The following is a 55,153-nucleotide window of genomic DNA, read 5'->3' as shown; positions in this document are numbered from 1 at the left end:
TGCTGCAGCAGCGTGGCCTTGTGCAGATCCTCGGGCGAATGCAGGCCGAGTGTGTCGCGCAACGGGCGGCTGCAGACGATGCTGGTTTCCTCGCCGATGAGATAGCGCGCGTTGGCGCTGGGCCAGTTGCCGTAGCCGTACTGGATGGCGGCATCGAAGTCATGCGGGTTGGAGAAATCGTGCGCATGCTCGTAGCGCACGAAGTTCAGGCTGACCTGCGGCAGCGTGCGCTTGAAATGGCCCAGCCTCGGGAAGAGCCACTGGGTCGCGAATGTGGGCGGCACGGAGAGGTTGAGCGCGCCGCCATCGCCCCCGTAGGACATGAGCTGCGCGGTGGCCGACTCCAGCTGCGCCATCGCGGGGCGCGTGGCACTCAGGTACATCGCGCCGGCCTCGGTGAGTTCCAGCCCGGTGGTCTTGCGCAGGAACAGCTTCTGTCCCAGGTAGTCCTCGAGCCCCGCGATATGGCGGCTGATCGCACTCTGCGTCACGCACAGTTCCCTGGCGGCCATCGTGAACGCCAGGTGCTTGGCTGCGGCATGAAAGGCATTGAGTTCCGAGATGGTGGGGCAGAGGCGGCGCATGGGACGAGAAGGTATGAGTACAGCTCATGGGTTGTTGAGATTTTAAGCATTGATCCGTTTGCCTTTTGGCCCGATAAATGCATACCGTGACATCGTTGTGAAATATGGTCTTTTCCATATTCGGGTTTGCACTGATACGGTGCCTCAAGGCTTCCGCTGGCACTGATTTGGAGCGTCACGCTATGAGTAATTTGCAGTGTCTATTTGTTTCTAGATCGATCCCATGACCACTTTGTTTATTGCGAACGGCAACGTTCTGGATGTTCACTCTCTCAAGCTGCTGTCCGGCTACTCGGTGCTCGTCAAGGATGGGCGTATCTCCGCCATCGGCGCGGACCTGGTGGCGCCGGAAGGCGCGCAGGTGATCGATGCCAGGGGGCTCACCGTGATGCCCGGCATGATCGACTGCCACGTGCACACCATCGCATCGTCGTTCAACCTGGGTAACGTGGCCAAGCTGCCGAATGTGTTCACCATGCTGCGTGGCCTGCCGATCATGCGCGCCATGCTGGATCGCGGCTTCACCACGGTGCGCGACGCGGGCGGCGCGGACTGGTCGCTCGCTGAAGCGGTGCGCACGGGCCTGATCGAAGGTCCGCGCATCTTCCCCTCGGGCAAGGCGCTGTCGCAGACGGGTGGCCACGCCGATTTTCGTCCGCGCAGCGACGACCTGGACCTGTGTTCCTGCGTGCACAAGCTCGGCAACATCGGCCGTGTGGTGGATGGCGTGGATGCCTGCCGCATCGCCGTGCGCGAGGAGATCCTGAAAGGGGCTACGCAGATCAAGGTGATGGCCTCGGGCGGCGTGGCGTCGCCCAACGATCCCATCGGCAACCTTGGCTATTCGGAGGACGAACTGCGCGCCATCGTCGAGGAGGCCGGCAACGCCAACACCTATGTGATGGCCCATGCCTACACCCCCCGCGCCATCGTGCGCGCCGTGCGCTGCGGCGTGCGCACCATCGAGCACGGCAACCTGGTCGACCGGGACACGGCCGATTTCATGGCAGAGATGGGTGCCTACATGGTGCCGACATTGGTCACCTACGAAGGCCTCGCCAACGAAGGCGAGAAGTACGGCCTGCCCGCGGTCTCGATCGCCAAGATCGACGGTGTGCGCGGCCCGGGGCGCCAGGCCATCGAGACGCTCGCGAAGGCGGGCGTGAAGATGGGTCTCGGCTCCGACCTGCTTGGTGAAACCCATTACCTGCAGGCCGACGAACTGCGCCTGCGTGCCGAGGTGCTGGGCAATGGCCCGGTGCTGCAGCAGGCCACGCTGATCGGTGCGGAAATCCTGAACCAGCAGGGCGAGCTCGGCGAAGTGACGCAGGGCGCCATCGCCGACCTGCTGCTGGTGGACGGCAACCCGTTGTCCGACATCACCTGCCTGCTCAACCAGGGCGAGAAGATCCGCGCCATCCTCAAGGACGGCAAATTGTTCAAGAACGCGCTCTGACAGCGAGCGCCGCCGCATACCCGCTTTCCATCCGTATCCAGGAGACCCATCATGCAACGTAGAAACTTCGTCAAGCTCTCCGGCGTCGCCGCCGCACTCCAGGCCGTTCCGAGCATCGGCTTCAGTCAGACCGGCGAGACCTTCCGCATCGGCTCGCTCACGCCGATCACCGGTGCCGGCAGTCCCTATGGAACGGGCATGCAGCAGGCCATCCGCATCGCCGTGGACGAGATCAATGCCGCAGGCGGCGCAGGCGGCCGCAAGCTGGAACTCTTCACCGAGGACAGCCAGACCAAGCCCGACGCCGCCGTCCTGGCCGCCAAGAAGCTCATCGAGGTGAACAAGGTGCAGGCGGTGCTCGGCACCTGGGCTTCCGGGGTGTCCCTGGCGGTGCTGCCGCTCACCGATGCGGCCAACATCATCCAGATGAACGTGTCGGGCGCGCCCACGATCTCGACGCTGGACACCAAGGATCTGGTCTGGCGCTTCCAGGCGACGAACGACCGCTTCGGCATCGCGTTCGCGGAGATCTGCAAGAAATACGGCTTCAAGCGCCCGGCCACGATGGCGTTCAACAACGCATCGGGCCTGGGCAACGTGGAAGGCTTCACGCGCGTGTGGAAGCAGCGCGGCGGCAACGTGGTGGCCCACGTCACCTACGAGCCGAACCGCCCGAGCTACCGCAGCGAGCTGCAGAAGATCCTGGCCGCCAAGCCCGATGTGATCGTGATGGGCTCCTACCTGCCCGACACCACCATCATCCTGCGTGAATGGTTCCAGTCCGGTGCCGAGACCAAGTGGGTCATTCCGGGCTGGGCCGCGAATCCAGACCTCATCAAGGCACTGGGCGCCGAGGTCTGCGAGGGCATCATTTCCGTGGACACGGTCTCCAATGAAAAGAGCGCCGCCTACGCGCACTTCGACGCGGCCTACACCAAGGCCACGGGCAAGCCGGCATCGACGAACATCTATGCATCGATGACCTACGACATGGTGGTCTCGCTGGGCCTGGCGATGGAGGCTGCGGGCCCCGGCGCGAGCGTGGCGCAGATCAACGCGAAGCTGCGCGACGTGGCAAACCCTCCGGGCAATGCCGTGGGCACGTTCGCCGAAGGCAAGGCCCAGCTTGCGAAGAAGGCCAAGGTGAACTACGAGGGCGCATCGGGCAAGCTGGACTTCGACAAGTTCGGCGACGTGACGCCCGATTTCGGTGTCTACGTGATCGAGAAGGGCCAGCTGGTGCGCCGCGACGTCGTCTCGATCGCCGCCTGAGCCTTTCCCGTGTTCACCACGCGGTGAATTCGCCGGCCGCGGCGTCCGATTGCGGGCACTGCGGCTTTCCTGGGCTGCGAACGAATTGAGCCAATGACCTGGATAGATATTGCAAACCTGATCATCAACGGGTTGATCGAAGGGCTGGTGGTGGCACTGCCGGCGCTTTCCATGACGCTGGTAATGGGCGTCAACCGTTTTCCCAACGCCGCGACCGGCGACTTCCTGACGCTGGGCGCCTATGGCGCGGTGGTCTGCCAGCTGCTGCTCGGCATGCCCCTGTGGCTCGCCGCGCTGACCAGTGCGGCCGTGACCGCGCTGGTATCGGCCGGTTCCTATCAGCTGATCTTCAGGAAGCTCGCGGGGCGGCCCATGGTGTCCTCCATGCTGGCGGCCATCGGTCTCGGGTTCCTGCTGCGCAGCCTGATCGGGTTCTTTGCCGGACATGACCAGCGCACCTTCGACATGCCGTTGATGCGAGCCTGGAACTTTGGCGGCATCCGCATCCTGCCGACCGATCTGGCGATCGCCGCCATCGCCCTCGTGGTGCTGGCCGTCGTGTTCGTGCTGCTCTACCAGACCAGCTTTGGTCGCCAGTTGCGTGCGGTCTCCGACAGCGCCGATCTCGCGCGTGCCAGCGGCATCCGCGCCAAGGGGCTGATGCTGGCCATGTGGCTGCTGGTGGGGGCCATCTCCGCAACGGGCGGAGTGCTGCTTGGCATGAAGGCCATCGTGATGCCCGAGATGGGCTGGGAATTCCTGATTCCCGCGTTCGCCGCGATGGTGCTCGGCGGCATCGGAAGCCCGATCGGCGCCGTGCTCGGCGCGCTGGTGCTGTGCGTGGCGCAGGAGCTTTCCGTGCCGCTGCTCGGACCCTCGTACAAGCTGGTGCTGTCGTTCGCGGTGCTGGCGCTCGTGCTGCTGCTCAGGCCCGCGGGCATCATGGGCCGCATTCAACTGGTGAGGTGAGACGCGATGATTGCTTATCTGTGTGCCATCGGCATCATCGCGCTGATCTATGCGCTGCTGGCGTTGGGCCTGAATCTCCAGTTCGGCCTCACGCGCCTCGTGAACTTCGGCGTCGTGGCGTTCTTCGCCGTGGGGGCCTACGCCTCCGGTCTGTTGTCGCTGCAGGGCGTGCCACTGGTGGTCTGCTTCATTGCCGCGATGCTGGTGTCGGCCGTGCTCGCGCTGCCCATCGGCCTGCTGTCGCTGCGCCTGCGCGACGACTACCTGGCCATCGTCACGCTGGGCTTCTCGGAGGCCGTGCGCATCACCATCCAGCAGGAGGAATGGCTGACCAAGGGCGTGCAGGGCCTGCCGGGCCTGCCCAAGCTGTTTGCCGGCTGGCCGTCGCCCTGGGGTGATGTGGCGATCTTCACCGTGCTGGTGCTGATCACGGCGCTGGTGGTGTGGGGCACGGTGCGCCTTGCGCGCAGCCCGTTCGGACGCCTGCTGCGCGCGATCGGCGACGACGAGGCCGCGCTGTCGGCGCTGGGCAAGGATCCCGCCTGGTTCAAGGTGCAGATCTTCATGCTGGGGGCAGCCCTGTTCGGCATGGCTGGGGCGTTCTATGCGCATTTCATCACCTTCATCACGCCGGAGCAGTTCATTCCGCTCATCACGTTCTATGTGTGGATGGGGCTGGTCATGGGCGGAACGGGCAGCGTGCGCGGTGCACTGTTCGGCACCTTCCTGCTCATGGTGTTCCTCGAAGGCTCGCGCTTCGTGAAAGACTGGATTCCGGGCGTTTCCGAAGTCGGCATGGCCAGCCTGCGTCTTGCCGCGGTGGGCCTGGCGTTGATTCTGGTGACGCTGTACCGGCCCAATGGCATGTTTGGGGGCGACTCCGGGGGTAAATCGCAATGATGCTGACAGTCAACTCGGTCACGCGGCAGTTCGGTGGCTTCAGGGCCGTCGACGGTGTGTCGCTGCAACTGGCCGACAAGGAAATCCTGGGCATTGCCGGAACCAACGGCGCGGGCAAGAGCACGCTGTTCGCGGCGATCGCCGGCCAGCAGCCCGCGGATGAAGGCAGCATCCAGTTCGAGGGTCACGACATCACGCGCATGGCCCCCTATCGCCGCGCGCGCCTTGGGCTGGTGCGCACGTTCCAGGTGCCGCGCGAGTTCAAGTCGCTCACGGTGCACGAGAACCTGATGGTGGCGGCGCCCAATCCTGCGGGCGAACGGTTGTTCAACGGCATTCTCTCGACCCGCAGCCTGCGCAACCACGAGGTGGAGCTCGCGAGGAAGGCCGATGGCATCCTGCAGTTTCTCAATCTTGCGCGCGTGCGGGACGTGAAGGCGGGAGGCCTCTCGGGCGGCCAGAAGAAGCTGGTGGAGCTCGGCCGTGTGCTGATGCTCGATCCGCGCTGCATCCTGCTCGACGAGCCTTTCGCGGGCGTGAATCCGGTGCTCATCGAGGAGATCTGCGAGCGCGTGAGGCAGCTCAACGCGCAGGGCATCGCGTTCATCGTGATCGAGCACCACCTGCAGGCGCTCAAGGCATTGTCCAACCGCATGATCGTGATGGACCGCGGGCGCATTCTGGCCGAAGGCGACCCGCACTCGGTGCTGGACGATCCGCGCGTCCAGGAGGCGTACATGGGAGGAGTGGTATGAGTTCGTTGCAGCAAGGCAATCTGCTGGAGCTGAAGCAGCTGCGTGGCGGCTATTCGGAGGTGGACATCATCCACGGCATCGACCTGCGTGTGAAAGCGGGAGAGATCGTCACCATCGCAGGCACCAATGGGGCGGGCAAGTCCACGCTGGTGAAGGCCCTGCTCGGCCTGCTGCCGCGCGTGCATGGCGAGATCACGCTGGATGGAAAGGCCATCACGAAGCTGTCCGCCGAGGACCGCTTCGATGCCGGTCTGGCCTACGTACCGCAGGTGGCCAACGTGTTTCCTTCGCTCACCGTGAAGGAGAACCTGCTGGTGGTGCGCGGCGTGCGCAAGCTCAGGCAGCGCATGGATGAGGTGCTGGTCGATTTTCCGGCCCTGGTGGAGCGGCTGTCTCAGCACGCCAGCAATCTTTCGGGCGGGGAGCGCCAGCAGCTCGCATTCGCCCGGGCGCTGATGCCGTCGCCGCGCATCATGGTGCTGGATGAACCCACGGCGGCGCTCGCGCCCTCATTGGTCGGCAAGGTCTTCGAGATGGTGCAGAAGCTGCCGTCGCAGGGCGTTGCGGTGCTGATGGTGGAGCAGCGTGCCCGGCAGGCGCTGCAGATCAGCCAGCACGGCTACATTCTTGACCAGGGGCGCAGCGTGCTTGACGGCAACGCGCAGGAACTGCTGAACGACGAGCGCATGGCGCAGCTCTATCTGGGCAACCACTGAGGGCATCCGCCTGCGGCAGGCAATGAAAAGGCGGCTCCGAAGGGCCGCCTTTTTCATTCAGGGCACTGCGAAGGCGCAGCGCGGTAGCGGTCTCAGCGCAGCACCAGCACCGGTGTCTGCGAATGCGTCAGCACATGCTGGGTTTCGCTGCCCAGCAGCACGCGCTTGATGCCCTTGCGACCATGGGATGCCATGACGATGAGGTCGCAGTTGTTCTTGGTGGCGGCCGCGATGATGGATTCCGCGATCAATTCCGACTTGGCCACCACGCACTTCACGGAAACGCCCTCGCTCGTGCCCATCTGCTTGATCACGGAGAGCTCCTGCATGGCGGCATCGGACCAGCGCTGCTCCACCTGCTTGATCTCGTCGCGATGGAGAGGCGCGCTGCCCTCGAAATAGCTGCGAGGGTAACGGGGCACAACCTTGAGGGCGACCACCGAGGCGCCCGAGAGGGCCGCTAGGGCAAGCCCCGATTCAACGGCCTTGTCCGAGAGAGGGGAGCCATCCGTGGCGATCAGAATGCGCTTGTACATGAGAACCTCCTTGTATGAATCCTGCCGGCCGCTTCTTGAGCGAAGTAAAGGAAACGGCCTGAGTGGCGTGTACTGCGACCGTCATTCATGAGAAGCATAGAGGCCGCGAGGTTCGGCTCTCTTGATGCAAGTCAACTCGCTATCGGGGGCGAAGACTTATCTTTGGTCCCATGTCAACCAGTACATCCCGGAAGCAGGCGATAGTTCAGGATTTTTCGCCTGCACCAGCGCCAGTATGCGCCGTTCCTGTCGAGGATGCGAGTGCTGCCCTGCTCGACGACCCCGATGAGTGGGCTGCCTTCGGACGACCTGTGGCGGCCGGCGGGAAGGAACAGCCCGCGCTGTGGGAGTCCTTCATCGTTCTGGAGGGCATGCACTGCGCGGCCTGTGCGCTGTCCATCGAGGATGCGCTCAAACAGGTCCATGGCGTGCATGACGTCGACGTGAGCGCGGCGACCCGGCGTGCACGCGTCGTATGGAACCCGCAGGAGGTGTTGCCCTCGCGATGGATGGCCGCTGTCGGCGGCGCGGGCTATCGCGCCGTACCCGCCATGGATGCGTTGCTGCGCGAGCAGCGGCTGCGGGAGAGCCGCCGTGCGCTGTGGCGCTGGCTGGTGGCCGGGTTCTGCATGATGCAGGTGATGATGTATGCATGGCCTGCGTACCAGGCCGTGCCGGGCGATCTCACCCCTGAGATGGAGCAGCTGCTGCGCTGGGCTTCGTGGGTGATCTGTCTGCCTGTGATGCTGTTCGCCTGCGGGCCGTTCTTCTCGAGCGCCTTGCGCGACATGCGCGAGCGGCGCATCAGCATGGACATGCCAGTGGCATTCGGCATGCTGATCACCTTTGTCGTGAGCACGCTGGGCACCTTCGATCCACGGGGGCCGTTCGGAGCGGAGGTGTACTACGACTCGCTCACCATGTTCGTCTTCTTCCTGCTCTCGGGGCGGCTGCTGGAGTTCCGGTTGCGCGACCGCACGGCGGGTGCCCTGGAGGCGGTGACCAACCGGTTGCCCGACAGCGTGGAGCGCTGGGATGCGTCCACCTCGGCCTTCGTGCGTGTCTCCACGCGCCGGCTTCGCGCGGGTGATGTGGTGCGCGTGCTGCCTGGCGAGGCGTTCCCGGCGGACGGTGTGGTGACGCTAGGCGTCACCCAGGCCGATGAGGCATTGCTGACCGGCGAATCGCGTCCCGTGGACAAGGCGCAGGGAGCCGCTGTTTCCGCGGGCAGCTACAACCTGCGCGCGCCTGTGGAGATGCGCATCGACCAGGTCGGAGAGGCCACGCGTTTTGCGCAGGTGGTGGCGCTGATGGAGAGCGCATCGCTGCAGAAACCGCGACTTGCCCGATTGGCGGACAGGGTTGCGCGTCCCTTTCTCGTCGCCGTGATGCTGGCTGCCATCGCTGCCGCCGTGTGGTGGTGGCCCAGCAGCCCGGGCCACGCGGCCATGGTGGCGGTCGCCGTGCTGATCGTCACCTGTCCATGCGCCTTGTCGCTGGCCACTCCGGTGTCCATGCTGACCGCAGCCGGCACGCTCGCGCGCCATGGCGTGCTCGTGCGTAACCTGCAGGGGCTCGAGTCGCTGGCTCATGTCGATACCGTGGTGTTCGACAAGACAGGAACCCTCACGCGAGACGGCTTGTCGGTCGTCGGGATGGAAGAGGGCGCCGGTGCCATGCAGTCCGGGTGGAGTCGCGACGCCCTGCTGGCGCTGGCGGGGGGGGTGGCGGCACATTCGTTGCATCCGGTGTCCCGTGCGGTGTCGAAGGCTGCATCCCGATCGGCGCCGTCGCAGCAGCAGGACCATGCCTGGGAGTTCGATAGCGTGCAGGAGGTTTCGGGCTTGGGCGTGGAAGCCACCCTGCGCCACTCCAGCCATCCGGCGGCCATCCTGGCGGTGCGGCTGGGTTCGGCACGCTTCACGGGTGTCCCCGCGCATGGTGGCAGCGGGCAGGAGGTTGTGCTGGCCGTTCAGGAACGCGGTGCTTCCATTGCGTGGCTGCGCTTGGCACTGTGCGAGGACCTGCGTGCCGAATCGACGGCTGTGGTGAATGCCCTGGCCCGGGAAGGCATCCATGTCGAACTGCTTTCCGGCGACAGTGCCAACGTGGTGCGGCGCGTGGCAGCGCAGACAGGCATCGCCACCGCGCATGGCGACTGCAGCCCGCAGGACAAGCTTGCACGACTGCGGCAGCTGCAGTCGCAGGGGCACCATGTGGCGATGGTGGGCGATGGCCTGAATGACGGGCCTGTGCTGGCGGGCGCCCATGTGTCGTTTGCCTTCGGGCGTTCGGTGCCGCTTGCCCGGTCGCGTTCGGATTTTGTCGTCATGGGCGACCGGCTCGACCTCGTGTGGCAGACCCTGCTGCTTGCACGCAGAACCATGCGCGTTGTGCGCCAGAACCTGCTGTGGGCGGCACTCTACAACGCGCTCTGCGTTCCCCTGGCCATCGCTGGCTACATGCCCGCCTGGCTGGCCGGGCTGGGCATGGCCGCCAGTTCGCTGCTGGTGGTCCTGAACGCCGCCCGCCTGGCGCGCGACGGAGGCCTCGCCTCTGTCACGCAGGAGGCGGGTATTCCTTCATCCCCGAAGCCATCGCTGCCGATGGCGCATCCCGCTGCGGAGCCCGCTTGATGGACATCCTCTATCTCCTCATCCCCCTCTCCGTCGTACTCGTCCTGTTCGTGCTGGCGGGACTTTGGTGGGCCGTCTATCGCGGGCAGTTCGAGAACGTGGACCAGGAAGCGGAACGAATTCTGAAAGACGGTTGACGCTCGTCAAAGCTCAAAGCAGGGCGGTGTTTCAAACTGATACGGCAATATAAGAGGTACTCGATGGAATCGCAAAAAGCAGGTGTATCGCACTACAACGACACTGTAGTGCGGCAGTTTTCTATCATGGCCGTCGTGTGGGGAGTGGTGGGTATGCTGGTGGGCGTGATCATCGCCGCCCAGCTGACCTGGCCGGAACTCAACTTCGGCATTCCGTGGCTGAGCTATGGGCGTCTACGGCCCTTGCATACCAATGCCGTGATCTTCGCATTCGGAGGTTGCGGCCTGTTTGCCACCAGCTACTACGTGGTTCAGCGTACATGCCAGACCCGGCTGTTCTGCGGCCCGCTGGCGGCATTCACGTTTTGGGGATGGCAACTGGTGATCGTGGCAGCCGCCATCTCGCTGCCGCTTGGCTACACCTCCGGCAAGGAATACGCCGAGCTGGAATGGCCGATCGACATCCTGATCGCACTGGTGTGGGTGGCCTATGCCATCGTGTTCTTCGGAACCGTGGGCATGCGCAAGGTCAAGCACATCTATGTCGCCAACTGGTTCTTCGGTGCCTTCATCCTGGCGGTGGCGCTGCTGCACATCGTCAACAGCGCGGCCATTCCCGCCGGCTGGATGAAGAGCTACTCCGCCTATGCCGGCGTGCAGGATGCCATGGTGCAGTGGTGGTACGGCCACAATGCCGTGGGCTTCTTCCTGACCACCGGCTTCCTCGGCATGATGTACTACTTCGTGCCCAAGCAGGCGGGCCGTCCGGTGTACAGCTACCGCCTCTCCATCGTTCACTTCTGGGCGCTGATCTTCACGTACATGTGGGCGGGTCCGCACCACCTGCACTACACGGCGCTGCCTGACTGGACCCAGTCCGTCGGCATGGTGTTTTCGCTGATCCTCCTGGCTCCCAGCTGGGGCGGCATGATCAACGGCATGATGACGCTGTCGGGCGCATGGCACAAGCTGCGCGACGACCCGGTGCTGCGCTTCCTGATCGTCTCGCTGTCGTTCTACGGCATGTCCACGTTCGAAGGTCCGATGATGTCCATCAAGACCGTGAACGCGCTGAGCCATTACACCGACTGGACCGTGGGCCACGTGCACGCTGGCGCGCTCGGCTGGGTGGGTCTGATCACCATGGGTTCGCTGTACTACCTGGTTCCACGCCTGTTCGGCCGTGGCGACAAGATGTACTCCACCAAGGCCATCGAGCTCCATTTCTGGATGTCCACCATCGGCATCGTCCTGTACATCGCCGCCATGTGGATTGCCGGCGTGATGCAGGGCCTCATGTGGCGCGCTGTCAATCCCGACGGCACCCTGACCTACACCTTCGTCGAGAGTGTCAAGGCGACCTACCCGTTCTATGCCATCCGTCTGGTCGGCGGCCTGTTGTACCTCGGGGGCATGGTGATCATGGCCTGGAACGTATGGATGACCGCCATTTCCGGCCGCTCCGTGCAGGTCAGCATTCCTGCGGCCCAGACGGCGCACGCCTGATAGATAGTGGAGATATTGAATGTCTGATACCCAAGCAAAGATATCGCCCGGCTTCTCGCACGAGAAGATCGAGACCAACAACTTTCTGATGATCGTGCTGATCCTGCTGGTGATCGCGATCGGTGGCCTGGTGGAAATCGTTCCGCTGTTCTTCCAGAAGTCCACCACGCAGCCGGTGGATGGCGTCAAGCCCTACACCGCAGTACAACTGGTGGGGCGCGACGTATACATCCGCGAGGGCTGCTACAACTGCCACTCGCAGATGATCCGCCCGTTCCGTGCGGAAACATTGCGCTACGGCCACTACTCCGTCGCGGGCGAGTTCGTCTACGACCATCCGTTCCAGTGGGGCTCCAAGCGTACGGGTCCCGACCTGCATCGCGTGGGTGGCAAGTACAGCGACGAATGGCATCGCATCCACCTGAACAACCCGCGCGACGTGGTGCCCGAGTCCAACATGCCGGCGTATCCCTGGCTCGAGAAGACAGCAGTCGACTCCTCTGTTGCCGCTCCGCGCATGAACGCACTGCGCAAGGTCGGTGTGCCGTACACGGATGAAGAGATCCAGGGCGCTGCAGAGCAGCTCAAGGGCAAGACCGAGATGGACGCGTTGGTCGCGTACCTCCAGGTCATGGGCCGTGCATTGAAGTGATTGAACAGAAGAAGGAGATCGAACATGGACATTTCGACCATGCGCAGCCTCGCCACTGTGGCGTCGCTGGCCTGCTTCCTGGGCATCTGGTTCTGGGCGTTCCGCCGCAAGAACAAGACGCGCTTTGAAGAAGCGGCACAACTTCCCTTCCTCGAGGACTGAGCTCCTCTTCCAGAACAAAGAGAATTCCCATGAGTGACTTCACCAGTAATTTCTGGTCGATCTACGTGGCAGGCGTGACCGTCATCGGTATCGTCGCCTGCCTGTTGCTCCTCGTCTTCACTGCAAAGAAGAAGGTGGAGTCGACCAGCGACAACACAACCGGCCATGTCTGGGACGGCGACCTGACCGAAATGAACAACCCGATGCCACGCTGGTGGATGTGGCTGTTCGTCATCACCATCGTATTCGGCCTTGCCTACCTGTTTGCCTTTCCAGGCCTTGGTGCCTACAGCGGCAAGCTGAACTGGACTCAACTGGGAGAGTACGACGCGGAGGTCGTGAAGGCCAACCAGCAGTTGCAACCCCTGTATGCCCGGTTCGAGAGCATGCCCGTGGAGGAGGTTGCCAAGGACCCGGCAGCCATGGCCATCGGCGACCGTCTGTTCATGAACAATTGCGCGCAGTGTCACGGCTCGGATGCCCGCGGCAGCAAGGGCTTCCCCAACTTGTCCGATGCCGACTGGCTGCATGGCGGAGCGCCCGAGCAGATCTACAAGACCATTCACGATGGCCGCGTGGGCGTGATGGCGCCCATGGTCGCGGCGGTGGGTGGGGCGGAGGACGTGCGCAACCTGGCGCACTATGTGCTGAGCCTGTCCGGCAGTCCCAATGACTCGATCAAGGCGGCGCTGGGCAAGGAGAAGTTCGCGGTCTGCGCCGCCTGCCACGGCATGGACGGCAAAGGCAACCAGGCGCTGGGCGCACCCAACCTGACCGACGACATCTGGCTGCACGGCTACGGCGAGGATGCCATCGTCGCCATGATCAACAAGGGTAAGCAGAACGAAATGCCCGCCCAGGCACAGAAACTCACCAACGATCAGATCAAAGTGCTGACTGCCTATGTGTGGGGCTTGTCGAACAAGCCGGCTGCTGCGCATTGATTCACAGCCCTTGCCAACGACAGCCGGTTTGCCTTCATGAGGGGGAGGCCGGCGTCGTTGTTCTCCCAGTCCATCGGTTCACGTTCCAAGAAGACCTATCATGACGTCAGAAGACGGTCAAAAAAGCTCGGGTCGGGTCATCCCCATTACTCCGGTCCCCGACAGCGAGCAGACCGAAAGCGTTTCGCTCTACGAAGCACAGAAGAAGATCTATCCCCGTTCGATCAACGGCATGTTTGCGCGCTGGCGATGGTTGCTGGTGTTTCTCACGCAGGCCTTCTTCTATCTCGTGCCCTGGTTCCAGTGGGGCGAGCGGCAGATGGTGCTCTTCGATCTGGGCGCCCGCCGTTTCTATCTTTTCGGATTGGTCCTCTATCCGCAGGACTTCATCTATCTCACGGGCCTGCTGATCATCTCGGCGCTCTCCCTGTTCCTCTTCACGGCGGTGGCGGGGCGCCTCTGGTGCGGGTTCGCGTGCCCGCAGACGGTCTACACGGAACTGTTCATGTGGATCGAGCACAAGGTCGAGGGCGACCGCAGCGCCCGCATGCGGCTGGATCGTAACGGCTGGACATTCGAGAAGATCTGGAAGAAAGCCACCAAGCAGGCCATCTGGATCGTGCTGGCAGCCTGGACCGGTTTCACTTTCGTGGGCTACTTCGTACCCATCCGTGAGCTGGGTGCCGAGATTCTTGCGCTGCATGGCACCTGGCAACTGTTCTGGGTAGTGTTCTACGGCTTTGCAACCTACGGAAATGCCGGCTACATGCGTGAGCAGGTCTGCAAGTACATGTGTCCGTATGCGCGTTTCCAGAGTGCGATGTTCGACAAGGACACGCTCATCGTCAGTTATGACCCTGCCCGTGGGGAGCAGCGTGGCCCCCGCGCCAAGAAGCTCGACTACAAGGCGCAGGGCCTGGGCGACTGCATCGACTGCAGCCTGTGCGTGCAGGTCTGTCCGGTCGGCATCGACATCCGCAATGGCCTGCAGTACGAATGCATCGGTTGCGGGCTATGCATCGACGCCTGCAACAACGTGATGGACAAGATGCAGTATCCACGTGGGCTCATTCGACTGAGCACGCAGAACGGCATCGCACAGAAATTGAGCCAGTCGCAGATGTTCCGGCGCGTGTTGCGCCCGCGTGTTCTGCTCTACGGCGCAGTGCTCGTGGCGTTGTGCCTTGCGTTGATGTTCAGCCTGGTAGGCCGCACTCCGCTCAAGGTGGATGTGGTGCGTGATCGCGCGGCACTCTCCCGCATCGTCGCCGGCGGAAAACTCGAGAATGTCTATCGGCTGCAGATCATGAACGCGACAGAGCAGACGCGCAGCTACCACATTGGTGCAACAGGGCTCGATGGCGTGGAGGTGGTGGCTGATCCCCGTATCGAAGTGGGACCTGCCGAATCCAGGTGGGTGCTGGTGCGGCTGCAGATTCCCTATGGCAGCGCGGCGTCCGGATCGCACAAGGTGCTGTTCGAGGTGAGTGCGCAAGAGGATCAGGCCAAGGTGATCGAGAAGTCTGTCTTTCTTGTGCCGCGCTAACGAAAACATCATGCGGGCAACTTCCCGTGCATCGCTATGGAAGCGGCCCGCCTTCAAGGAGCTTGAAAAATGCAGACTACGGTTGATACTTCATTGAATGCATCGAAGGATGCGCCGGCCGCCGCGCAGCCTTGGTGGCGGTTCGGCATGGTATGGATGATCATTGCGGGCCCGGCCATCGTGGTGGTGGCCGGCTTCATCACGTTGTGGATTGCGATCCGCACTCCCGATCCTGTCGTGGAAGAAGACTATTACCAGCGGGGCTTGAACATCAATGAGACGCTCAGGCAGCAGGGACAGGAACGAAGCATGATGCCTGCGGTGAAGGGGCGCAACCATGCGGCTACCGACGACGACTCCATGCGTCCTGCAGACCAGTGAGTGCTGGAATGCGTGAAGCGGTAGAGCGGCAGGCCACAGATCATGGCAGGGCTTTGCAGGCAGGGCTTGTGCTATGTACAGCACGGCAAGGCAGTGATACCGTGCATTGCATCGATGGGGGATGGAAGAGAATCGCTTCAATGCGCCAGCGCCTATGACTCAGATCAATGGACACCCATCAAATGTGTTCCCTTACCCATGAGCTCACAAGCACTGGTCTCTGGCCGGCAATCTGCGAATGACCCATCCATGCTCGGATGAAGAGGACGAGCGAACAACGCCAATCAACGGGGAAGACGATGAAAGCACAACGACTCATGTGGATCGCCTGGCCGGCCTTTCTGATGGCGGCCGTCTTGGAAATGCTGGTGTTCGCCTTCGTGGATCCGCAGGCGCTTGAATGGTTTGACCAGCCGGTGAACCTCTCCAGGCAGGGTGTCTACACGCTGGCCTTCTTTGCGTTCTGGGCCATCATCATGGTGGCAAGCGGCTTGACGACGCTGCTCTCGCTTTCGCCATTCGAGGTCAATCGCTGCCCGGTACCTTGTGATGAGAGGCCGGCGGATTGCGCGAAGTTTTCCGCGTGACGTTGTTGTCGTAGCGATAGGGTAGGGGGAAATCAAGGCCCCTCTGTACGAGTGGTGCGGCAAGCAGCTGGTGCGACGATTTCAACGCAACGCAGATCGCCCGAGTCCGCTGGCATGTGTCGATTTGATTCATGCAGAGGGCTTGTAGGCAATTACGTCAACGGCGGACTTCGCTCTTTCGCCTGGGAATTGCTTCAGCCTTGTTGACTTGCCAGGATGCTGATTGCACCCGCTCCGTGTTTTTTTCGTTCCCCCCGATGAGCCGTGCCGCTCCAAGGCGCGGGCTCATCGGGCGGCAGCTGTCGTGACTTCACAGCAGCTCCATGACTCAATGACTCAATGGCAAGCTTGCTGGCTGTTGACGATATTGCGCAGTGCACCGGCATCCAGGATACGGACGTGGCGCTGTTTGACCTCCACCACGCCTTCCTCGACGAATTTGGAGAAGGTGCGGCTCACGGTCTCGAGCTTGAGGCCCAGGTAGCTGCCGATTTCCTCGCGTGTCATGCGCAGTACCAGCTCGGACTGGGAAAAGCCACGCGCGTGAAGGCGTTGCACGAGATTGAGCAGGAATGCGGCAAGGCGCTCTTCAGCGCGCATGCTGCCCAGCAGCAGCATGACGCCATGCTCGCGGACGATCTCGCGGCTCATGATCTTGTGCACATGGTGCTGAAGGGCCTTGACCTCGCGCGACAGCTCTTCGATGTTGTCGAAAGGCATGACGCAGACCTCGGCATCTTCCAGCGCCACTGCATCGCAGGTGTGGCGGTCGCTCACGATGCCGTCAAGGCCAATGATTTCTCCCGCCATCTGGAAGCCTGTCACCTGGTCGCGGCCGTCTTCGGTGGCCACGCAGGTCTTGAAGAAACCCGTGCGAATGGCAAACAGGGACGTGAAAGGCTCGCCATTGCGGAACAGCGTCCCTCCGCGCTTGACCTTGCGGCGCACGGCGACGATTTCGTCAAGTCGTTTCAGCTGCTCCTCGGACAGCCCGAGAGGCATGCAAAGTTCTCGCAGGTTGCAATTGGAGCATGCGACTTTGATGGTTTGCGGTGTCATTTGCAATGGCGCCTTGTACAAGTTATCGGCTTCCGAAAAGTGGACTGAGTTCCACTCGCCTCTGCCGTTGGCATATAGGAAAAACAGGATGCATTGTCCCAGTCAACATGAAAACTGGATTGACCTGTGTCAAGGACATTCTCCGGAGGCTGCGGCACAGTAGCGGCGAACCTTTGGAATTCGCTATGACTGTTGTCACATCAGATCTCATCCGTCAATTTGACGTGTCTGGGCCCCGCTATACGTCCTATCCAACGGCAGACCGCTTCGTGGAAGCGTTCGGTCAAGACGACTATATCCTCGCTCTACAACAGCGACGCATCGGCTCGAATGCCAAGGCGTTGCCTTTGTCCCTCTACGTGCACGTCCCGTTCTGTGAATCGCTTTGTTATTACTGTGCGTGCAACAAGATTATCACCAAACATCCGGAGCGGGCGGAAGCCTATCTTCGCTATCTGAGTCGAGAAATCGATTTGCACACAGAGCACTGTGGTGTCATCCAGCATGTGAGCCAGCTGCATATTGGTGGAGGCACCCCAACATTTCTGACCGATGAGGGCCTGCAGGACCTGATGTCCATGATCCGCCGGAGTTTCGTTCTTGTTCCGGATGGCGAATACTCCATCGAGATCGACCCGCGGACTGTCGACAATGATCGCCTGGCGTTTTTGCGACAACTGGGCTTCAACCGCCTGAGCTTCGGTGTGCAGGACTTCGATCCCGAGGTGCAGAAGGCCGTTCACCGGATACAGCCCGCCGAGCAGGTCTTCCGGCTGGTGGAGGAAGCGCGCAGGATCGGATTCCATTCGGTGAATGTCGACCTGATCTATGGGCTGCCGCGCCAGACCCCCGAGTCCTTCGACCGCACGTTGGCGCAGGTGTGCGAGCTGCGTCCGGACCGCATCGCGCTCTACGCCTATGCCCATCTGCCGGAGCGGTTCAAGCCGCAGCGCCGCATCGTGACCGATGAACTGCCGCTGCCTGCGGCGAAGGTGGCCATGCTCGCGCGTTCGCTGGAGGTGTTTCAGAATGCGGAGTACGTCTATGTCGGCATGGACCACTTCGCGCTGCCGGACGACTCCCTGGCAGTGGCCAAGCGGCAGGGTCGCCTGCATCGCAATTTCCAGGGCTACAGCACGCAGCCCGATTGCGACCTGATCGGCCTGGGAGTCTCGGCAATCGGCAAGGTTGGCGCAACCTACAGCCAGAACGCCAAGACCCTGGACGAGTACTACGACACCATCAACCGGGGGCGCTTGCCCATTGTGCGTGGCCTGGCGCTTTCGCGCGACGATCTGCTGCGCCGCTCCGTCATCATGGCGCTGATGTGCCAGGGAGAGCTGGTCTTCGAGTCCATCGAGCAGGCCTGGCTCATCGATTTCGAGAGCTACTTCGCGGCGGAGCTGGAACAGTTGCAGGCCATGGACGAGCAGGGCCTTGTGCAGTTGCATGAAGACCGCATCGAGGTCACCCCCATGGGCTGGCACTTCGTGCGTGGCGTGGCGATGGTGTTCGATCGCTATCTCCAGGGCAACCGCAACCGTGAGCGCTTCTCGCGCATCATCTGATCCGCAGACCCATGTGGGCGTTGGCCTGGACCGCTTTTCTGATGGGGCTGCTGGGAGGGGCGCATTGCCTGGTGATGTGCTCCGCGCCCTGCGGGGCCTTGCTCGCGCGTGGCGGTAAGGAGTCTGCGCGCGAGCAGCCCGTACGTTTCGTGCGGCGACGGCGCTTGCCGTGGCAATCCATCCTGTTCCATGGGGGGCGCGTCGCCGGCTATGCGGCGCTGGGGGCGCTGGCTGCCTATGCCATGGACCGGCTGGCCTGGTTCAGCCAGGGCACCAGCGCGCTGCGTCCGATCTGGACAGCCATGCACATTGCGATCATCGCCTGGGGGCTCATGCTGGTCATGCGGCTGCAGGCTCCCGCCTGGATGGAGCGCGCGGGACGTGGCGTGTGGTCGCGCGTGAAGTCGGCGGTGGACAGGCCGGGCGGTGTGTTGGCCGTGGGTTGCGGCTGGGCGCTGATGCCGTGTGGTTTTCTCTACTCGGCCGCGATGCTGGCGGCCTTGAGCGGCGGCCCGCTGGCGGGCGCCCTGGCCATGTCCATGTTTGCGCTGGCAAGCGGACTATGGCTGTGGACGGGGCACTGGGGCTGGCTGCATTTTCGCGAACGCCTCACAACGCCCCGCATGGCCGCATGGGGCGTGCGCCTCAGCGGCATCGTGCTGGTGGCATTGGGTGCCACGGCGTTGTGGTGGGGGGTGGTGCACCAGCAGCAGGCGCCGTGGTGCGTGACATGATCGCCAAGCGTATGCCCGCCGTGGGCGTCGGGGCGATCAGGGGGAATTCAAGGTGTCTGCAAGTGCCACCGGATCGTCATCCTGAACCGGGGGTTCAGGTGGGCAAGAGCAACCTGACGTTGGGTTCATCTGACGCGAGACGATCACGCTCATCAGGTGATGTATCAAGCCCGTGCTCAGTGAGCATTGGTTCAAGGAAATATAAAACCCGGCAACACCGCAGACGAGCCTATTGTAATTGCGCCACGGGCGCCCTCGTGGCCGACGAGGGCATTTCATGCCGCCGGGTGGCGTATCTTCGCGAGACTGTGAATCGTCAGAACAGGCGGCCGTCCTCGCCGAGGGCGGAATCCAGTCGCTCCAGCAGATGGGCCATGCGTTCGTCGCTTTCCGGCGAAGAGGCCTGGGGCTGCTGGGCCTGGGCCGGATGTGCGACCATGCCGTTGCTCGCGGCCTCGGCCTGTTCTTGCTCCCTGGCCCTGGAAGCCGAAGCCGCAGCCTCGTGATCGGATATCTCGAAGGCCATGTTCAGCGCGGCCAGCACAGCGATGCGTTCGCGTGCGCGCACCTTGCCGGCATCGCGGATGCGCGTCATCGCCGCATCCACCCGTTCGACGGCTTCCAGCATGCGCGGTTCGTGGCCTTCGGGACAGCTCAGCAGATAGCTCTGCTGCATGATCTGGACCTCGATCTGCTTCATGAGGCGTCGTCTTTCGTATCCGGAATGTCGGGAAGCCGCTCCAGCAGCGAGTCCATGCGGTGGCGAACTGTCTGCAGGCGGGATTTGAGGGAGTCGCGCTCTTGCGTCAGAGTCAGAACCTGCTGGGACAGCAGTGCGTTGGTGCGCTGCAGTTCAGCATAGCGAACCAACAGGCGCTCGACGCGCTCGGCGATCTGGTCTTGGGAGGATGGTGGAGCCATACAACACCTATTGTACGGATCGCTGCACAAACAATCGTAAAATTACGTCGTTGGTGCTCGCAGCGTGGTTCACACGCTGCAGTTCAACGGGAAGCAGGGAGGGGTCTCCGCCATGGAAAAACCCTCAGCCTGCGCTGCCCCCGCAACGGTCAGCGGACGAATTCCTTCAGGCGCCCCGCCGGGCGCCCCGGGGATTCCCTCTTTGCCATCACAGCCACTGTGTGCCTTGAACAAGCATGCGGGAAGGCGGTCAAGGAGTGCGCCGCCAGCCCGGATACCGGCCAACACGGTGGTTCTGGATGCGACGAGAGCATCCTGCCGGAAAAGTCCGGCAGGCGTCTTCGCGCGTCCGGGCTGTGATGCCCATGTGCCGACGGGGAGGTCGGACGCGGCGACTTCTTTCTTTTTGTCCACGATGACAACTCAATCTGTTGTGCTGGCCCGTGCTGCGGTGCTGCCCTTGGCGCTGGCCGCTGCGTTCCCCTCGTTTTCCCAGACGCTGCTCGCTCAGGCTGCCACCGAGTCCACCTTGCGCGAAACCGTGGTGACCGCCACGCGCGTGGAGCAACCCCTGTCCGACCTGGTCGCCGACGTGTCGATCATCGACTCCGAGACCATCCGCAACAGCGGTGCCGTGGGCGTCGTGGACGTTCTGGCGCGCGTTCCGGGCATCCAGTTCACGCGCAATGGCGGGCCGGGCAACACCAGCAGCGTCTATGTGCGCGGCGGCGAGAACCGGTTCACCGCCGTATACCTTGACGGCGTGCGCATCGACTCGCAGTCGACCGGAGGCGTGGTGTGGGAGCAGCTTCCGCTTTCGCAGATTGACCGCATCGAGGTGCTGCGCGGCCCTGCCGCGGCGGTCTATGGCTCGGACGCCGTGTCGGGCGTGATCCAGCTGTTCACCAAGAAGGGCGAGGGCAAGCCAGCCCCCTACGTCGGCGTGGGCGTGGGCTCGCGCGGCACGCGCACGGCCGAGGCCGGCGTGAGCGGCAGCTCTGGTGCCATCGACTACTCGGTCGGCGTAGCGCATGAGGGCAGCGACGGCTTCAATATCCGGCCCGCGGCAACGTTCAACCCGGACGACGACGGCTACAAGCGCAATTCCGGCAATGCCCGCGTGGGCTGGACGTTCGCGCCCGGCCAGCGCCTGCAGGCCTCGGTGCTGGCCAGCAATCTGAATTCGCAGTATGACGCCGGACTCAAGGCCGACGACCGCAACCACCATCAACTGCGTACCGCCGATCTGCTGTGGGATGCCAAGTGGAACGACAGCTACAGCACGCGACTGCAGGTCAACCAGTCGAATTCGAAGTACAGCACCACGCCCAACTTCTACATGACCGAGACGACGGTGCGCAGCTATCTGTTCCAGAACGAGTACCGGCTGGGCGTACACCGCTTCACGGCATCGCTGGAGCGTCGCGAGGACGAGCTGCACAACCCTGCCACGGAGTTTGTCGGCGATCTCAAGCGCGAACGTTCGCAGAACGCCCTTGCGCTGGGCTATGGCATGAATTCCGGGGCACACACGCTGCAGGCCAATCTGCGCCGCGACAACGACAGCGAGTTCGGGGGCAAGAGCACCGGCAGCCTGTCCTACGGCTATGCGATCAACAACGAATGGCGCGTGACGGCCGCGGGCGGCACCTCCTTCCGCGCGCCCACGCTGTACCAGCGCTTCAGCGAGTACGGTGACGCATCGCTCAACCCGGAAACCGGTCGCAATGTCGAGATCGGCACGCGCTGGACGCGTGGCTCGAGCAGCGCGGGCATCGTGGCCTACCGCAACCGCGTGCGCAACCTGATCGTCTATGGTGCTCCGGGCACCTGTCCGTCGGCATTCGGCTGCTACCAGAGCGTGGGGCGCGCGGAGTACGAAGGCGTCACGCTGAGCGCGGCGCACAAGCTCGGACCGGTGTCGCTCAACGGCTCCATCGATTTCCAGAATCCGCATGACCTGGACACGGGCCGCCAGCTGGCGCGCCGCTCCAAGCGCTATGCCAAGCTGAGCGCGGACACTGCCGTCGCCGGCTGGAATGTCGGTGCCGAGATGAATGCGGCCTCGCGCCGGTATGACACCGCGTCGGGATCCAACATGCTGGGCGGCTACACCACATTCAACCTGTACGCCAACACGAGCATCGGCCGCGATTTCACGCTGCTGGCGCGCCTCGACAACCTCACCGACAAGAACTATGAGCTTGCGCGCGGCTATGCCACGCCGGGCCGGGCGTTCTATGTCGGCCTGAAGTGGGCACCGCAGTAAGCCGTTGCATGTTGCAGGTTCCCCTCTCTAAAGCGAAGACCGCATGACCGCTCCACGTGATTTCATTGCCGCAAGCGAGTTGATCCTGGGCGGCCAGAAGAGCGGCAAGTCGCGCCGTGCCGAGCTGCTCGCGCGGCAATGGCTTGCGGGTGATCCGTCGCGTCGTGCCAGCCTCATCGCCACGGGCACTCCCTGGGACGATGAAATGCGCGCCCGCATAGCACGCCACCGGCATGATCGCGCGCTGCGTGTTCCGGGACTTGCAACGCTGGAGGAGCCGCTGGCCATCGACGCGCTGATCCGTGCGCACTCCGATGACCGGACGCTGCTCATTGTCGACTGCCTCACGCTGTGGCTTACCAACTGGCTGATGCCGGCCAAAGCCGCAGAGGAGCGCGCGCGGGAATGGCCCGGACAATCGGCTACATTTTTGCGTTCATTGAAAGAGGCGTCCGGACCCATCATCCTGGTGGGAAACGAGATTGGTTTGGGTGTCATTCCCATGGGGCGTGAAGTGCGCGCGTTTGTCGATGCGCTCGGTGGACTCAATCAGCAGGTCGCGGCGGCATGCTCGCGCGTGACCTTGATGGTGGCCGGCCTGCCGATGTGTTTGAAGGAAGAAGAAAGATGAGTGGTTCGCGCTCGATCGCTGCCGGCTGCCGTACGTTGCTGGTGTCATTCGCATGGTGTGCCGTCGCGACGTCGGCCATGGCCTATCAGGTGGTGGATGACAGGGGGGCCACCGTGGAGTTCAAGGAGGCGCCGCGGCGCATCGTGAGCCTGCTGCCGTCTCTCACCGAGAGCGTATGTGCCCTTCAGCACTGCGAGCGCCTGGTCGGGGTGGACCGCTACTCGAACTGGCCCGAATCCGTCAGCCACCTGCCCAAGGTGGGTGGCGGCATCGATCCCAACATCGAGGCGGTCGTGGCGCTCAAGCCGGACCTGATCCTGATGTCCACCAGCGGCCGGGGGCGTGACCGCCTCGAGGCGCTGGGCTACAAGGTCGTGGCATTGGAGCCGCGCCAGCTCAAGGACGCGCAGCGCGTGCTGAACACGGTCGGCGTGATCCTCGACGTGCCGGCGGAGCAGGGCGCCGCACGCACGTGGCGCGAGATCGAGGCCGGCCTGGAGGCGGCACGCCAGTCACTGCCGGCCAATGCGCGGGGCAAGCGCGTGTACTTCGAGGTGAGCCGGGGGCCGTACGCGGCCGGCGAGAAGTCCTTCATGGGGGAAATCCTCCAGCGGCTCGGCATGCGCAACGTGGTGCCGGCCTCGCTGGGGCCGTTTCCCCGGCTCAACCCCGAATTCATCGTGCGGGCGAACCCCGACGTCATCATGATCGGCAACCGCAGCATGCAGGACGCCGTCAACTATCCGGGATGGAACACCTTGCGCGCGGTGCGTGAAAAGCGCGTATGCACGTTCGATGCCGCGGAATCGGACGTCCTGGTGCGCCCCGGTCCGCGCATGGCCGAAGCGGCGCGCATCATGGCACGCTGCCTTGCCGAGAAGGCCGGATGAGCATCATGGCGGGCCACATGGTTTCACCGGCGGGCAACCGGCGCAAGGCGGCCGTGCTGCTGATCGGTCTGCTGTCGGCCAGCCTGCTGCTGCTGGCCGTGGGGGCGGCCGTGGGCAGCACCGGGTTCGAAAGCCTGAGGCACCTGCAGGACGATCCCGTGGCGCGCCAGATCGTCATGGAAATCCGGCTACCTCGCACGGTGGGTGCATGGCTCGCGGGCGCGTTGCTGGGGCTGGCCGGCGCCGTGGCGCAGGGGCTTTTCCGCAATCCCCTGGCCGATCCCTACCTGCTGGGAAGCGCCTCCGGTGCCACCCTGGGCGGTGCCCTGGCGATGGTCTGGATGGGCGTTTCCCCAGCTTCCGCAAGCCTGCTGGCCCGCATGGGCATCACGGGTGTGGCGTTTGCAGGGGCGGCAGGTGCCGTGCTGCTCACGCTGATGCTGGCCCGGGGAGCGCAGCACACGCTGCGCCTGCTGCTGGCGGGCGTGATCGTCGGGGTGGTGCTGGGCGCCGCGCGCGATCTCGTCGAACTCGGGTCGCCCGAAATTCTGCAGGCCATGCAGGCCTTCACGCTGGGCACGACGGCCTTCGTGGGCTGGTCGGCCGTGGGGTTGATGGCTGCCAGCTGGCTGATCTGCGCAGCCACCGCGCTGGCGCTGGCGCGCGCACTCGATGGGCTGACGCTTGGCGAGGCGACCGCTGCCAGCCTGGGGCTGCCGCTTGCGCCGATGCGCGCCGGACTGATTGCCGCCATGGCGCTGGCGACCGGAACGGCCGTGGCGCACACGGGCCTGATCGCATTCGTCGGACTGGCGGCACCGCATCTTGTGCGCTCGATGGTGCGCGTCACGCATCCGTGGCATGTGCTGCTGTCGGGTTGCATGGGGGCGGTACTGCTGCTGGCTGCGGATGTGCTGGCGCGCTGGCTGATTGCGCCCCAGGAATTGCCCGTGGGCGTGCTGACGGCGGCCCTTGGCGGAACCTACCTGCTGTGGCTCATGCACCGCCGCATGGCGGGTGCATCCGGTGCGGGAGGCGCGACATGAGCCGATCCCTGCAATCCGTGCATCCGCCGCTCGCGCTCGAGGCACGCAATGTGCGCGTGCAAGCGGGTGACCGCGAGATCCTGCACGGCATCGACCTGGACATCCCGGCGGGGCGCTGGACCAGCATCGTCGGCCCGAACGGAGCGGGTAAGTCAACCTTGCTCAAGGCGGTGTCGGGCCTGCTCAGGCACGCCAGCGTCGATGCGGACGTCCGGCTCATGGGCCGTCCGCTGCACGGTATTCCCGCGCGTGAGCGTGCGAGAAGCATGGCCTGGCTCGGCCAGAACGAAACCGCGATGGAAGAGCTGCTGGTGCACGACGTCGTGATGCTCGGCCGGCTGCCGCACCAGGCCTGGCTTGCTCCTGCCGGCCCGGCGGACTTCGAGGCGGTGGAACAGGCACTGCACATGACGCATGCGTGGCAGTGGCGTTCGCGCCCGCTGTCGCAGCTCTCGGGCGGCGAGCGCCAGCGCGTGCTCCTCGCGCGGGCGCTCTGTGTGCAGGCGCAACTGCTGCTGATGGACGAGCCGCTCGCCAATCTCGACCCACCGCACCAGACCGACTGGATGCATATCGTGCGCGACCTGGTGAGCGCCGGGAACACCGTGGTCAGCGTGTTGCACGAGGTGTCGATCGCGCTGCAGGCCGACGACATGGTGATCATGGCCAACGGGCGCGTGCAGCATCATGGTGCGTGCGCCGATCCGGCCACCCATGCCGCGCTCGAGCAGGTGTTCGAGAACCGCATCCGCGTGCTGCACGTCGATGGCGTATGGGTGGCGTTGCCGCACTGGCGCTCGCGCGCGGCGACGACCTGAAAGCAACGACCGAATCAACTTCAAGACTGGGAAACGCCATGGAAATCGAATCCGCACCCACCGAAAAATCCTACGAGAAGCCGGCCGGCGAGCGCCGGGGCCTGTTGCTGGTGAACACGGGCGACGGCAAGGGCAAGAGCACCGCCGCGTTCGGCCTGGCGCTGCGTGCGCACGGCCGTGGCAAAAGCGTGAAGATCTTCCAGTTCATGAAGGTGCCCACCGCGCGCTTCGGAGAACACCGCATGTTCGAGTCGCTCGGCATCCCGATCGAGGGGCTGGGCGACGGGTTCAGCTGGAAGAGCCGCGACCTGGAGCACTCCGCGCAACTGGCGCGCGACGGCTGGGAGCGTGCGCGCGCCGCCATCCTGTCGGACGAGCATTTTCTCGTCGTGCTCGACGAGATCACCTATCCGCTGATCTACGGCTGGCTGCCGCTGGACCAGGTGCTGGAGACGCTGGCGCAGCGCCCGCGCAACGTGCACGTCTGCATGACCGGCCGCCGCTGCCCGCAGGAGATCATCGCGGTGGCCGATACGGTCACCGAAATGAAGCTCATCAAGCACGCCTTCCAGGCGGGCATTCCCGCGCAGCGCGGCATCGAGGACTGATCCGCCTTGCAGACCGGAGGCATCTTCGCCTGCGCGCTGGTGATCGCGCTGCTCGTCGACCGTTTCTGGGGCGAGCCTGCGGCGCGCTGGCATCCCGTCGTATGGATGGGGCGGGCCCTGCAGCGCGCGGGCGATGTGACCGCGCCCCTCGCACCTACCGCGCGGGACATGGTCACGTTCTGGCGCGCGGCGCTCTGCTGGTGTGTGCTGGCCGTGCTGTGCGTCGCGGTTGCGGGCGTGCTGCAGTACGTCATCTTGCAGAACGCACCCTGGTGGCTGGGCTGCATCGTGCTGGGCTTGCTGATCAAGCCCATGCTGGCGTGGCAGATGCTGCGCGCGGAAGTGGCGGCGGTGGAGACGGCGCTGGCGCAGTCGCTGCAGGCCGGGCAGTCGCAGCTGGGGCGTCTGGTGAGCCGGGATGTGCACTCCCTCAGCGCCGTGCAGGTGCGCGAAAGTGCCATCGAATCGCTTTCCGAGAACCTCAATGATTCCGTGGTCGCCCCCATTTTCTGGCTGGCCGTGGCCGGCCTGCCGGGGCTGGTCCTGTACCGCTTTGCCAACACGGCCGATGCGATGTGGGGCTATCCGGGCATGCGTTCGGGCCGCTACTGGCAGTGGGCCGGCAAGTGGGCCGCGCGCGCGGACGATGTGCTGTCATGGATTCCCGCGCGCATCACCGCGGCGATGCTGTGGCTGGCCGCGGGTGGCATAGGCGGCATCGGCTGGTCGACGCTGGTGGCCAATGCACGGTTGACACCGTCACCCAACAGCGGCTGGCCGATGTCGGCCATGGCGCTGGCCCTGGGTGTGCGCCTGGGCAAACCCGGCGTGTACGTCCTCAACGAGCGAGGCCGCGACGCGGCAGCAGGCGACATCGCGCGTGCTGAGGCGATTGCCGGGCGCGCCGTGATCTGCGCCGTTCTGGCGGCGGTGGTCTGGCTGGTGTCTATGGTGGTGGTCAAGGCATGACGGCGATGGAAGTTTCACCCCATTCGGTGCATGGCGGCCCCGACGCACGCGGCGCGGCGCGGCATGACTTCTCGACCAACGCCAACGCCTGCGGCCCCTGCCCGATGGTGGCCCAGGCGGTCCGTGATGTCGATGCCTCGCGCTATCCCGACCCGCGCTATACGGCGCTGCGCGCACGGCTCTCAGAGTTCCATGGCGTCGATGCGGAGCGCATCGTGATGGTGGCCAGCGCCAGCGAGTTCATGCAGCGCATCAGTGCGCTGGCGGCGCGCACGGGCCTGCGCCGCGTTCTTGTTCCCCGGCACGGCTACGGTGACTACTCGCGGGCCGCGCGCGCATGGGGGCTCGAGATTGCAGTGAACGAATCCGGCGAGCAAGAGGCGTCATTGCAATGGGCCTGCGATCCCGCAAGCCCCACGGGCCGCCGCGATGATGCGCTCATGCGCTGGGACCAGCCTCCAGCGCCGGGCGGAATCCGGGTGCTCGACTGCGCCTACGTTCCCCTGATGCTGGATGACGTGCCGGCGGATGCCGGGCTGCGCGCCGGCGCATGGCAGCTATGGACGCCGAACAAGGCCCTCGCGATGACCGGGGTGCGCGCCGCCTACGCGATCGCACCCGAGCAGGTGTTGCAGGAGCACCTGGATGCGCTGCATGCCATGTCCGCTTCCTGGCCCGTCGGTGCGCATGGCGTGGCCATGTTGAACTGCTGGGTCGAGGCCGATGTGCAGCGCTGGGTGCAGCGCTCGCTTGAAACGCTGCGGCTGTGGAAGGCCCGGCAGCTGGCCCTGTGCGAGCGCATGGGCTGGGATGTCCTGCAAGGAAGCCTTGCCAACTACTTCACCGCGCGGCTGCCCGTGGACTGCGACGGGCCGCGGCTGCTTGTGCGGCTGCGCGAGGACGATATCCAGCTGCGCGACTGCGCGTCGTTCGGGTTGCCGCATTGCGTGCGGCTCGGGGTGCTGGCACCCGTATCGCAGGCCGCACTGGAACATCACTGGATACATGGAGGTTATGCATGAGCGCACGATGCGTCATGGTTCTCGGCACGACGAGCGGGGCAGGAAAAAGCTGGCTCACGACGGCGCTGTGCCGCTTCTACGCCAACCAGGGGTTGAAGGTGGCGCCGTTCAAGGCCCAGAACATGAGCAACAACGCACGCGTCGTTGCCACCATCGACTCCGGGTTCGGCGAGATCGGCAGCGCGCAGTATTTCCAGGCGCTCGCCGCACGCGCCGTTCCCGACGTACGCATGAATCCGCTGCTGCTCAAGCCCGAGGCGGATACGCGCAGCCAGGTGGTGCTGCTCGGCCGCGTGGACAAGGCGCTTTCCGACATGCCCTGGCGCGGGCGCAGCCTCAAGGTCTGGCCGCAGATCGCCGCTGCGCTGGATGCGCTGCGTGCAGAGAATGACGTGGTCGTCATCGAGGGAGCGGGCTCTCCGGCGGAGATCAACCTGCACGCAAGCGATGTGGTGAACATGCGCGTGGCGCGGCATGCGGACGCACGCTGCCTGCTGGTGACAGACATCGACCGCGGCGGCGCATTCGCACACCTGTACGGAACCTGGGCCCTGCTGCCCGAGGAGGAGCAGCGGCTGATCCACGGCTTCGTTCTGAACAAGTTCCGCGGCGATGCCGCATTGCTGGCACCCGCGCCGCAAATGCTGCAGGAGCGCACGGGCATTCCGGTGGTCGCGACCATTCCGATGCAGTGGAACCACGGGTTGCCCGAGGAGGACGGGGTGTTCGACGACCGCGCGCAGGGGACAGCTGGCGCGGTGCATACGCGCGTGGCCGTGATCGCGTATCCGCGCATCAGCAACCTGGATGAGTTCCAGCCTCTCAAGAACGTATCCGGCGTCCGCCTGAACTGGGCGCGCAGTCCCGCCGACGTGGAGGGTGCGGACTGGATCGTCCTGCCGGGCTCCAAGGCCACGGCCGCCGACCTGGCCTGGCTTCGGGCTCAGGGGCTGGACAGTGCCATCGCGAGGCATGCGGCCGCCGGAGGTCGCGTGCTGGGTGTCTGCGGCGGCCTGCAGATGCTCGGAGAGGCATTGATCGACACCGTCGGCGTGGACGGCAACGCGGCGGGGCTCGGGCTGCTGCCCCTGGTCACGAGTTTCGAGGAAAACAAGACCGTGCAACTGACCGACACGCAATTCGGCGCGTTGCACGGGCCATGGCAGTCGCTGTCGGGAACGCTTGTGCGCGGCTACGAAATCCATCATGGGCAGACCGCGCCGCATCCGGCGATGGCCGCTGCCGGCGATGTGGCGCATGCCGTGATTCCGGGCATTGCCTGGCAGAACGGCGCGGGCAACGTGCTGGGGCTGTACCTGCACGGCATGTTCGAGGATGCGCGCGTGCTGCAGGCGCTGTTCGCGGAACATGCGCTGACGCTCGATGCGGTGTTCGAGCGCATGGCGCAAGGGGTGGCCGAATGGTTTGACCCCGAGGTGCTGGCGCTGTGAGCGCGTCGACACGTTCTCACGAAATCATTGGATGAGTATTTGATATGTTGATTCCCGAAGTACCCTCGATTTCCGATGCGCAGCTGAGCGCGCGACTGCAGGCACGCATCGACTCCAAGACCAAGCCGCTGGGCGCGCTCGGCAAGCTCGAGGTGCTGGCGCATCGCATCGGCTGCATTCTTGGAAGCGAGGAGCCGGTTCTTCGCGAGCCGCAGATGCTGGTCTGCGCTGCAGACCACGGCCTCGCCGCCAATGGCGTATCCGCCTATCCGAGCGACGTGACCTGGCAAATGGTGGAGAACTTCCTGGCGGGCGGTGCGGCAGTGAGCGTGCTCGCACGGCAGAACGGCCTGGCCCTCACCGTGGCGGATTGCGGCGTGGCGCGCGAGATTCCGCCGCGCGAGCAGGCTCAAGGCGCACCGCGCCTGGTGTCATGCCGCGTGGCCGCGGGAACGCAGGATGCGAGCGCGGGGCCGGCGATGTCGATGGCGCAGTGCGCGCAAGCCGTCGACAACGGTAGAAAAATCGTGCAGGGCATGCCTGGAAATGCCCTGCTGCTGGGCGAGATGGGCATCGGCAACACCTCGGTGGCCTCGCTGCTGCTTGCGCGCCTGGGTGGCGTACCGCTGGCCGATTGCACGGGTGCGGGAACGGGTTTGAATGCCGAAGGCGTGGCCCGAAAGCGCAAGGTGCTGGAGGCCGCCCTGGCCGCCAACGCCGACGCGCGCGAGCCGATGCAGGCACTCGCGGCGCTCGGTGGCTTCGAGGTGGCAACGCTCACGGGCGCGGTGCTGCAGGCAGCGGCCGAGCGCCGCGTCATCGTGGTGGATGGCTTCATCACGACAGCCGCCGTGCTGGTGGCCAGCCGCTTGCAGCCCGCAGTGCTTGAGCGCTGCGTGTTTGCCCATCGCTCGGGCGAGCCGGGCCACGCGCACATGCTGCGCCTGCTGAACGGCGAGGCCTTGCTGGACATGGGGCTGCGCCTCGGCGAAGGATCGGGTGCCGCGCTGGCGTGGCCGCTGCTGTTGTCGGCCTGTGCGTTCCTGCGCGAGATGGCAAGTTTTGAATCCGCGGGCGTGGACGGCAGTCACGCCGCCTGACCCTGCGGTCCAGTGGCCCGGGTCGCCCGGTCACCAGGATGCTTCAGTGCGCGGTGTTCTTGGGCGAGAAATCGCAGTACCGGGCCACCACGCATTCCCAGCAGCGGGGCTTGCGTGCCTGGCAGACATAGCGGCCCAGCAGGATCAGCCAGTGGTGCGAGTCGACGGCGTATTCGTCCGGCACGCGCTTCATGAGCTGCATTTCCACGGCCAGCGGGTCCTTTCCCGGCGCCAGGCCCGTGCGGTTGCTCACGCGGAAGATGTGCGTGTCGACCGCCATGGTGGGCTGGCCGAATGCCACGTTGAGCACCACGTTGGCGGTCTTGCGGCCCACACCGGGCAGTTCCTGCAGTTCCTCGCGCGTCGATGGCACCTTGCCGCCATGGCGCTCCACCAGGATGCGGCAGGTCTCCATCAGATGCTTCGCCTTGCTGCGGTACAGGCCGATGGTCTTGATGTAGTCCTCGAGCCTCTCGATGCCGAGGTCGAGGATGGCCTGCGGGGTGTTGGCCACGGGAAAGAGTTTGCGCGTGGCCTTGTTCACCCCCACGTCGGTGGCCTGTGCGGACAGCAGCACGGCAGCCAGCAACTCGAAAACCGAGGTGTACTCGAGCTCGGTATTGGGTTGCGGATTGGCTGCCTTGAGGGCGGCGAAGAAGGGCTCGATGTCGCTCTGTTTCATGGTGCTGCATTGTCGCAGCAACCGCGGCATGCCAGGGGTGATGCGCGGTGAACGAAAAGTGGTGGGGGGATTGCAGGAATCCTGCGCAAAAAACCGAGTGTGCCCACAACCCGCCGCAATGCAAGACAATGGGCGCTTACCTGCCTCGCAGAAAGTCGTAAGTGAAGGATTTCCGGATGAAATTTGCTGACCGTTTAAACAATGTCGAGACATCGGCGATTCGCGAGCTGTTCAAGTTGCTGGGCAAGCCCGGCATCATCAGCTTTGCAGGTGGCTTTCCTGACAGCGCGATGTTCGACGTGGCGGGCATCGAAGCCGCGACCGAGCGCGTGCTGCGGGACGAGCCGGGCGCCGCATTGCAGTATGGCGCCACCGAAGGCTACCAGCCGCTGCGCGAGCAGCTCTCCGCGTTCATGGCAAGCAAGGGTGCGCAGGACGTGGCCCCCGAGCAACTGATCGTCACCACGGGCAGCCAGCAGGCGCTGGACCTGCTGGGCAAGACGATGATCAATCCCGGCGACCGCGTGATCGTCGAAGGCCCGACCTTTCTCGCGACGATCCAGTGCTTCCGCCTCTACGGCGCCGAGGTGATCAGCGCCCCCATCGACAGCGATGGCGTGAAGCCCGACGAGCTCGAGAGGCTGATCGTCGAGCACCAGCCCAGGCTGGTCTACCTGATTCCCACCTTCGGCAACCCGAGTGGCGCGACACTGTCGCTCGAGCGCCGCCGCAAGATCCTTGAGCTGGCGGTCAAGCACCAGGTGCTGGTGGTGGAGGACGACCCCTATGGCGACCTGTACTTCGCCGACGCGCCACCACCCAGCCTGCTGGCGCTCACGCCCACCGTGCCCGGCAGCCGCGAGTGGCTTGCGCACTGCGGCTCGCTCAGCAAGGTGCTCTGTCCGGGGCTGCGCATCGGCTGGCTGATCGGCCATCCCGACCTGCTCGCGCGCGCGACGATGTGCAAGCAGTTCAGCGATGCGCACACCAGCACGTTCGCGCAGGCCACGGCGGCGCAGTACCTGCGCTCGGGCGTGATGCCGCAGACGCTGGCGCGCGTGCGGGCCGTCTATGCCGAACGCGCGAGGGCCATGGGCGATGCGCTGCGCAGCGAACTGGGTGACGCCGTCGAATTCGTGCAGCCGCAAGGTGGCCTGTTCATGTGGGTGCGCCTGACGGGCGCGCGCGGACAGGAGCGCGATGCGAATGCACTGGCCAAGCGCGCCATCGAGCAGGGCGTGGCCTTCGTGCCGGGCTCCCCGTTCTTCAGCCAGAACCCGGACCCGTCCACGCTGCGCCTGTCGTTCGCGACCGCCGACATCGACAGGATCCGCGAAGGCATCGCACGTCTGAAGAAGGCGCTCGCGGCCTGAACGCAGCGGTTCCATTTTTTGCCGGACTGCATGCGCGAGCGAGCCCTCCGCACATGCTTCCGGCCTCACGGGCACGACATGGCAGACACCGAATCACGGACCGAGCAGCGGCTGAGCGAACTGGAGATCAAGACCAGCTACGCCGAGGACCTGCTTGACCAACTCAACATGACCATCTACCGCCAGCAACAGCAGATCGACGACCTGCGTGCAGTGGTGGTGGAGCTGCGCAAGCAGTTGCCGGCCGCCGGCCAGCAAGGCGCCGCGCAGGGCGTGGTGGACGAGCGTCCGCCGCACTATTGAACCCGGCCCCAGAAACGGGCCCCTGAACCAGGCCCGATCCCTTCACCCAGGCCGCGCCCGTCGCTGTGGCCCGGGCTCCACACCACGCACCAGCAAGGAGAGCAATCCAGCATGCAGTACCGCAATCTAGGCAAGAGCCAGCTCAGGGTGTCCGCGTTGTGCCTGGGCACGATGATGTTCGGTGACCAGACCGAGCGGGCCGAAGCGCAATCCATCGTCGCCCACGCACGGGAACATGGTGTGAACTACATCGACACTGCCGACGTCTACACCCGTGGCGCGTCCGAGCGCATGCTGGGCGAACTGCTCGCCGGCCAGCGTCACGACTGGGTGCTGGCCACCAAGCTCGGCAACAAGATGTCCGAGCAGGAGAACCACAGCCGCTATTCGCGCCTGTGGATGATGCGCGAGGTGGAGGAAAGCCTTGCGCGGCTGAAGACCGACCACATCGACATCCTGTATCTGCACCGCGACTTCAACGGCATGGATCTGGAGGAGCCGCTGTACGCGCTCGACAGCCTGATGCGCGCGGGCAAGATCCGCTACTGGGGCGTGTCGAACTTCAGGGCCTGGCGCATCGCGGAGCTGGCGAGCGGTGCGCGCCGCATCGGCATGCCCGGCCCGGTCGTCTGCCAGCCCTACTACAACCTGCTCAACCGGATGCCCGAGGTCGAGATCCTGCCCGCCTGCGAGGCGCTGGGCATCGGCGTGACCTCGTACAGCCCGATTGCCCGCGGCGTGCTCACGGGCAAGTATCTTCCGGGCCAGGCGCCAGCGGAAGGCACGCGCGCGGCGCGCGGCGACAAGCGCATCACGGAAACGGAATTCCGGGAAGAGTCGCTCGTCATCGCCCAAAGGCTCAAGCAGCATGTGGCCGAGGCGGGCGTCTCGCTGGCGCAGTTCGCCACGGCGTGGGTGCTGGCGCACCGCGCGGTGAGCTCGGTGATCGCGGGACCGCGCACGCTGGCGCAGTGGCAGGACTACTTTCCTGCGCTCGACTATGTCGTCACGCCGGAGGATGACGGATTGGTCGACGAGCTCGTCGCGCCGGGCCATCCATCGACGCCGGGCTACACCGATCCCGCCTATCCGCTGCATCCGCGGCGTCGCTGACGGCCTGTTCCTGGGTGCCTAGCGCCTGGGGGCGGGCGGCATCTCCAGTTGCCGCAGCGCATCGACGAGGTGCTGCATGAATGCGCGCGGCCCCTCGGGCAAGGTGCGCTCGGCGAGCGATTGCACCTCCACCATGCGGGCCGTGATGCCGCGCTCGCGGATCGGTGCCGCATGCAGTTCCCCGCGTGTCACGCGGTCGCGCACGGTGATGTCGCCCGCAATCGACAGGCCGCCGCCGTGCTGCACGAAGTTCATGAGGGTCTCGAACTGGTTGCTCACGAGTACTGGCTCGAAGGCCAGCCCCTTCTGGCTGCACGCGATATCGAACAGCTGGCGCACCGTGTTCTCGGGATCGGGCAGGGCGATGGGGTGGGGCTGCAACTGGCGCAGCGTCACATGCGGGAGATGCGCCAGCGGATGATCGCGGCGCATGAACGCGTACACCGAGGCGGGGCCACGGTAGGCCACGGCGATGTCGCGCTCCGCCGCGCGGCTGTAGGTGAGGGCCATGTCGGCCTCGGCGCGCAGCACGGCCTGGGTGGCGGCCTGCGGTCCGCACACGCGCAACTGGAAGTGCACGCCGGGATGCTGCCGGCGGAATTCGGCGATCACGCGCGGCAGGAACTCGATCGCGAACCCCGATGAACTACAGATGCGCACCATGCCGCGGCGCAACCCCTGTAACGCCTGGATGTCTCCCACCACACGATCGGCCTCCTGGGCGATATGCCTGGCGTGGGCCGCCAGCACCTCGCCGGCGGGGCTGGGCACCATGCCGCGCGGGCGGCGCTCGAACAGCGTCACGCCGAGCAGGTCCTCGAGGGCGGAGATCTGCCGGCTCACGGCGGAGGGCGTGACGTTCAGGCGCAGCGCGGCCTCGCTGACCGATCCGCAGCGCACCACCTCGAGCACATGCCGCAGCGCGGTGTCCTGCAGTTGGGCGGACAGCAGGGACGTGGGGCGGGATGTGGGTCTTGAGCTTTGCATGAAAGTCAACGCAGTATGGAGGATTTGTCGATTGTGCGCAAAACGGAACGCACATAAAGTGCGCTGCACCGATTCCCCACCCACGCATCGCCGAATTCTTCTTTCGTGGAATGAGGCGCTGGAGCGGGGACGCCGTAATTCCCATCCAGGACCCGTCGAAGTACAAGGAGACAGCCCCGCCATGAGCCCGACCGACACTACAGACACCACAGGCATCACCGGGATGACGGCCACAGGGCTGTCGCAGGCCATTCATGCACGCGAGGTTTCCTGCGTCGAGGTGCTGCAGGCGTATTGGGCACAGGTGGACCGGTTCAATCCGACGGTCAATGCCATCGTCGCGCCGATGCCGCGCGAGGCACTGCTGCTTGAGGCCGCGGAGCGCGATGCGCAGCTCGCACGCGGCAAAAGCCTGGGCGTGCTGCACGGGTTTCCCCAGGCACCCAAGGACATCATGCCCGCGCGCGGCATGGTGACCACCAAGGGCTCGCCGATCTTCAAGGGGCAGGTGACGCAGGCCGATGCGGTGGCCTTCGAGCGCATGCGCGCAGCGGGAGCGCTCTTCATCGGCCGCACCAACTCTCCCGAGTTCGGCCTGGGCGGGCACACCTACAACGAGGTCTATGGCATCACGCGCAACGCGTTCGATCCTTCGCTCTCCGCGGGCGGCAGCAGCGGCGGCGCGGCGGTCAGCGTGGCGCTGCACATGTTGCCGGTGGCCGATGGCTCGGACATGATGGGCTCGCTGCGCACGCCGGCGGCATTCAACCATGTCTTCGGCATGCGCACTTCGGTGGGCTGCATTCCGCACGGGCCTTCGGAGGAGGTGTTCTTCCAGCAATTCAGCGTGGGCGGCCCCATGGCGCGCAACGTGCCCGACCTGGCGCTGCTGCTGTCGGTGCTGAGCGGGCGCGATGCGCGGTTGCCGCTCACCCGCAGCGACGCCGTCGATTTTTCCGGGCCGCTGGCGCGCGACTTCAAGGGCGCCCGGCTGGCGTGGCTCGGCGACCTGGGTGGTCACCTGCCTACCGAACCCGGCCTGCTCGATGCCTGCGAGAAGGCGCTCGTGCATTTCGAATCCCTGGGCTGCAAGGTCGAGCGCGTCGTTCCCGATTTCGATTTCGAAAGCCTGTGGCGTGCGTGGCTGGACCTGCGCAGTTTCCAGTTTGCGGGAACCAACCGCGCGCTGTATCTGGACGAAGAAAAGCGCCGCCTGCTCAAGCCCGAGGCGATCTGGGAAATGGAGCGTGGCCTGGCGCTCAGCGCCATGCAGGTGTATGACGCGGCGCGCGTGCGCTCGGCATGGTATGAGTGCCTGCGCAAGCTCCACCAGCAGTACGAGGCGCTGATCCTGCCGTCGGCGCAGGTCTTTCCGTTCAAGGCGGAACTCGACTGGCCGCACCAGGTGGCCGGTCGGTCGATGGACACCTACCACCGCTGGATGCAGACCGTGATCGGCGCCACCATGGCGGGCCTCCCCGCGCTCTCGGTGCCGGCTGCCGTCGGCGCGGGCCTGCAGATCATCGGGCGCGGCCAGGACGACCTCGGCGTGCTGCAACTGGGCCACGCCTACGACCAGGCGAGCGGGGCGTCGAAGGTGCGCAGCCCGCTGCTGGATGGACGGTGACGACATCCACCCTCATCCCCGAAAACATATCAAGGAGACATCTCGATGGGAATGACACGTCAGCAATTTCTGAAGGGCGTTGCAGCCTCGGCCATCGCGGTACTGGGCGGAATGGCCGGCCCGCATGCCATGGCGCAGTCGGACTATCCGCAGCGGCCGATCAAGCTGATCGTTCCGTTCGCGGCAGGCGGCGCGACCGATATCCTGGGGCGCCTGCTCGCGACGTCCATGGGGGACAAGCTGGGCCAGCCGGTCATCGTGGAGAACAAGCCGGGCGCCGGCACCATGGTGGCAGCGTCGATGGTGGCCAAGTCTGCGCCCGATGGGTACACGCTGCTGCTGGGCTCCAACAGCACGCTCACGCTCAATGCGGCGATCCGCCAATCGCTGCCGTATGACCCTGTCAAGAGCTTCACCATGCTGGGATCGGTGGCGAACATGGGGCTGGTGGTGGTGGCCAGCCCGCAGGCAAAGATCAACAATCTGGCCGAGCTGGTGGCACAGGGCAAATCCCGGGAAAGCGGCTTGAGCTATGCCTCTTTTGGCTCGGGATCCTCTGCCCACTTCGGTGCCGAGCTGCTGCAGTCCACGCTGGGCACGCACATGACCCATGTGCCGTTCAATGGCAGCTCGCAGAGCCTCACGGCGGTGATGGGTGGGCAGGTGCCCGTGGCCATCGACACGGTGGTGGCATCGTCGCCGCTGCTGCGCTCCGGAAAGCTGAAGGCGATTGCATCGTTGAGCGCGGCACGCCAGCCGCTGCTGCCCGATGTGCCCACGATTGCCGAAAGCGGCTATCCCGGCTTCGAGGCCGAAGCGTGGTACGGCCTGCTGGGGCCTGCGGGACTGCCCCCCGCGATCCAGGCGAAAATAGAGGCCGCGTTGAAAACCACGCTGGCGCAGCCCGATGTTCAGAAGAGACTCAAGGACGTCGGGCTCAACCCGCAGTGGAGCTCCGGCAAGGCGCTGCTCGAGCGCGTGGAGCAGGAGCAGCCGCAGATGCGCGCCGTTGCTGCGCGCGCCAGCATCAGAGCCGACTGAACCCACAAGGAACCCTGTCGTTGAAAGCCGAAGATCTCGAACAACTGCTCACCACTCCCATGCCTTTTGGCAAGCACCAGGGCACGATGATTGCCGACCTGCCGGCCAACTACCTGCATTGGTTCGCGAGGGAGGGATTCCCGCAGGGCCGCATCGGCCAGTTGCTGGAGCTGATGTTCGAGATCGACCACAACGGCCTGCACGAACTGCTCAGGCCATTGCGCAGATAAGTCTCAGGAGGCCTTGCGTCCCCCGTCGGCATGCTTGTGCACGGACGGGCCCGGCGGGTTCGCTGGTGCCTGATGCTCCCGGCCATTGAAGTAGCTGGAAAACAGCTGCCTGCCGATGTCATGCGCCACGCGGCGCAGTTTGTAGGTGCTGGCGCTGTCGAAACGGTGCTGGGTGTGCTGTGTCCACAGCTGAATCCAGGCGTTGAAATGGGCCGGCGTCACACCGCGCAATTGCATGTGCCGATGCACGAGATTGCCGCGAAAGCACTTGCTGCCCAGCATGACCGTGCACCAGAAATCCACCATGCGTTGCAGGTGCGCGTCCCAGTGCTCCCCGATTTCAGCGCGAAAGACCGGTCCGAGCAGTTCATCCTTCAGCACATCGCCATAGAAGTCGCGGACCAGCCTTGCAATGGCTTCCTGGTTCAGTGCAGATGGAGCGTGAGGAGGCATGGAGTTTGGAGACATGTGCGGCAGGTGGACAGGCACCGGCTGGAGATGTCAGGGTGAGACCGTGCCGGATGCAGGCCCTGAATGTCCCATGGTTGTCGGATATGCGCCTTTGCACACGTCAAGGTTGGTGCAATTCATCACGTCCTCTCTATTGACAGCGCCCGCCAATGGGGATGCGGCATCGCCTTGTGCCATGGTTTGTCAACCAGTGTGAACATCGGCGGCTCCTTGATTTACGAACGGGTGCCTTGCGGCCTGTGTGCCTAATCTCACGGTCACTCCAGGTCGACCACCAGGGGGAGGTGAGGTTCCGGCGACCCATCGAGGCATGTGGAGCGAGTGGGGCGCATGTCGACGCAAGACGCGGTGCTGTGCCCATCGGCAAGCTTCGAGACGTCGGGTTCGCTGGAAAATCGAGGGGCGGCACCCATGGAGCATGTGCCCAGGGTGCCACAGTGAGAGAGGCGAGGCTTTTCGGAAGAAAGGCCTCGCCTTCTTTTTTCATCCAATGGCGCCTGCACGAGCGGCGTGCGCTGCTTCCCCGGCAACGACGGCCTGATGAATCACCAGGCCGCGAACACCTCTTCGGCGAGCCCGAGTGCGGTGCTTGCACCCGATCCGCTGGTCACGGTGACGGCCCGCACGGCGTCCTGCGGGGCGTGGACGATGCAGGGCACCTCGCTGGAGGAGGGGTAGGTTCCCACCCAGCGTTCGGTCACGGTGGCCTCCCGCAGGTCCAGGGCCTCACGCAGGTGGCGCAGGATGAGTTCATCGACCTGGCCGCTGGCGAATGGCTCCACGCTGGCGCCGTAGTGGTGCGAGTCGCCGACGACCAGCGACCCGTCGGCGCTCTGCACGGCGATCAGGTGGATGCCGTGGGCCAGTGATGCGGATTCCTCACGTTCGAGCTGCGCGCGCAGTGCCGCGGCGCTGGGTAGTGCCGAGTAGCCCTCGTAGCGCACGAGGCTGAGATCGCCCATCACCGATCCCTGCAATTGGAATCCGGCCTGCGGCTTCACGCGCAGCATCTGCAGCTGGCATTGGCGCACGTTGTGCTGCGACCAGACCGGCGCGAAAAGGTCTCCAGGCGCGGCGTTGGTGCATACCGCGACGCGTTCACCATGGTAGTGGCCGCCGGTCGTGCGCACGCGGGGGGCGTCGATCTCGACCACGGCCTCGCCGTAGCGGAAGTCCACGCCCTTGTGCTCGCGCAGCCAGGCTGCCAGGCGCGGAATGGCGCTGCGCGACTCCACACGCAGCTCGTGCGGGCTGTAGAGGACGGATTGCAGGCCGTCGGTCAGCAGGGCGGGGTGCTGCGTCTTGGCTTCGTCCGGCGCGAGCAGTTCGCATCCCTGTGCCATGTCGGTCTGCATGAAGGCCTCGAGCACGGCGTGTGCCGCAGGGCGGCGGGCGGTGAGCCAGAGGCCCCTGTGCACCACCTCAATTCCCGCCTGCGGCGCGATGCTGGCCCAGATGTCGCGCGAGCGCATGGCGCGGCGATGGTGGTCACCCGCGCGCTGCCCGGTGACCGTGACGAAGCCGAAATTGCGGATCGACGCGCCGATGCAGGCCGCATCGCGTTCGATCACCAGCACCTTCAGGCCGCGCAGGGCGGCGGTATAGGCATGGGCCAGGCCGACGATGCCTGCCCCGACCACGATCACGTCGTAGTTCTTCATTGGGTCAATCCAGAAAAGACAAGGAGAAAAAAGGAAAGTGAAGGAGGGGACCGCTCAGCGATGGCGCCAGTGCTGGGTGCGCCTGTGCAGCCAGGCGTCGAGCGCGCCGATCAGGAGGCGCCCCAGTGCCGCCGTCACGAAGATCATCGTGGCCATGGCGGCGGCGGGGGCGATGTCGCCCGCATCGTCCATGGACAGCACGGCCACCGATGCCAGCGTGGTCTCGGGCGAGTAGAGGAACACGACGGCCGACACCGTGGTCATGGCATTCACGAAGAAGTAGCCGGCCACCTGCGCCACCACCGGCAGGCAGACGGGCAGGTGCACGCGCCACAGCAGGGTCCAGAACGGCACGCCCATCGAGTCGGCGACACGTTCGTATTCGCTGTCGAGTTGCTGCAGCGCGGTGAGCTGCGTGATGTGCGCCACGGAGAAGAAATGGGCCACGCTGCACAGCACCAGGATCGACAGGCTGCCGTAGAGAAAATGCAATGGGTTGGTGGTGGAGTTGAAGAACAGGATGTAGCCCAGTCCCAGCGCCAGACCCGGCACGGCCATGGGGATCGTCGCGATCGCGTGCAGCCACTGGCGTGTGCGTGCGAAGCCGGTCGGCTTGGCGACCAGGTAGGCGGTGAGGAAGCTCAGCGAGGCGCCGATCACGGCCGTCGATGCCGCCATCAGCAGCGAGTTGCCGTAGCTTGCCCAGCCGCCGCCGTCCATCATGTCGAACTGGTAGTTCTTCAGGCTCAGCTTCAGGTTGTAGGGCCAGTAGCTCACGAGCGATGCGAACACGGCCGTGAACAGCACCGCCAGCAGCGCGCCGCCGACCACGCAGCAGTACACCAGCAGCGCACGATCGATCGGCGCGTGGGGCTGCGGCACCAGGGGGACGGAGCGCACGGCCATGCTGGCCGCCTGGCGCGAGCGCAGATGGCGCTCGGCCGCGAACGCAAGGCCCGCGGGCACGAGCAGCAGCATGGCGACCACCGCGCCCATCGACAGGTTCTGCTGGCCGATCACCTGCTTGTAGATATCCGTGGCCAGCATCTGGGTGTTGCCGCCGATCACCTTGGGCACGCTGAAATCGGTCACCACCAGCACGAACACGACGATCCACGAGATCATCAGGCCGTAGCGGCTGCCCGGCAGCGTGACCTGGCAGAAGCTGCGCCAGCGCCCGGCGCCCAGCGTTGCTGCCGCCTCGTACAGCCGTGCGTCGCCTGAGGCCAGCGTGGTGCACAGGATCATCAGCGCATGCGGGAATGTCCAGAGCACCGATCCGATGATGATGCCGAACGGACCGTAGGCCGTCTGTCCCATCAGCAGGCCCTTGAGCAGGCCCTGGGTGCCGAACAGATAGATCAGGCTGATCGCCATGAGCAGCGACGGCGCCAGCAGCGGCACCAGCGCGATCGCCCGAAAGAGGCGTGCGAGCGGCATGCAGGTACGCATCACGCCGTAGGCATAGACATAGGCCAGCGCCACGCACAGCGTCGCGCTGAAGGCAGAGATCCAGAGGCTGTTGAACAGCGAACGGCCGACACCCGGCGTGCTGGCGTACTGAATGTACTGCGCGAGTCCGCTGAACCGGCCGTCACTCGTCCAGAAGCTGTGGCCGAGCAGCGCGGCGACCGGCATGGCGATTGCGAACAGCAAGAGGGCCAGCATGCCGAAGACCAGCACCGCCAGCCAGATTCGCTCCGCGTTCAGGGCAGGGCGGCTTTGCGGTTCGATGGGGCCCGCGGGCTGGCTGCGTGGCTTCTCGCGCGCCTGTGCAGAGCTGCCGCCGGAGGTGTTGCCGGATGTGCTGCCCGAGGTGCTGCCGGGAAGGGGCAGCGTGGCGGAGGAGGCATTCCATGCGAGGCTCATGCCGCCCTCCGGAGCATGTCTGCCGCGACCAGCGGCTGCAGCGCGGCAGCGGGCAGCTCCATCAGCACCTCGCCCTGCAGCCATTCGGGCAGCTGGGAGTCGTGGCGCAGGGGCCATTGCGCATCGATCTGGCAATCGAGCGAGGGGCTGTAGAGCTTTACCAGGACCATGGGGCCGAGGAAGGATGTCTCCGTCACCCGAGCGCGGAACAGGTTGGTGAGCGCCGTGGGATGCGCGGGATGCAGCACCACGCTCTCGGGCCGCACGCCCACCAGCAGCGGCTCGCCCGGGTTGAAGGCGGGCGCGGCGCACACCACGTCCGCCTCGCCGATGCGTACGTGTGTGTCGTCCAGCGCGGTGGCGGGCAGAAGATTCATGCGGCCCACGAAGCCCGCGGCAAACTGGCTCACGGGTTGCGCGTAGAGTTGTTCGGGCGAGCCCTGCTGCTCGATGCGTCCCCGGTGCATCAGCACGATGCGATCGGCCATCGTGAGTGCCTCCTCCTGGTCATGCGTGACCATGATGCAGGTGATGCCGAGCTGGCGCTGCAGCGCGCGGATTTCGCTGCGCAGCTCGGTGCGCACCTGGGCGTCGAGCGCGGAGAGCGGCTCGTCGAGCAGCAGCAGGCGCGGCTTCGGGGCGAGTGCGCGGGCCAGGGCAATGCGTTGCTGCTGTCCGCCCGAGAGCTGGGCCGGATAGCGCTGGGCCTGGGCGGACAGGCCGACCAGCGCGAGCATTTCCTCTACCCGCTCGCGCGCCTTGGTGGCGCTCTGGCCCTTCAGTCCGAAGGCGATGTTCTGCGCTGCGGTCAGGTTGGGAAACAGCGCGTAGCTTTGGAACACCACGCCGAAGCCGCGCTTGGCCGCAGGCTGCGTGGTGATGTCCGAGTCGTTGAAAAGAATCCGCCCCTGGTCGGCCTGCTCGATGCCGCAGAGAATCCGCAGCAGCGTGGTCTTGCCGCAGCCGGAAGGGCCGAGCAGGCTGACGAATTCGCCCGCCTGCACGTCCAGGTCGATGCCGCGCAGCACCGGATTGTCGTTGTACTGCTTGACGATGTGTTCAATGCGCAGCATGGGGTGTCACCTTCAACTTGAATGGGCAAGGGAGAGCAAGACGCTCTCCCCCAATCGGCGGCCCTGGGAGCCCAGGGCGCAGCCTTTGAATCACTACGGCACTTCAGATCGAACGGCCGCGGAGCAGGCCACGCCAGCAACCACCGCGCAAGGGCCGCCCCGCCGCGCTGGTGGTGTCCCCCTCCCGCGAAGCGAGAGAGGGGGAAGGCGCGAAGCGCCTCAGGGGGTGATTACTTCTTCTCCGCCTTGGCTTCGTAGCGGCGGCTCCACTCGGCCAGGATGCGTTCGCGGTTGGCGGCCGACCAGTTGAAGTCGTTCTTGGCCAGCATCGATTCCAGGTTGGCGGGCACGAAGTCCATCTTCTCCTGGGCCTCGGGCAAGGCCAGGATCGCGAAGTTGGCGGCATAGAGCTTGTTGGCTTCGGGCGTTGCGGACCAGTCGGCCAGCAGCTTGGCGGCCTCCTGCTTCTTGCTGGTCTTCATGATGGCCGTGGCTTCCACGTCCCAGCCGAGGCCTTCCTTGGGGAAGATGATGTCGATGGGCGCGCCGTCCTTCTTGGTCTTGTTGGCCCGGTACTCGAAGCTCAGACCGATCGGGAATTCGCCGGCGCCTGCCTGGCGGCAGGGCTTGGAGCCGCTGTGCGTATACACGCCCATGTTCTGGTGCAGCGCGTCCATGTAGGCCCAGCCCTTGTCCTCGCCCATCATCTGCAGCCATGCGGCCACCATCAGGTAGCCCGTGCCGCTCGATGCGGGGTGGGGCATGGTGATCATGCCCTTGTACTCGGGCTTGGTCAGGTCGGCCCAGCTCGCGGGCGCGGCCACCTTGCGCTTGTCGCCCTCGACCGTGTTGAAGCACATGGCGGAAGACCACAGATCCATGCCCACCCAGGTGGGTGTGGCGTTGGGATCACGCATGGTCGAGCGCACCTTCGCGAGGTTCTTGGGTGCATAGGGAGCCAGCATGCCCTGCTTGTCCAGCAGCATCAGCGAGGTGGCGGCCACGCCCCAGATCACGTCGGCCTGCGGGTTGGCCTTTTCCGCGAGAAGGCGCGCGGTGATGATGCCGGTGCTGTCGCGCACGAACTTGAGCTCGATGTCAGGGTGGGCCTTCTCGAAGCCGCTCTTGTAGGCCTTGATCTGGTCTGCTTCGAGTGCCGAGTAGACCAGCAGCTCGGTTTTGGCCGCATGTGCCAGGGAGGCGGCGCCCAGCAGCGAGACGGCTGCGGCTGCTGCGATGGTGGCACGGCGAGACCAGGAGGCAAGAGAGTTGCGCATGACAGGTTGGATTTCGGAGGTTGGTTGATACGTCGCCCCCAGGGAGCGAATGTGGAGTGCGATCGAATGTAGGCAACGGATGTGAAATGTCTGTGTCACGCAACCGAAATTTTCGAAAGCCCGTATTGGCGAATTTGTGTCGCCCGCCTGTGGTGAAATGCGCGAGGCTCCGAGATCCGCGTCGATTCACATGTTTGTCACACAACTGAAATCCTTCTTCATGGTCGCAAGGCTGGGCAGCATCACGCTGGCCGCCAAGCATCTGGGGCTGAGCCAGCCCACGGTGACCACGCAGATCCGTGCCCTGGAGGAGCACTACGGCATCGAGCTGTTTCGCAGGCAGGGCGGGCGGCTGGTGGTGAGCGATGACGGCGTGCGGCTGCTGCCCATGGTCGATGCATTGCTGCAGCAGCAGAACCATGTGGAGTTCGCGCTGCGCAATGCGGGCGACGAGGATCAGGGGCAACTGCGCATCGGAGCCGCCGCGCCGTATTACATCCTCGACATCGTCAAGCGCTTCCAGCAGAAATATCCGCGCGTGGATGTCGTGATCGGTGCAGGCAATTCCCGCCAGACGGGCGAGGCGTTGCGTGAGTTCCGCGTCGATCTGGCCACCTCGTCGCACAGGGAGGACGACGCCCGCCTGCTGCGCGTGCTGCTGGGGGCCGATCCGCTGACGCTGGTGGTGCATCGCACGCATGCGCTGGCGCGCTACCAGTCCGTGCGTGTGAAGCAACTGGCCGGCTGCGACCTGATCACGCGCGAGCACGGCTCGATGACGCGCGAGAAAATGGAAGAGATGCTGGCCGCGGCGGAGGTCACCCCGCAGCGCACCATGGAGATCGCCAGCCGCGAGGCCGTGCGCGAGGCCATCATCCGCAACATGGGCGTGAGCGTGTTTGCCGAGCACGAGGCCTCGGCCCATCCCGAGCTGGTGGTGCTCCGATTCGACGATGAGGTGCCGCGCATCGACGAGTATCTCTACTGCCTGAAGGAGCGGCGCGAGGCACGGTTGATCGCGGCGTTTCTGGCCGAGTGCACGCCGCTGCCGGGGGGCTGATCAGCGCGGGGGGGCTTCCTCAGCAGGCCGAGCGACGCGGCACGTCGAGCGCCGTCACACGGCCTCCAGCCAGCGCTTGGCCGCGGCCATCACGCACTGGGTCAGCCGCTCCAGCGAGGCCTGCGCCGACCTGGGGTGCGCCCAGTACATGGGCACGTCGAGCGGCTTGCGCGGGAGCAGTTCCACCAGCGTGCCCTGGGCCAGTTGCTGCTCGATCAGCACCGTGGGATGCATGCCCCACCCCATGCCGACCTCGCAGGCCCGCACGTAGCCATAGTTCGATGGAATGAAGTGCCGTGGCGGCGCCGAGCGGGGGGCCGCCAACTGGTACTGGTGCATCCAGCGGTCCTGCAGCTTGTCGTTGCGGTCATAGGTCATGATGGGCGCGAGCGCCAGCGTTGCCGGCGTCACGCCGCCCTCGAAGTACTGCTCGACGAAGCGCGGGCTGGCCGCCGCGACATAGCGCATCGTGCCCAGCGGCCAGGTGTTGCAGCCGGTGATGGTGGTGCCGGTCGCGGTCACCGCGCCGATCACCTCGCCTTCCTTCAGTCGCTGTGCCGTGTGGTCCTGGTCGTCGATGCGCAGGTCCAGCAGCTCGTTGCCCGCCGAGGTGAATTCGGCCATCGCGTCCATGAACCAGGTGGAGAGCGAATCGGCATTCACCGCCAGCTTGAGCGTGGGAATGGGCGCATCGGTCATCAGGTCCGGATTGCTGCGGCGCAGCTCGTTTTCCAGCAGGGCCACCTGCTCGGCATGCAGGCACAGCCGCTTGCCGGCATCGGTGCCCGTGCAGGGCGTGCCGCGCAGGATCAGTACCTGGCCGACGCGTTCCTCCAGCTGCTTGACGCGTTGCGACACGGCCGATGAGGTGACGTGCAGCCTGCGCGCCGCGCGCTCGAAGCTGCCCTCGCGCACCACGGCAGCCAGGGCTTCCAGTCCAGGGTAGTCGAGCATTTAGCATTCCTTAATATGCTTTAGACATTTTAAGTTTACTTAAATTCTGGCGACGCGGAAAATCGAGGCCATGTTCTCTACCGCAGCATCCTCTTCGTGGCTCGCAGGCTTCACCGTCTGTCTCTCTCTCATCGTCTCGATCGGCGCACAGAATCTCTATGTGCTCCGGCAGGCGGTGCAGGGCGAGCACGTGCGTGCGTGCGTGGCCTGGTGCGTGCTGAGCGATGCCATCCTGGTGGCGGTCGGCGTGGCCGGCATGGCGAAGATCCTGGGCGCATCGCCGACGCTTGCGCACTACCTCACGCTCGGCGGCGCACTGTTCCTGCTGGCCTATGGCCTGTTTGCGTGGCACCGCGCATTCTTCGCGGCAGACCAGAAGCTCGACGCCTCGGGCACCAAGGCCGAGCGCAGCCTGCTCACCGTGCTGAGCGCCCTGGCGGTGATCACCCTGGCCAATCCGCATGTGTACCTCGACACGGTGGTGCTGATCGGCTCCATCGGCGCGCAGCAGGACGGCATGGCCAAATGGTTCTTCGTGGTGGGTGCGGCAAGCGCCAGCCTGACCTGGTTCGTGGTGCTGGCATTTGCAGGCCGCAAGCTGCAGGGTGTGTTCGCCAATCCGCGCGCATGGCGCGTTCTGGACACCCTCACCGGCGCGATGATGTTCGTGCTGGCCTGGTGGGTCTACCAGGGACTGCAGGGCGCATGAACCGCTGCGGGGGGGGGGGCTCCAGGCTGTAGCCCCTTGTCTGCCAGTCGTCTGCCAGTCGTCTGCTGGTTGTCTTCCGGATGGCGGCCTCAGCCGAGCCAGAACTGCAGCCCCATGAACGCGGCCACGCCGGCAAGCACCGTCACGAACAGGCTGCGGGAGATGAGCCCGCAGACCGTGGCCACGGCGGCGGCGAGTGCGGAGATGCTGAGTCCCGAACTGCTCCATTCGGGCTTGAGGATCAACTCGGCAGCGACCATGGCCGCCATGATGGACGCGGGGATGAAGCCCAGCCAGCTGCGCGCGGTGGCGCCCAGGCGCATGCGCGACATCAGCAGGATGGGCAGCACGCGCAGCAGCAGGGTGACGAGTGCGCTGACCAGCAGCGCGACATAGCCTGAGGTACTCATGGCCGTGGGCCTCCCCGGGATTCCCGTTGCCTGTTGAGCACCACCGTGGCGACCGTGGCAGCGCTCACCGTGGCAAGCAGGATCACCAGATTGGCTTCGAGCCGCTTCACGAACACGGCCACTACCAGCACGGAGATGGCGACCGCCAGCAACTCCAGCATGCGCTGGCGGCTGGCAAGCCACGTCATCAGGAGCAGGGCGATGAACATCGACACCAGGCTGAAGCCGAGCCCGTGCACCAGCGATTCGGGCAGCGCGGCGGCGAGCAGCGCGCCCATGAGATTGGCCACAATCCAGTTCAGCCATGCCGTGACATTCAGCCCGAGCAGCCAGGCAAACGGGAGATCCCCGTGCCGGTTGCCATACTGCACCGCGACGGCAAAGGTCTCATCGGTGAGCAGGGCGCCGCCGATGAGCTTCTGCATGGCTGTGGAGCGCTGGAAATACATCGCCATGTACGAACTCATCAGGATGTGGCGCAGGTTGATCAGCAGCACGCCGGCCACGATCGACAGCGCGCCTGCGCCGGCCGCGTACAGCGAATAGAACAGGAATTGCGCCGAGCCGGCATAGAGCAGCCCCGAAAGCAGGACGATCTCCAGCGGCGAGAACCCCGATACGGTGCCGATGGCGCCGCAAGCAAAGCCGATGCTCCAGTAGCCGAGGATGGTCGGCAGGCAGGCGATCACGCCTGCCTTGAAGAGCGCGCCCGCCCCATCCTCCCGGCCCGGCACCGTCGGCTGGGAAGATGGATCGGTGTTGGAGATGGAGTTCTGCTCCTGGGGTGTCACTGCTGGGTCCACAAAAACGGTTTCAAAACGGCTCTGGTTCTTCTTCACGGAATGCCGGAATCCACGAGGGCTTGCGTGCGGGTGGCCTCCGGCGTGCTTCCATGCGGCTTCGATCGGCCATTCGTGCGCAGGCGCCGATACAGGGCTTGATCCTTCGTTGCACCTCCTTGCCTACCGCAAGGTATGTCTGCGTCGGCGACGCCTCGTCTCAAGCCCTGTCTCGGCGTTGTGGCTGACGGTTCGATCGCCTTGGCCACTTCGTTGGCCCGCTGCTCGATGCATCGCAATCCACGTCCCTCAACTTGTGAAGAAAAAAATCAAATCCGCCCTTGAACAAAAAACAAAAGCGCTGTCGAAACAGCGCTTTTTCAGGCGTAGCCGCGAAAGCGGGGATTATCCGTGGATGGTGATCCCCATGCTGGCCGCTCAGAATGCCGGGACGACGGCGCCCTTGTACTTTTCCTGGATGAACTTCTTCACCTCGGCGGAGTGCAGGGCCTTCATCAGCTTGGCGATGATCGGATCGTTGGCGCGGTCGGCGCGGGCTGCAACGATGTTCGTGTAGGGCGAGTCCGCGCCTTCGATGAACAGAGCGTCCTTGGTCGGGTTCAGCTTGGCTTCGATGGCGTAGTTGGTGTTGATCAGGGCCACGTCGACGTCACCCAGCGCGCGAGGCAGCAGGGGGGCTTCGAGTTCCTTGAACTTCAGCTTCTTGGGGTTCTTCACCACGTCGAGCGGAGTGGGTGTGAGGCTCTTGGCGTCCTTAAGCTCGATCAGGCCCTGCTTGGCCAGCAGGATCAGCGCGCGGCCGCCGTTCGATGGATCGTTGGGGATGGCGATCGTCGCACCGTCCTTCAGGTCCTTGATGTTCTTGATCTTGCTGGAGTAGGCACCGAAGGGCTCCACGTGCACCTTGCCGTTGGGCACTTCGACCAGCGAGGACTTGCGGTCCTTGTTGTAGCTGTCGAGGTAGGGCTTGTGCTGGAAGAAATTGGCGTCGAGCTGCTTGTCTTCCACTGCGGCGTTGGGCTGCACGTAGTCGCTGAACTCCTTGACTTCCAGATCCACGCCGTCGGCCTTGAGCTGGGGCTTCACGAAGTTCAGGATTTCAGCGTGCGGCACGGAGGTGGCGGCAACCTTGAGAACGTCGGCTGCCTGTGCACCGAAAGCGAGGGCGGCCAGGGCCAGGGCGGTCAGAGATTTCTTCAACATGTCCAGATGATCCTCAAAAAAGGTGTCTTTATGTGGTGGTCGTCCGTTCCCCGCCGGCCCGTGGCGGACCGATGCGGGGAACTGCAAACAGAACGCTAGTGTAGTTCTTCGCGTTGACGGGCGCCTCGTTTTTAAATTCATATCCATATATTGAATGGATATTTAATAACCAACGAATCGATGCCGCCTGCATCAGAACGGCGCTGATACGCTTCAGCGAACCACTTCCAGCAGGCGGTCGAGGCCGCCCTGGTTGATGGCGACCTTGGCCTGCGCGCGTACGGTGGGCTTGGCATGGAAGGCCACGGAAATGCCGGCCTCGCCCATCATCGGCAGGTCGTTGGCGCCGTCGCCCACGGCGATGGTCTCGCTCGGATCGATCCCCATGAGCGAGGCCATCTCGAGCAGCGTGCGGCGCTTTTCCGCACCGTCGCAGATGTCACCCCAGGGCTGGTCTACCATGCGGCCGGTGAGCACGCCGTTCTCGACCTCGAGCACGTTGGAGCGCGCGAAGTCGATGCCGAGGTGCTTTTTCACGCGGTCGGAGAAATAGGTGAAACCGCCCGAGACCAGCAGCGTCTTGAGTCCGGCGGCCTTGGCCGCGTCGATCAACTCCTTCGCGCCGGGGTTGAACTGCAGTCGCTCGGTGAACACGCGGTCCAGGTCTTCGGTCGTCACGCCCTGGAGCAGGGCCACGCGCTGGCGCAGGCTTTCCTTGTAGTCGGCGATGACACCCTGCATGGCGGCCTCGGTGATGGCCGCCACCTCGGCCTTGCGGCCCACGGCGTCTGCAATCTCGTCCACGCATTCGATGTTGATGAGCGTGGAGTCCATGTCGAACGCGATCAGCTTGTAGTCAGCGAGCTTGAGCGGAGCCGTCACGCCGCGCAGGACGAGGCCGGGAGCAAATTCTGTGGCTTGGGGCATTTCTTCTTACCGATGCGCAATGCAGATGAAAAGCCGTAATGGTAGTGCGAACGGCGCGTGCGGGGAAAGAGAACAGGGGGTGCCCACGGGGGCGGCCCCTCGGCAAGGGCCGCCCCCTGTGGTGGATCGGGGTGATGCGGAGCGCTTACTTGCGCGGTGCCTTGGGCCCATCTGATGCACGGGACGCCTCGGGCACCTGGGGCGGCTTGCGCGTGAACAGCCAGGTGAAGAAGCCTCCCATGCATACGATGAAACCCAGGCCGATGATGGACATCAGACCGTAGTCGGTCGAAAAAAGATCGCTCAGTGCTTTCATGGCAATTTCCTTCTGTCTTTCGCAGGAGCGCGTGGACGTTCGCTTTGCGCGGAGATCGTCTGCACGCTGTGGGTCGTCGATGGGACAAAGGAACTATGGCCAAGTAGAAGTTATTGTGAGTTGTGGTGCGTCAAAAGAAGAAGTAATGAGCGGATGAGCGAATAAGCGGATGGGCCGGCCCAGGTCAGGCGGCGGCCGTGGTGGGCTTGCCCAGGCTGCGCAGGATGTCGCGCACCATGTGGGCGCGGTCCTTGGGATCGGGCAGCTCGCGCTCGATGCGCAGCTTGTCGTTGCCTGCCAGCTTGATGTGCTTGTTCTTCTGCACGAGCTGGATGATGTTCATCGGATCGATCGGCGGATGGGGCTTGAAGGTGATGTTGATGACGCCCGGCGCGGCATCCACCTTCACCACGCCATAGGGCTGGCTCATCACGCGCAGGCGATGCACGTCGATGAGTGTCTGCGTCTGCGCGGGCAGCTTGCCGAAGCGGTCGACGATCTCCTCGAGCAGCGAGTCGATCTGGTCGGTGGTGCGCGCGGTCGCGAGCTTCTTGTAGAACGACAGGCGCAGGTGCACGTCGCCGCAATAGTCGTCTGGCAGCAGGGCCGGCGAGTGCAGGTTGATGTCGGTGGTGACGGACAGCGGCGAGAGCAGATCGGGCTCCTTGCCCGCCTTGAGCGACGCCACGGCCTCGGACAGCATCTCGTTGTAGAGCTGAAAGCCGATCTCCATCATGTTGCCGCTCTGGTTCTCGCCAAGCACCTCGCCGGCGCCCCGGATCTCCAGGTCGTGCATTGCCAGATAGAAGCCCGAGCCGAGCTCCTCCATCTGCTGGATCGCATCGAGCCGCTGCGCCGCCTGCTTGGTCAGGCCGTCGATGTCCGGCACCATCAGGTAGGCATAGGCCTGATGGTGCGACCGGCCCACGCGGCCGCGCAGCTGGTGCAGCTGCGCAAGGCCGAACTTGTCCGCGCGGCTGATCAGGATGGTGTTGGCGGTCGGCACGTCGATGCCGGTCTCGATGATGGTCGAGCACAGCAGGATGTTGTAGCGCTGTGCGACGAAGTCGCGCATCACCTTCTCCAGTTCGCGCTCCGGCATCTGGCCGTGCGCGACGGCGATGCGCGCCTCGGGCAGGATCTCCTCGAGCCGCTGCTTGCGGTTCTCGATGGTCTCGACCTCGTTGTGCAGGAAGTAGCACTGGCCGCCGCGCTTGAGCTCGCGCAGTACCGCCTCGCGGATCACGCCCGTGCCTTCGTTGCGCACGAAGGTCTTGATGGCCAGGCGCCGCTGCGGCGCGGTCGCGATCACCGACAGGTCGCGCAGGCCCTCGAGCGCCATGCCCATGGTGCGCGGGATCGGCGTGGCCGTGAGCGTGAGCACGTCCACCTCGGCGCGCATGGCCTTCATCGCCTCCTTGTGGCGTACGCCGAAGCGATGTTCCTCGTCGATGATCAGCAGACCCAGGTTCTTGAATCGGGTGGATTCCGACAGCAGCTTGTGCGTGCCAACGACGATGTCGACCGTGCCTTCGCCAATGCCCTTGATCGCCGCAGTGATCTCCTTGCCGGATCGGAAGCGCGAGACCTCGGCCACCTTGATCGGCCACTTGGAGAAGCGGTCCACCAGCGTCTGGAAATGCTGCTCGGCCAGCAGCGTGGTCGGCGCGAGGAGTGCCACCTGCTTGCCGCCCATGGCAGCGACGAACGCCGCACGCAGCGCCACTTCGGTCTTGCCGAAGCCCACGTCGCCGCAGACCAGGCGGTCCATCGGCTGCGGGCTGATCATGTCCTGGATCACGGCATGGATCGCGGCCTTCTGGTCGGCGGTTTCCTCGAAGCCGAAATCATTGGAGAACTGCTCGTAGTCCTGTACGTTGAAGCGGAACGCGTGGCCCTGGCGGGCGGCGCGGCGCGCGTAGATGTTGAGCAGCTCGGCCGCGGAATCGCGCACCTGTTCGGCCGCCTTGCGCTTGGCCTTCTCCCATTGCCCGCTGCCCAGCTTGTGCAGCGGTGCCTCGTCGGCGGAGACGCCGGTGTATCGGCTGATCAGGTGCAACTGGCTCACGGGCACGTAGAGCGCGGCCTTGTCGGCGTATTCCAGGTGCAGGAACTCCTGCATCGCGGGGCTGCCGTCGGGATTCTTCTGCCCGATGTCCATGTTGATCAGGCCCAGGTAGCGGCCGATGCCATGGGCGCTGTGCACCACGGGATCGCCCACCTTCAGCTCGGACAGGTCCTTGATCAGCGCATCGACGTCGCTCACCTGCTCCTGCTTGCGGCGACGGCGCGAGGACGTACCGCCCGCGAACAGCTCGGTCTCGGTGACGAAGTCGATGCCGCCCTGGACCCAGTTGAAGCCGTTGAACAGGTTGGCCGTGGCAATGCCGATCTTTTCCTCGGTCGTCTTCTGGAACTCCTCCAGCGAGTCGAATGCCGGTGGATCGAGTTTCGAGGCGCGCAGGAAATCCAGCAGGCTTTCGCGCCGGCCGTCGCTCTCCGCCAGCAGCAGAACCCGATGCCGGGTGGACAGGATGTGGGCGTGGAGCTTCGCGAGAGGGTCTTCCGCGCCGCGGATGACCGACAGGTCATCGAGCTTCTGGAAGTGCGCGTTGTCCTCCACGTCCTCGACGCCCGGCCGCAGCGCGAGCTGCGAATGGTCCTTGGCGCATGTGTAGAACTGGTCTGCGTTCAGGAACAGGGTCTCGGGTGGCAGCACCGGGCGCTCGGGATCGCCCTGCACCAGGCGGAAGCGCTCGCGGGTGTCCTGCCAGAAGCGCTGGAACGACGATTCGAGGTCGCCATGCAGCACCACGGTTGCGTCGCCCCCGAGGTAGTCGAACACCGTGGCGGTTTCATCGAAGAACAGCGGCAGGTAGTACTCGATGCCGGCCGTCGCGACGCCATTGCCCATGTCCTTGTAGATGCGGCTCTTGGTGGGGTCGCCCTCCAGCAGTTCGCGCCAGCGGTGACGGAACTTGGCGCGCGCCTCGTCGTCCATGGGGAACTCGCGGCCCGGCAGCAGGCGCACCTCGGGAACGGGGTAGAGGCTGCGCTGCGTGTCGGGGTCGAAGGTGCGGATCGAATCGATCTCATCGTCGAACAGGTCGACGCGGTAGGGCACGTGCGAGCCCATGGGGAACAGGTCGATCAGTCCACCGCGCACCGCGTATTCGCCATGGCTCACCACCTGCGAGACATGCGAGTAGCCCGCCAGCGTGAGCTGCGCGCGCAGCCGGGCTTCGTCCAGCTTCTGCCGGGTCTTGAAATGGAAGGTGTAGCCCGCGAGGAAGGAGGGCGGCGCCACGCGGTACAGCGCCGTGGTGGCAGGCACCAGCACGACATCGGCCTCGCCCTGCGAGATGCTCCACAGCGTGGCCAGCCGCTCGCTGATCAGGTCCTGGTGCGGAGAGAAGGTGTCATACGGCAGCGTTTCCCAATCGGGGAAAAGCGCGCAGCGCAACCCGGGCGCGAAGAACGCCATCTCGCCGATGAGGCGCTGCGCGTCGGACGCGTCGGCGGTGACGATCGCCACGATGCGCTTGCCGGCCTTCTCGCGCTCGGCCAGTTGGGCAAGCAGCAGCGCATCCGCCGATCCGGCGGGACGGGGCATGGCAAAGCGTTTTCCGGGCGAGAGTTTGGGCAGGTCCATGATGGCTGATCGGTCTTCAAAAGAGAAAGCGGAGTCGGAGACGGTCAAGAATAGACTCAAAAAACGACAAAACCCCGCGGCGTGGGCAGCGGGGAGATGCATATTCTACGGACGCCATTTTTCATGGGCGGGAGTGGTGTCTCTGCTGTGCAATGGACCGTCACCCCGCAGGACAGCTTCTACAATCGCCGCCAAGATGAACCAAGCAGAAACCCAGGCGAACGCAACGAGCGTTCGCTGCCATGCCTTGTTGCCCAGCGCCGGTATCGGCGCACGCGCGGGTACGGTGCAGCCCAAGCAATACCAGCCCCTCGCAGGCAAGCTGCTGGTCGAGCACACCCTGGCCGCCTTTGCGGGCGTTGCACGCATTGCCAGCGTGAACGTGGTGGTGACGGCGGGCGACGATACGCTGTCCAGCGTGCCGGATGCATGCTGGAACGTGATCGAGAAGGGCGGCGCAACGCGCGCCGACAGTGTCTTCAACGGACTCTCCCATCTGCTGGAAACCGGCGAGGCCCGGCCCGATGACTGGGTGCTGGTGCATGACGCCGCGCGCTGCCTGATTTCGCCCGCGCAGATCGATGCACTGA

General features: G+C 64.9%; 55 protein-coding genes, 1 other RNA gene and 1 riboswitch (2 of these 57 cut by a window edge). Of the genes, 36 read left to right on the top strand and 20 right to left on the bottom strand.

Annotated features, from left to right (window positions below; all coding sequences use genetic code 11):
• On the bottom strand, positions 1-584 hold the 5' portion of the coding sequence (locus H9K76_RS16055; protein WP_187596355.1) for a LysR substrate-binding domain-containing protein. 370 nt of this gene lie to the left of the window's left edge; the window shows 584 of its 954 coding nt (coding positions 1-584); the start codon lies at positions 582-584; the stop codon falls past the left edge of the window.
• A gap of 223 nt (positions 585-807) precedes the next feature.
• Between H9K76_RS16055 and H9K76_RS16050 the strand changes: the two genes are divergently transcribed.
• The 6 genes from H9K76_RS16050 (at position 808) to H9K76_RS16025 (ending at position 6,652) form a co-directional block, all read left to right on the top strand.
• Positions 808-2,040 carry a metal-dependent hydrolase family protein gene (locus tag H9K76_RS16050; protein WP_187596354.1) on the top strand — a complete coding sequence of 411 codons (1,233 nt, stop codon included), beginning with the start codon at positions 808-810 and terminating at the stop codon, positions 2,038-2,040.
• Between the two features lie 51 nt (positions 2,041-2,091).
• Positions 2,092-3,312: an ABC transporter substrate-binding protein gene (locus H9K76_RS16045; RefSeq protein WP_187596353.1), complete on the top strand. Its 1,221-nt coding sequence runs from the start codon at positions 2,092-2,094 to the stop codon at positions 3,310-3,312.
• A 93-nt stretch (positions 3,313-3,405) separates the two neighbouring features.
• On the top strand, positions 3,406-4,281 hold the full coding sequence (locus H9K76_RS16040) for a branched-chain amino acid ABC transporter permease (protein WP_187596352.1): 876 nt from the start codon (positions 3,406-3,408) through the stop codon (positions 4,279-4,281).
• A gap of 6 nt (positions 4,282-4,287) precedes the next feature.
• A complete protein-coding gene (locus H9K76_RS16035; protein ID WP_187596351.1) occupies positions 4,288-5,181 on the top strand; it encodes a branched-chain amino acid ABC transporter permease in 894 nt (297 codons plus the stop codon).
• Entirely contained in the window at positions 5,178-5,936 is a 759-nt protein-coding gene (locus H9K76_RS16030) for an ABC transporter ATP-binding protein (RefSeq protein WP_187596350.1), read from the top strand. The genes H9K76_RS16035 and H9K76_RS16030 overlap by 4 nt, the downstream gene beginning before the upstream one ends.
• Entirely contained in the window at positions 5,933-6,652 is a 720-nt protein-coding gene (locus tag H9K76_RS16025) for an ABC transporter ATP-binding protein (RefSeq protein ID WP_187596349.1), read from the top strand. The genes H9K76_RS16030 and H9K76_RS16025 overlap by 4 nt, the downstream gene beginning before the upstream one ends.
• 92 nt (positions 6,653-6,744) lie before the next feature.
• On the opposite strand, the gene H9K76_RS16020 is transcribed toward H9K76_RS16025, so the two are convergent.
• On the bottom strand, positions 6,745-7,188 hold the full coding sequence (locus tag H9K76_RS16020; protein WP_187596348.1) for a universal stress protein: 444 nt from the start codon (positions 7,186-7,188) through the stop codon (positions 6,745-6,747).
• A gap of 170 nt (positions 7,189-7,358) precedes the next feature.
• On the opposite strand from H9K76_RS16020, the gene H9K76_RS16015 reads away from it, so the two are divergent.
• The 9 genes from H9K76_RS16015 (at position 7,359) to H9K76_RS15975 (ending at position 15,739) form a co-directional block, all read left to right on the top strand.
• Complete coding sequence (locus tag H9K76_RS16015) at positions 7,359-9,824, top strand: heavy metal translocating P-type ATPase (RefSeq protein ID WP_187596347.1); 2,466 nt, start codon at positions 7,359-7,361, stop codon at positions 9,822-9,824.
• Positions 9,824-9,961, top strand: coding sequence for a cbb3-type cytochrome oxidase assembly protein CcoS (gene ccoS / locus H9K76_RS16010; protein ID WP_187596346.1), 138 nt, complete (start codon positions 9,824-9,826; stop codon positions 9,959-9,961). Before H9K76_RS16015 ends, ccoS begins: the two co-directional genes overlap by 1 nt.
• A 63-nt stretch (positions 9,962-10,024) precedes the next feature.
• Entirely contained in the window at positions 10,025-11,467 is a 1,443-nt protein-coding gene (gene ccoN, locus H9K76_RS16005; RefSeq protein ID WP_187596345.1) for a cytochrome-c oxidase, cbb3-type subunit I, read from the top strand.
• Between the two features lie 19 nt (positions 11,468-11,486).
• Positions 11,487-12,119 carry a cytochrome-c oxidase, cbb3-type subunit II gene (ccoO, locus tag H9K76_RS16000; RefSeq protein ID WP_187596344.1) on the top strand — a complete coding sequence of 211 codons (633 nt, stop codon included), beginning with the start codon at positions 11,487-11,489 and terminating at the stop codon, positions 12,117-12,119.
• Positions 12,120-12,143: 24 nt separating this feature from the next.
• Complete coding sequence (locus H9K76_RS15995) at positions 12,144-12,281, top strand: cbb3-type cytochrome oxidase subunit 3 (RefSeq protein ID WP_187596343.1); 138 nt, start codon at positions 12,144-12,146, stop codon at positions 12,279-12,281.
• Positions 12,282-12,310: 29 nt separating this feature from the next.
• Positions 12,311-13,225, top strand: a complete 915-nt coding sequence (ccoP, locus tag H9K76_RS15990) for a cytochrome-c oxidase, cbb3-type subunit III (protein ID WP_187596342.1) — start codon at positions 12,311-12,313, stop codon at positions 13,223-13,225.
• 100 nt (positions 13,226-13,325) lie between these two features.
• Positions 13,326-14,771, top strand: a complete 1,446-nt coding sequence (ccoG, locus tag H9K76_RS15985) for a cytochrome c oxidase accessory protein CcoG (protein ID WP_187596341.1) — start codon at positions 13,326-13,328, stop codon at positions 14,769-14,771.
• 69 nt (positions 14,772-14,840) lie between these two features.
• Positions 14,841-15,152, top strand: coding sequence for a FixH family protein (locus H9K76_RS15980; RefSeq protein ID WP_187596340.1), 312 nt, complete (start codon positions 14,841-14,843; stop codon positions 15,150-15,152).
• A gap of 299 nt (positions 15,153-15,451) precedes the next feature.
• Positions 15,452-15,739 (top strand): hypothetical protein, encoded by a 288-nt coding sequence (locus H9K76_RS15975; protein ID WP_187596339.1) that lies wholly within the window; start codon positions 15,452-15,454, stop codon positions 15,737-15,739.
• 336 nt (positions 15,740-16,075) lie between these two features.
• Here the strand turns inward: H9K76_RS15975 and fnr are convergent, their stop codons facing one another.
• Positions 16,076-16,798: a fumarate/nitrate reduction transcriptional regulator Fnr gene (gene fnr / locus H9K76_RS15970; RefSeq protein WP_187596338.1), complete on the bottom strand. Its 723-nt coding sequence runs from the start codon at positions 16,796-16,798 to the stop codon at positions 16,076-16,078.
• 185 nt (positions 16,799-16,983) lie between these two features.
• Between fnr and hemN the strand changes: the two genes are divergently transcribed.
• Both hemN and H9K76_RS15960 read left to right on the top strand, forming a co-directional pair.
• Positions 16,984-18,366, top strand: coding sequence for an oxygen-independent coproporphyrinogen III oxidase (gene hemN / locus H9K76_RS15965; RefSeq protein ID WP_187596337.1), 1,383 nt, complete (start codon positions 16,984-16,986; stop codon positions 18,364-18,366).
• An 11-nt stretch (positions 18,367-18,377) separates the two neighbouring features.
• Positions 18,378-19,100: a sulfite exporter TauE/SafE family protein gene (locus H9K76_RS15960; RefSeq protein WP_187596336.1), complete on the top strand. Its 723-nt coding sequence runs from the start codon at positions 18,378-18,380 to the stop codon at positions 19,098-19,100.
• Positions 19,101-19,149: 49 nt separating this feature from the next.
• On the opposite strand, the gene ssrS is transcribed toward H9K76_RS15960, so the two are convergent.
• The 3 genes from ssrS to H9K76_RS15950 all read right to left on the bottom strand — a co-directional run bounded on the left by ssrS (position 19,150) and on the right by H9K76_RS15950 (position 20,021).
• Positions 19,150-19,329: non-coding RNA, 6S RNA (gene ssrS, locus H9K76_RS23715), on the bottom strand.
• An 87-nt stretch (positions 19,330-19,416) separates the two neighbouring features.
• Complete coding sequence (locus H9K76_RS15955) at positions 19,417-19,800, bottom strand: cell division protein ZapA (protein WP_187596335.1); 384 nt, start codon at positions 19,798-19,800, stop codon at positions 19,417-19,419.
• The gene (locus H9K76_RS15950; RefSeq protein ID WP_187596334.1) at positions 19,797-20,021 is read right to left on the bottom strand and encodes a DUF904 domain-containing protein; all 225 of its coding nucleotides are present in this window, start codon (positions 20,019-20,021) and stop codon (positions 19,797-19,799) included. The genes H9K76_RS15955 and H9K76_RS15950 overlap by 4 nt, the downstream gene beginning before the upstream one ends.
• A 34-nt stretch (positions 20,022-20,055) precedes the next feature.
• Positions 20,056-20,321: riboswitch (cobalamin riboswitch) on the top strand.
• Positions 20,322-20,436: 115 nt separating this feature from the next.
• Between H9K76_RS15950 and H9K76_RS15945 the strand changes: the two genes are divergently transcribed.
• The 10 genes from H9K76_RS15945 (at position 20,437) to cobT (ending at position 30,825) form a co-directional block, all read left to right on the top strand.
• On the top strand, positions 20,437-22,290 hold the full coding sequence (locus tag H9K76_RS15945; protein ID WP_187596333.1) for a TonB-dependent receptor domain-containing protein: 1,854 nt from the start codon (positions 20,437-20,439) through the stop codon (positions 22,288-22,290).
• Positions 22,291-22,333: 43 nt separating this feature from the next.
• Positions 22,334-22,921 carry a bifunctional adenosylcobinamide kinase/adenosylcobinamide-phosphate guanylyltransferase gene (locus H9K76_RS15940; protein WP_187596332.1) on the top strand — a complete coding sequence of 196 codons (588 nt, stop codon included), beginning with the start codon at positions 22,334-22,336 and terminating at the stop codon, positions 22,919-22,921.
• A 77-nt stretch (positions 22,922-22,998) separates the two neighbouring features.
• Positions 22,999-23,811 (top strand): ABC transporter substrate-binding protein, encoded by an 813-nt coding sequence (locus H9K76_RS15935; RefSeq protein ID WP_246475539.1) that lies wholly within the window; start codon positions 22,999-23,001, stop codon positions 23,809-23,811.
• Between the two features lie 5 nt (positions 23,812-23,816).
• Positions 23,817-24,857: a FecCD family ABC transporter permease gene (locus H9K76_RS15930; protein WP_425489708.1), complete on the top strand. Its 1,041-nt coding sequence runs from the start codon at positions 23,817-23,819 to the stop codon at positions 24,855-24,857.
• On the top strand, positions 24,854-25,675 hold the full coding sequence (locus H9K76_RS15925; RefSeq protein WP_187596330.1) for an ABC transporter ATP-binding protein: 822 nt from the start codon (positions 24,854-24,856) through the stop codon (positions 25,673-25,675). Before H9K76_RS15930 ends, H9K76_RS15925 begins: the two co-directional genes overlap by 4 nt.
• Positions 25,676-25,713: 38 nt before the next feature.
• The gene (cobO, locus tag H9K76_RS15920; protein ID WP_187596329.1) at positions 25,714-26,283 is read left to right on the top strand and encodes a cob(I)yrinic acid a,c-diamide adenosyltransferase; all 570 of its coding nucleotides are present in this window, start codon (positions 25,714-25,716) and stop codon (positions 26,281-26,283) included.
• Between the two features lie 6 nt (positions 26,284-26,289).
• Positions 26,290-27,252: an adenosylcobinamide-phosphate synthase CbiB gene (gene cbiB, locus H9K76_RS15915; protein WP_187596328.1), complete on the top strand. Its 963-nt coding sequence runs from the start codon at positions 26,290-26,292 to the stop codon at positions 27,250-27,252.
• 5 nt (positions 27,253-27,257) lie between these two features.
• Positions 27,258-28,274: an aminotransferase class I/II-fold pyridoxal phosphate-dependent enzyme gene (locus H9K76_RS15910; RefSeq protein WP_246475058.1), complete on the top strand. Its 1,017-nt coding sequence runs from the start codon at positions 27,258-27,260 to the stop codon at positions 28,272-28,274.
• A complete protein-coding gene (locus tag H9K76_RS15905) occupies positions 28,271-29,725 on the top strand; it encodes a cobyric acid synthase (RefSeq protein ID WP_187596326.1) in 1,455 nt (484 codons plus the stop codon). The genes H9K76_RS15910 and H9K76_RS15905 overlap by 4 nt, the downstream gene beginning before the upstream one ends.
• 44 nt (positions 29,726-29,769) lie before the next feature.
• Positions 29,770-30,825: a nicotinate-nucleotide--dimethylbenzimidazole phosphoribosyltransferase gene (cobT, locus tag H9K76_RS15900; protein ID WP_187596325.1), complete on the top strand. Its 1,056-nt coding sequence runs from the start codon at positions 29,770-29,772 to the stop codon at positions 30,823-30,825.
• 43 nt (positions 30,826-30,868) lie between these two features.
• Here the strand turns inward: cobT and nth are convergent, their stop codons facing one another.
• The gene (gene nth, locus H9K76_RS15895; protein WP_187596324.1) at positions 30,869-31,507 is read right to left on the bottom strand and encodes an endonuclease III; all 639 of its coding nucleotides are present in this window, start codon (positions 31,505-31,507) and stop codon (positions 30,869-30,871) included.
• A gap of 176 nt (positions 31,508-31,683) precedes the next feature.
• Between nth and H9K76_RS15890 the strand changes: the two genes are divergently transcribed.
• The 3 genes from H9K76_RS15890 to H9K76_RS15880 all read left to right on the top strand — a co-directional run bounded on the left by H9K76_RS15890 (position 31,684) and on the right by H9K76_RS15880 (position 34,296).
• Positions 31,684-32,880, top strand: coding sequence for an aminotransferase-like domain-containing protein (locus H9K76_RS15890; RefSeq protein WP_187596323.1), 1,197 nt, complete (start codon positions 31,684-31,686; stop codon positions 32,878-32,880).
• A 78-nt stretch (positions 32,881-32,958) separates the two neighbouring features.
• Positions 32,959-33,183: a SlyX family protein gene (locus H9K76_RS15885; RefSeq protein ID WP_187596322.1), complete on the top strand. Its 225-nt coding sequence runs from the start codon at positions 32,959-32,961 to the stop codon at positions 33,181-33,183.
• Between the two features lie 111 nt (positions 33,184-33,294).
• The gene (locus H9K76_RS15880; RefSeq protein WP_187596321.1) at positions 33,295-34,296 is read left to right on the top strand and encodes an aldo/keto reductase; all 1,002 of its coding nucleotides are present in this window, start codon (positions 33,295-33,297) and stop codon (positions 34,294-34,296) included.
• Between the two features lie 18 nt (positions 34,297-34,314).
• Here H9K76_RS15880 and H9K76_RS15875 read toward each other — a convergent pair whose 3' ends face one another.
• On the bottom strand, positions 34,315-35,247 hold the full coding sequence (locus tag H9K76_RS15875) for a LysR family transcriptional regulator (RefSeq protein WP_187600675.1): 933 nt from the start codon (positions 35,245-35,247) through the stop codon (positions 34,315-34,317).
• 217 nt (positions 35,248-35,464) lie between these two features.
• On the opposite strand from H9K76_RS15875, the gene H9K76_RS15870 reads away from it, so the two are divergent.
• From H9K76_RS15870 to H9K76_RS15860, 3 genes are read left to right on the top strand one after another with little or no spacing between them, the layout of a single operon-like run.
• Positions 35,465-36,910 (top strand): amidase, encoded by a 1,446-nt coding sequence (locus tag H9K76_RS15870; RefSeq protein ID WP_187596320.1) that lies wholly within the window; start codon positions 35,465-35,467, stop codon positions 36,908-36,910.
• Positions 36,911-36,955: 45 nt separating this feature from the next.
• Complete coding sequence (locus tag H9K76_RS15865) at positions 36,956-37,951, top strand: Bug family tripartite tricarboxylate transporter substrate binding protein (RefSeq protein WP_187596319.1); 996 nt, start codon at positions 36,956-36,958, stop codon at positions 37,949-37,951.
• A 20-nt stretch (positions 37,952-37,971) separates the two neighbouring features.
• Positions 37,972-38,181, top strand: a complete 210-nt coding sequence (locus H9K76_RS15860) for a DUF3820 family protein (RefSeq protein ID WP_187596318.1) — start codon at positions 37,972-37,974, stop codon at positions 38,179-38,181.
• Positions 38,182-38,184: 3 nt separating this feature from the next.
• On the opposite strand, the gene H9K76_RS15855 is transcribed toward H9K76_RS15860, so the two are convergent.
• From H9K76_RS15855 to H9K76_RS15835, 5 genes are all read right to left on the bottom strand, one after another.
• Positions 38,185-38,634, bottom strand: a complete 450-nt coding sequence (locus H9K76_RS15855; RefSeq protein ID WP_246475057.1) for a group III truncated hemoglobin — start codon at positions 38,632-38,634, stop codon at positions 38,185-38,187.
• Between the two features lie 563 nt (positions 38,635-39,197).
• Positions 39,198-40,313, bottom strand: coding sequence for a TIGR03364 family FAD-dependent oxidoreductase (locus H9K76_RS15850; protein ID WP_187596316.1), 1,116 nt, complete (start codon positions 40,311-40,313; stop codon positions 39,198-39,200).
• Between the two features lie 54 nt (positions 40,314-40,367).
• Positions 40,368-42,182 carry a putative 2-aminoethylphosphonate ABC transporter permease subunit gene (locus H9K76_RS15845; RefSeq protein ID WP_187596315.1) on the bottom strand — a complete coding sequence of 605 codons (1,815 nt, stop codon included), beginning with the start codon at positions 42,180-42,182 and terminating at the stop codon, positions 40,368-40,370.
• On the bottom strand, positions 42,179-43,255 hold the full coding sequence (locus H9K76_RS15840; RefSeq protein WP_187596314.1) for an ABC transporter ATP-binding protein: 1,077 nt from the start codon (positions 43,253-43,255) through the stop codon (positions 42,179-42,181). The genes H9K76_RS15845 and H9K76_RS15840 overlap by 4 nt, the downstream gene beginning before the upstream one ends.
• Before the next feature lie 230 nt (positions 43,256-43,485).
• Positions 43,486-44,532: a putative 2-aminoethylphosphonate ABC transporter substrate-binding protein gene (locus tag H9K76_RS15835; RefSeq protein WP_187596313.1), complete on the bottom strand. Its 1,047-nt coding sequence runs from the start codon at positions 44,530-44,532 to the stop codon at positions 43,486-43,488.
• A gap of 190 nt (positions 44,533-44,722) precedes the next feature.
• Here H9K76_RS15835 and H9K76_RS15830 point away from each other — a divergent pair, with 190 nt between their 5' ends.
• Positions 44,723-45,592, top strand: a complete 870-nt coding sequence (locus tag H9K76_RS15830) for a LysR substrate-binding domain-containing protein (RefSeq protein WP_187596312.1) — start codon at positions 44,723-44,725, stop codon at positions 45,590-45,592.
• 54 nt (positions 45,593-45,646) lie between these two features.
• On the opposite strand, the gene H9K76_RS15825 is transcribed toward H9K76_RS15830, so the two are convergent.
• The gene (locus H9K76_RS15825; protein ID WP_187596311.1) at positions 45,647-46,546 is read right to left on the bottom strand and encodes an HTH-type transcriptional regulator ArgP; all 900 of its coding nucleotides are present in this window, start codon (positions 46,544-46,546) and stop codon (positions 45,647-45,649) included.
• 70 nt (positions 46,547-46,616) lie between these two features.
• Between H9K76_RS15825 and H9K76_RS15820 the strand changes: the two genes are divergently transcribed.
• Positions 46,617-47,255: a LysE/ArgO family amino acid transporter gene (locus tag H9K76_RS15820; RefSeq protein WP_187596310.1), complete on the top strand. Its 639-nt coding sequence runs from the start codon at positions 46,617-46,619 to the stop codon at positions 47,253-47,255.
• Positions 47,256-47,344: 89 nt separating this feature from the next.
• On the opposite strand, the gene H9K76_RS15815 is transcribed toward H9K76_RS15820, so the two are convergent.
• The 6 genes from H9K76_RS15815 to mfd all read right to left on the bottom strand — a co-directional run bounded on the left by H9K76_RS15815 (position 47,345) and on the right by mfd (position 54,563).
• Positions 47,345-47,665, bottom strand: a complete 321-nt coding sequence (locus H9K76_RS15815; protein WP_187596309.1) for an AzlD domain-containing protein — start codon at positions 47,663-47,665, stop codon at positions 47,345-47,347.
• Positions 47,662-48,504, bottom strand: a complete 843-nt coding sequence (locus H9K76_RS15810) for an AzlC family ABC transporter permease (RefSeq protein ID WP_223196251.1) — start codon at positions 48,502-48,504, stop codon at positions 47,662-47,664. The genes H9K76_RS15815 and H9K76_RS15810 overlap by 4 nt, the downstream gene beginning before the upstream one ends.
• Before the next feature lie 378 nt (positions 48,505-48,882).
• Positions 48,883-49,668, bottom strand: a complete 786-nt coding sequence (locus H9K76_RS15805) for a MetQ/NlpA family ABC transporter substrate-binding protein (protein ID WP_187596308.1) — start codon at positions 49,666-49,668, stop codon at positions 48,883-48,885.
• A gap of 213 nt (positions 49,669-49,881) precedes the next feature.
• The gene (serB, locus tag H9K76_RS15800; protein ID WP_187596307.1) at positions 49,882-50,595 is read right to left on the bottom strand and encodes a phosphoserine phosphatase SerB; all 714 of its coding nucleotides are present in this window, start codon (positions 50,593-50,595) and stop codon (positions 49,882-49,884) included.
• 145 nt (positions 50,596-50,740) lie between these two features.
• Positions 50,741-50,911, bottom strand: coding sequence for a DUF3149 domain-containing protein (locus tag H9K76_RS15795; protein ID WP_187596306.1), 171 nt, complete (start codon positions 50,909-50,911; stop codon positions 50,741-50,743).
• A 184-nt stretch (positions 50,912-51,095) separates the two neighbouring features.
• A complete protein-coding gene (gene mfd, locus H9K76_RS15790) occupies positions 51,096-54,563 on the bottom strand; it encodes a transcription-repair coupling factor (RefSeq protein WP_187596305.1) in 3,468 nt (1,155 codons plus the stop codon).
• A 196-nt stretch (positions 54,564-54,759) separates the two neighbouring features.
• Here mfd and ispD point away from each other — a divergent pair, with 196 nt between their 5' ends.
• Positions 54,760-55,153, top strand: the 5' portion of a protein-coding gene (ispD, locus tag H9K76_RS15785) for a 2-C-methyl-D-erythritol 4-phosphate cytidylyltransferase (RefSeq protein ID WP_187596304.1). It continues 350 nt past the right edge of the window; 394 of the gene's 744 nt are visible here — the first part of the coding sequence; the start codon lies at positions 54,760-54,762; the stop codon falls past the right edge of the window.

This window comes from Diaphorobacter ruginosibacter (assembly GCF_014395975.1).
GTDB classification, from domain to species: Bacteria; Pseudomonadota; Gammaproteobacteria; order Burkholderiales; family Burkholderiaceae_C; genus Diaphorobacter_A; species Diaphorobacter_A ruginosibacter.
This window is presented reverse-complemented; position numbering and strand designations above follow the sequence as displayed.

Coding starts and splice junctions, on each gene's coding strand:
- H9K76_RS16050 (WP_187596354.1), top strand. CDS start 808: ATGACCACTTTGTTTATTGCGAACGGCAACGTTCTGGATGTTCACTCT.
- H9K76_RS16045 (WP_187596353.1), top strand. CDS start 2,092: ATGCAACGTAGAAACTTCGTCAAGCTCTCCGGCGTCGCCGCCGCACTC.
- H9K76_RS16040 (WP_187596352.1), top strand. CDS start 3,406: ATGACCTGGATAGATATTGCAAACCTGATCATCAACGGGTTGATCGAA.
- H9K76_RS16035 (WP_187596351.1), top strand. CDS start 4,288: ATGATTGCTTATCTGTGTGCCATCGGCATCATCGCGCTGATCTATGCG.
- H9K76_RS16030 (WP_187596350.1), top strand. CDS start 5,178: ATGATGCTGACAGTCAACTCGGTCACGCGGCAGTTCGGTGGCTTCAGG.
- H9K76_RS16025 (WP_187596349.1), top strand. CDS start 5,933: ATGAGTTCGTTGCAGCAAGGCAATCTGCTGGAGCTGAAGCAGCTGCGT.
- H9K76_RS16020 (WP_187596348.1), bottom strand. CDS start 7,188: ATGTACAAGCGCATTCTGATCGCCACGGATGGCTCCCCTCTCTCGGAC.
- H9K76_RS16015 (WP_187596347.1), top strand. CDS start 7,359: ATGTCAACCAGTACATCCCGGAAGCAGGCGATAGTTCAGGATTTTTCG.
- ccoS (WP_187596346.1), top strand. CDS start 9,824: ATGGACATCCTCTATCTCCTCATCCCCCTCTCCGTCGTACTCGTCCTG.
- ccoN (WP_187596345.1), top strand. CDS start 10,025: ATGGAATCGCAAAAAGCAGGTGTATCGCACTACAACGACACTGTAGTG.
- ccoO (WP_187596344.1), top strand. CDS start 11,487: ATGTCTGATACCCAAGCAAAGATATCGCCCGGCTTCTCGCACGAGAAG.
- H9K76_RS15995 (WP_187596343.1), top strand. CDS start 12,144: ATGGACATTTCGACCATGCGCAGCCTCGCCACTGTGGCGTCGCTGGCC.
- ccoP (WP_187596342.1), top strand. CDS start 12,311: ATGAGTGACTTCACCAGTAATTTCTGGTCGATCTACGTGGCAGGCGTG.
- ccoG (WP_187596341.1), top strand. CDS start 13,326: ATGACGTCAGAAGACGGTCAAAAAAGCTCGGGTCGGGTCATCCCCATT.
- H9K76_RS15980 (WP_187596340.1), top strand. CDS start 14,841: ATGCAGACTACGGTTGATACTTCATTGAATGCATCGAAGGATGCGCCG.
- H9K76_RS15975 (WP_187596339.1), top strand. CDS start 15,452: ATGAAAGCACAACGACTCATGTGGATCGCCTGGCCGGCCTTTCTGATG.
- fnr (WP_187596338.1), bottom strand. CDS start 16,798: ATGACACCGCAAACCATCAAAGTCGCATGCTCCAATTGCAACCTGCGA.
- hemN (WP_187596337.1), top strand. CDS start 16,984: ATGACTGTTGTCACATCAGATCTCATCCGTCAATTTGACGTGTCTGGG.
- H9K76_RS15960 (WP_187596336.1), top strand. CDS start 18,378: ATGTGGGCGTTGGCCTGGACCGCTTTTCTGATGGGGCTGCTGGGAGGG.
- H9K76_RS15955 (WP_187596335.1), bottom strand. CDS start 19,800: ATGAAGCAGATCGAGGTCCAGATCATGCAGCAGAGCTATCTGCTGAGC.
- H9K76_RS15950 (WP_187596334.1), bottom strand. CDS start 20,021: ATGGCTCCACCATCCTCCCAAGACCAGATCGCCGAGCGCGTCGAGCGC.
- H9K76_RS15945 (WP_187596333.1), top strand. CDS start 20,437: ATGACAACTCAATCTGTTGTGCTGGCCCGTGCTGCGGTGCTGCCCTTG.
- H9K76_RS15940 (WP_187596332.1), top strand. CDS start 22,334: ATGACCGCTCCACGTGATTTCATTGCCGCAAGCGAGTTGATCCTGGGC.
- H9K76_RS15935 (WP_246475539.1), top strand. CDS start 22,999: ATGGCCTATCAGGTGGTGGATGACAGGGGGGCCACCGTGGAGTTCAAG.
- H9K76_RS15930 (WP_425489708.1), top strand. CDS start 23,817: ATGGCGGGCCACATGGTTTCACCGGCGGGCAACCGGCGCAAGGCGGCC.
- H9K76_RS15925 (WP_187596330.1), top strand. CDS start 24,854: ATGAGCCGATCCCTGCAATCCGTGCATCCGCCGCTCGCGCTCGAGGCA.
- cobO (WP_187596329.1), top strand. CDS start 25,714: ATGGAAATCGAATCCGCACCCACCGAAAAATCCTACGAGAAGCCGGCC.
- H9K76_RS15910 (WP_246475058.1), top strand. CDS start 27,258: ATGGAAGTTTCACCCCATTCGGTGCATGGCGGCCCCGACGCACGCGGC.
- H9K76_RS15905 (WP_187596326.1), top strand. CDS start 28,271: ATGAGCGCACGATGCGTCATGGTTCTCGGCACGACGAGCGGGGCAGGA.
- cobT (WP_187596325.1), top strand. CDS start 29,770: ATGTTGATTCCCGAAGTACCCTCGATTTCCGATGCGCAGCTGAGCGCG.
- nth (WP_187596324.1), bottom strand. CDS start 31,507: ATGAAACAGAGCGACATCGAGCCCTTCTTCGCCGCCCTCAAGGCAGCC.
- H9K76_RS15890 (WP_187596323.1), top strand. CDS start 31,684: ATGAAATTTGCTGACCGTTTAAACAATGTCGAGACATCGGCGATTCGC.
- H9K76_RS15885 (WP_187596322.1), top strand. CDS start 32,959: ATGGCAGACACCGAATCACGGACCGAGCAGCGGCTGAGCGAACTGGAG.
- H9K76_RS15880 (WP_187596321.1), top strand. CDS start 33,295: ATGCAGTACCGCAATCTAGGCAAGAGCCAGCTCAGGGTGTCCGCGTTG.
- H9K76_RS15870 (WP_187596320.1), top strand. CDS start 35,465: ATGAGCCCGACCGACACTACAGACACCACAGGCATCACCGGGATGACG.
- H9K76_RS15865 (WP_187596319.1), top strand. CDS start 36,956: ATGGGAATGACACGTCAGCAATTTCTGAAGGGCGTTGCAGCCTCGGCC.
- H9K76_RS15855 (WP_246475057.1), bottom strand. CDS start 38,634: ATGCCTCCTCACGCTCCATCTGCACTGAACCAGGAAGCCATTGCAAGG.
- H9K76_RS15850 (WP_187596316.1), bottom strand. CDS start 40,313: ATGAAGAACTACGACGTGATCGTGGTCGGGGCAGGCATCGTCGGCCTG.
- H9K76_RS15845 (WP_187596315.1), bottom strand. CDS start 42,182: ATGAGCCTCGCATGGAATGCCTCCTCCGCCACGCTGCCCCTTCCCGGC.
- H9K76_RS15840 (WP_187596314.1), bottom strand. CDS start 43,255: ATGCTGCGCATTGAACACATCGTCAAGCAGTACAACGACAATCCGGTG.
- H9K76_RS15835 (WP_187596313.1), bottom strand. CDS start 44,532: ATGCGCAACTCTCTTGCCTCCTGGTCTCGCCGTGCCACCATCGCAGCA.
- H9K76_RS15830 (WP_187596312.1), top strand. CDS start 44,723: ATGTTTGTCACACAACTGAAATCCTTCTTCATGGTCGCAAGGCTGGGC.
- H9K76_RS15825 (WP_187596311.1), bottom strand. CDS start 46,546: ATGCTCGACTACCCTGGACTGGAAGCCCTGGCTGCCGTGGTGCGCGAG.
- H9K76_RS15820 (WP_187596310.1), top strand. CDS start 46,617: ATGTTCTCTACCGCAGCATCCTCTTCGTGGCTCGCAGGCTTCACCGTC.
- H9K76_RS15815 (WP_187596309.1), bottom strand. CDS start 47,665: ATGAGTACCTCAGGCTATGTCGCGCTGCTGGTCAGCGCACTCGTCACC.
- H9K76_RS15805 (WP_187596308.1), bottom strand. CDS start 49,668: ATGTTGAAGAAATCTCTGACCGCCCTGGCCCTGGCCGCCCTCGCTTTC.
- serB (WP_187596307.1), bottom strand. CDS start 50,595: ATGCCCCAAGCCACAGAATTTGCTCCCGGCCTCGTCCTGCGCGGCGTG.
- H9K76_RS15795 (WP_187596306.1), bottom strand. CDS start 50,911: ATGAAAGCACTGAGCGATCTTTTTTCGACCGACTACGGTCTGATGTCC.
- mfd (WP_187596305.1), bottom strand. CDS start 54,563: ATGGACCTGCCCAAACTCTCGCCCGGAAAACGCTTTGCCATGCCCCGT.